Here is a 54,979-nt window from a genome sequence, read left to right as displayed (position 1 = left end):
CCGTTCACGGCGAATTCGCCGTGAACGGGCTCGGCGTCGACGGATCCGTGCGGATCAACCGGCCGGCAGGACGCGGCCGCGGACTTCGCCGAAGCCGATGCGCTCGCCGTTCGCGCCCGGGGCCGTGCCCGTGATGACCACCTCGTCGCCGTCGAGGAGGAAGCTGCGCTCCTCGCCCTTGACCGTCAGCGGTTCCTTGCCGCCCCAGCTCAGTTCGAGGAAGGCGCCGCGCTGGTGCTTCTCCGGGCCCGAGATCGTGCCGGAGCCGTAGAGGTCGCCGGTGCGCGACGACGCGCCGTTGACCGTCAGGTGGGCCAGCATCTGCGCGGGCGACCAGTACATCTCGCGGTAGGGCGGACGGCTGACCTCCTCGCCGTTCCACTCGACGACCAGCTCGACGTCGAGCCCCCACGGGCTGCTCTCCCGCAGGTACGGCAACGGTTCCGGGTCCTGGCCGGGCAGCGGGACCCGCGCGGCCTCCAGCGCGAGGATCGGGACGACCCACGCCGAGACCGACGTCGCGAAGCTCTTGCCCAGGTTCGGGCCCAGCGGCACGTACTCCCAGGCCTGGATGTCGCGCGCGGACCAGTCGTTGAGCAGCACCGCGCCGAACACGTGCCGGGCGAAGTCGTCCGGGGCGATCGGGGTGTTCAGCGGCGTGCCCGTGCCGACGACGAAGCCCAGCTCCGCCTCGATGTCCAGGCGGGTGCTCGGGCCGAACACCGGCGCCGGGTCGCCCTTGCGCTGGCCGCTCGGGCGGACGATGTCCGTGCCGGAGACCAGGATCGTCCCGGCGCGGCCGTGGTAGCCGACCGGCAGGTGCTTCCAGTTGGGCAGCAGCGGTTCCGCGTCCGGCCGGAACAGCCGGCCGACGTTGGACGCGTGGTGCTCGGAGGCGTAGAAGTCGACGTAGTCCGCGACCTCGAACGGCAGGTGCAGGGTGACGTCGCCGACCGCGTGCACGGCGTCGTCCGGGACCTCACCGGCGACGAGGTCGGTGATCCGCGACCGGACCGCCACCCAGCGGTCGTACCCCTGCGCCATGAACGGGTTCAGCGTCGGCGCGGCGAAGACGTCGTCGCCGAGCGCGCGAGCGAGGTCGAGCACGGAGTCCCCGACGCGGACGCCGACGCGCGGGGCGTCGCCGCCGGCCGAGAACACGCCGTAGGGCAGGTTGGCGACGCCGAACGGGGAACCGGCGGGGATCTCGATCGTGGTCATGCCTCTCCTCGGGGCAGCAGGCCGAGGGCGGCCAGCTCGGTCAGGGGGTCGGTGACGCTGCAGGTGCCGAACGAGGTGAACCGCGCGCGGACGCCGTCCTCCAGGTCCCGGACGAGCCCGGCGACGACCGCGCCGTCGCGCTCGGCGAGGTGCGCCTCGGCGCGGTCGGGGTCGCCGGCCGCGAGCAGCAGGTTGAGGAAGCCGTGCTGCTCGAAGCCGGTTTCGGGGTCGGTGTTGCGCAGCGCGTGGTGCAGCCCGGCCGTCGCCTTGAACGGGACGCCGGCGTCGATGGCCTCGCAGATCGACGCGGCCAGCTCGGCCTCATCGGGGTAGAGGTCCGCGCGGACGCCGCCGGTGCGGAACTTCGCGCGGTGGCCCGTCCCGGCGAGCGCCCGCAGCAGCGGCCCGCGACGGTCGTCGCGCGGGATCTCCACGTACACCGGCGCGGTCGCGGCCGACACCGCGTCGAGCAGCTCGGCCGGCCCCATGCCGTCCGGCACCGCGATCTCGAGGGCCCGCAGGTCCACCGGCAGCGTCTTGACGGCGTCGAGCACGGCGGGCAGCCGGTCGGGGCCGCCGGGCAGCGTCACCGCGACCGGCAACGGCGTCTCGCGCGGTCCGAGGAATTCGTCCAGCGCTTCGAGCGCCGGGGCGGCGAGCACGAGCGGCCCGACGAGGTCGGCGTACCAGGCTTTCTCATAGGCGTCGTGCGCGGCGATCGCGGCCGGCAGGGGCGCCAGGCCGGGCGGGAACATCGCGGCGTCGTCGCAGAGGCCGGCGAAGAGCGCGGGGATCACGCGACCGGCCCCCGTCCGGACCAGGTCCACGCGTAGCCCGGGTCTTCGCTCGCGAGGCCGCCTTCGCCGAGCTCGAGCGGGCGGAAGGTGTCGACCATGACGGCCAGCTCGTCGAAGAACTCCGCGCCGAGCGACCGCTCGACCGCGCCGGGCTGCGGGCCGTGGCTGTGCCCGCCCGGGTGCAGGCTGATCGAGCCCTGGGCGATGCCGGATCCCTTGCGCGCCTCGTAGTTCCCGCCGCAGTAGAACATCACCTCGTCGGAGTCCACATTGGAGTGGTAGTACGGCACCGGCACGGCGAGGGGGTGGTAGTCGACCTTGCGCGGGACGAAGTTGCAGATGACGAAGTTCTGGCCCTCGAACACCTGGTGCACGGGCGGCGGCTGGTGCACGCGGCCGGTGATCGGCTCGAAGTCGGCGATGTTGAAGGTGTACGGGTAGAGGAACCCGTCCCAGCCGACGACGTCGAAGGGGTGGGTCGGGTAGACGTACCGGGTGCCGGTGATGCCGCGCGAGCCGCGGTGCTTGACCAGCACCTCGACGTCCTCGCCCTCGGCCAGGAACGGCTCCTCGGGCCCGCGCAGGTCGCGCTCGCAGTACGGCGCGTGCTCCAGCAGCTGGCCGAACTTCGACAGGTACCGCTTGGGCGGCGTGATGTGCGAGTTCGCCTCGACGACGTACGCCCGCAGCGGCTCGTCGCTCACCGGGACCCAGCGGTGCGTGGTGGCGCGCGGCAGGATCACGTAGTCGCCCTGACGCGCTTCGAGCACGCCGAACACCGTCTCGACGCGCGCCTCGCCGGACTCGACGTACACGCACTCGTCACCGACGGCGTTGCGGTAGAGCGGGGACGCCTCCCCCGCCGCGACGTAGGAGATGCGCACGTCGCCGTTGCCGAGCACCAGCCGCCGGCCGGTGACGACGTCGGCGCTCTTCCAGTCGTTGCCCGCGAACAGCTCGTGCAGCTTCAGGTGCCGCGGCACCAGCGGGCGGTTCTCGGTGAGCGTCTGGTCGGGCAGCTCCCACGGCGTCGCGTCGACGATCGCCGAGGGCACGCCGCGGTGGTAGAGCAGCGAGGAGTCCGACGAGAAGCCTTCCTCGCCCATCAGCTCTTCGTAGTAGAGCCCGCCCTCGGGCGTGCGGTGCTGGGTGTGCCGCTTCGGCGGGATGGTCCCCGCTCGGCGGTAGTACGCCATGGTCGCCTCCTGGCCGATTTAGTTCACGCTTTTACTATCTTAGGGTCAGCGTAGCCCCCGGCGCGCGCCACGGGTAGGGGCTAGCGGCGGCTGCGGGTGTCGGACCCGGCCCGCCCGGCGATCAGCTTGCCCAGCAGCATCACCAGGATCCGCTGTTCTTCCCCGGTCAACGCGTCCGTCCAGCCGAACTCGCGTTCGTTGTGCTCGCGGAACACCGACACCATCTCCGCCTGGCCGGCCTCGGTCAGCGAAAGCTGGACCGAGCGGCCGTCGCGCTCGTCGGGGACGCGGTCGAGCAGGCCGTCCGCGACGAGCGGCTTCATCAGGTTCGACACCGCCGCCCGGCTCATGCCGGTGAGCCGGGCGGCGGTCTTCGGCTCCAGCGGCCCGGCCAGCCAGACCACGAACAGCAGCCGGAACGCCGACCACGACCGGCCGCGCGGCCGGTGCACCGCGGCCTCCAGGTCGTAGGTGACCAGGTCCGACGCCCGGTTGAGGGTCAGCAGCACCTCGGTCGCCAGCTGGTGGCGGAAGCCGTACTCCGTCGCGAGCCGGCGGTTGGCCAGCTCGACGAACGACCAGAAGTCCAGCTCCTCTTCCATCGGAGCACCCTAACAAATAGTCAAACTTGAAACTAGTTGCGCTCGCGCGGGACCTTCAGGAACGCGAGCATGATCGCCGAGAGCACCAGGCACCCGATCGGGAAGTAAAGCCCGACCGTGACGTCGGTGTCGGTCGCCGCCAGCCCGATCGCGTACGGGCCGAAGAACCCGCCCAGCGCCGCGATCGAGTTGATCGCGGCCAGCCCGACCGCCGTGTGCTCCTTCGACAGCACCTTCGACGCCATCGCCCAGTACGGCGCCAGGTAGCCGAGCACCCCGATCGCCGCCAGCGACAGGCTGATCAGCGACAGCGCCGGCACCGACTTGAACTGGATGGCGCCGAAGAAGCCCAGCGCCGCGACGAGCACCAGGACGATCACGTGCCCCTTGCGTTCGCCGGTCCGGTCGGAGTTGCGCGCGAGCAGCAGCATGCCGACCGCGCCGACGACGTACGGGATCGCGCCGAGCAGCCCGATGTTGGTCGAGGAGTACTTCGGGTCGAGCTGCTTGACGATCAGCGGCAGGAAGAACGTCAGCCCGTAGAGGCCGCAGGCGATGAACAGGTTCGAGAACGCCAGGTGCAGCACCTTGCCGTTGCGGACCGCCTTCAGCTGGCCGAGGAAGGTCTCCTTCTCCTCCGGCACGTACTCCTTGTCGATCTCCGTCTGCAGCCAGTCGCGCTCCTCCCGGCTGAGGAACTTCGCCTCCGACGGCTTGTTCGGCAGCCACAGGAACGTGACGACGCCGATCAGCACGGCCGGCGCGCCCTGCAGCACGAACACCCACTGCCAGCTGCTCATCCCGAGCCAGTGCGCGTGGTCGAGGATCCAGCCGCCGGTGAGGCTGCCGAGGATCAGTGCGATCGGCTGGGCCAGTGCGAGCGTCGCGATGGCGCGGCCGCGTTCCTTCCCGCGGAACCACAGCGTCAGGTACAGCAGCAGGCCCGGGAAGAGCCCGGCTTCGGCGATGCCGAGCACGATCCGCGCGATGACCAGGTGCGTCGTGCTCGCGACGAACCCGGTGACCACCGTGACGATGCCCCAGCTGACCGCGATCCGGCTCAGCCACAGCCGCGCGCCGACCTTCTTCATGATCATGTTGCTGGGGATCTCGAACACGACGTAGGCGAGGAAGAAGATCGCCGACGCGGCCCCGAACGTGGCGGCGTCGATCGCCAGCTCCTTGCCCATGCCGAGCTGGGCGTAGCCGATGTTCGCGCGGTCCATGTAGTTGAAGATGTAGAGCAGGCCGACGATCGGCATGATCCGCACGGCGACCTTGCGGACGGTGCGTCTCCCGACCGCGGTGCTCGCGGATCCGGTGTGGACGGTCATGGGGTGCTCCTCGGCGTTGAGTGAGTGGCGCTGCGGCCGGCGACGCGGCCCATGGTGATGGCGTTGGCGACGGCGTTCCCGCCGCCGACGTACCGCGGACCGAGCACACCGGCTCCGGCCTCCCCCGCGGCGAAGAGGCCGGGCACGCGGTCGCCGCGCGCGTCGAGCACGGCGGCGGTGCCGTCGATCTCGAGTCCGGCGTGGGTGCAGACGAGCTCGGCGGGCAGGGTGCGCGCCGCGTAGAACGGCGGCATCCCGATCGGGTCGGGCGGCGCGGTGCGGCCCTTGGCGGCCAGGGTTTCGTGCCGCAGGAAGTCCGGGTCCTCGGGCAGGTTGGCGTTCCAGCGCTCGAGCGTCGCCCGCAATGCGTCGGCGGGCACGCCCAGCTTCCCGGCCAGCTCCTCGACGCTGTCGGCGCGCACGGTGCGGCCGGCCTCGGCTTCGGCCAGGACGTGGTCGGCGTCCCAGTGGGCGTACCCGGCGGGCAGCGTGGTGCGGGCCCGCTCGTCGAAGACCGTCCACACGGGACCGCCCTGGCGGTCGATGATCCCACTGGACACCGCATAAGACGCGTCTTCGTCCATGAACCGGCGGCCGTGGACGTTGACCAGCACCCGCGACACCGGCGGGAAGCCGGACTGCCAGTGGTGCAGCCGCTGGAAGTACGCGGTGGGCAGCAGCAGTCCCCAGCCATCGCCGGCGATGGCAGCGTCGACCTGCTCGCCGAACGCCAGATGGTCGCCTCGGGAGCCGTCCGCCGCCACGACGAACAGGTCTTCGCCCGCGGCGTCGGCGGCCGGGTAGTGACGGGTGACCAGCGCCGGGTCCCGGGCGAACCCGCCGGTCGTGACGATGACGGCCTTCGCGGGCACGTCGATCCCGTCGGCGACCACACCGGTGACGCGCCCGCCTTCGACGAGCAGCCGCTCGACCCGGGTGTTCAGGACGGCTTCGACGCCGGCCTTGCGTCTGGCCCGATCGAGGACCTGGACGAGGCCGTAGCCCTGGTCTTTCGGGACGTGCGCGCGCCAGACGTCCTCGACACCGGCCCGCGTGAGGCCCGGCGAGTGCGCGTTGTGCGACACCTGCACCGGGATGTCGGCACCCAGCCCGATCAGCCACTCGAGCGCCGGACCGGCTGCCTCGCAGAACGCGCGCACCAGGCCGGGCTTGAGCTGCCACTGGTTGAGGTCCATGTAGTGCTGGAAGAACTTCTCGGGCGTGTCCTCGATGCCCAGTCCCTTTTGGACACTGGTACCGGCGGCGGTGAACATCCCCGCGGACAGCTGCGTCGAGCCACCGAGCTCTTTTTCGGCCTCGAACAGCAGGACGGACGCGCCGCGCTCGGCGGCGGACACGGCGGCCGCGAGGCCCGCGCCCCCACCGCCCACGACGACGACGTCGTACTCCTCGGTGCTCATCCGAGGTCACCTCCCGACTCCGCGACGATGCGGTGATAGAGCCCGTTCGAGACGAGGCCGCCGTCGACGGTGACCTCGCTGCCGGTCATGTAGGTGGACTTGTCCGAGAGCAGGAACAGCACGGCGTCCGTGATCTCCTCGGGACGGCCCACGCGCCCGGCCGGGACACTGTCCACAGCGGACTGGACGAAGGCGTCGGCACCCGCGAGCATGGCCGTGCCGACGAGCCCCGGATGGACGGAGTTGACCCGAATACCCCAGCGCGCGAAGTTCCCGGCAGCCGACTTGGACAGTCCGGTCAGGCCCCACTTGCTGGCCGAGTACGCGGGCGAGAAGTAGCCGATCTGCCCGGAGATCGACGAGATGTTGACGATCGAGCCACCCCCGGAGTCCCGCATCAGCGGGGCGGCGGCGCGCATCCCGTGGAACGGCCCGGTCAGGTTGACCGCGACAACCCGGTCCCACACCTCGGCGGTGGTGTCCATGAACTCCAGCCGCCGCGAGATGCCGGCGTTGTTGACCAGCCCACCGAGTTTCCCTTGCCGCGCCCGGATTTCGCCGATCACGACGTCCCACTGAGAAGGATCGGTGACATCGAGGTGATGAGCCGACGCCGAGCCACCGTCGGCGACGATCTTCTCGGTGGTTTCGGAAGGATCGGCGACATCGGCCACGCAGACGTGGACACCGAGGGCCCCGAGCGCACGGGCGTGGGACGCGCCCATGCCACCCGCGGCGCCGGTGACGAGGACGACGTCCGGGTACTCAGACATGCCGCGACCCGCCGTCGACGGCGATGCTGTGCCCGGTCACGTACCGGGCGCTGTCCGACAGCAGGAACAGCAGCACACCGGCGACCTCTTCGGGCGAGCCGATCCGGTGCAGCGGAACGGCGTCGAGAGCCTTGGCGAGCGCCGGGGCGTCGTCCTGGATCCACCGCGTCATCTCGGTGTCGATGTAGCCGGGCGCGATGGAGTTGACACGCAGGCCCTGGTCACCGAGCTCGACGGCGAGGGATTCGGTGAGGTGCGCGACGGCGGCCTTGGAGCTGCAGTAGGCACCGCGTCCCTTGCGCACGCGCACGGCCGACACCGAGGACATGTTGACGATGGCACCGCCGGGGTTCATGTGCTTCGCGGCGGCCTGGGCACCGAAGAGAACGCCCTCGACATTGACCGAGAGCGTCGCGCGAATCTGCTCCGGCGTGATCTCGGCGACCTCCGCGAACGGGAAGATCCCGGCGTTGTTGACCCAGAAGTCGATCCGCCCGAACTCGTCGATGGCGCGCTGGGCCAGGGCGAGGTGGTCGCCGGCCTTGGTGACGTCGAGGGTCGCGGCCACGATCCGGCCGGGCTTGGCCTCGAGGGACTTCTCGGCGAGGGCCGAGGTCAGCTCGGCGGCGGTGGCGGCCATGGCGTCACCATCGATGTCCCCACCGACGACGTCGACCCCGCGGGTGGCGAGGGCGGCGGCAAAGCGGGCGCCCATGCCGCGGCCGGCGCCGGTGATCACGGCGACCTTGCCGGGGAACTCGGGGTAGACCGTGGTGACCGGCTGCCGCAGGACCCGCCCGGGACCGGTGGGCTCGTGGGTCGTCATGGTTGTTCTTCTCTCTGTTCGGTGGATCAGGAGTCGCGGTGCACGGTCCGCCGCCGGACGCGCCAGCCATCGCCGTCCCGCACGAGGTCGTCTTCGAGGACGGTCAGCCGCACGAGGTGCGTACTGGCGACGATCTGCAGGTAGGCGTCGGCGCGCAGGGTGTCCGGGGTGTCGCCGGGGCGGACGTGGACGGTGCTGATCACGTGCCTGAGCGTCTCTCCGGAAGCGTGGAAGCGCTCGGCGAAGGCGATCAGTTCACCGGTGCCGGCGGCGGGCTCGGGGTAGGTCGGCGAGTGGAACTCGCCATCCGAGGTGAAGGTGGCAGCCCATTCGGCGGCGCGGCCCGAGTCGATCGCGTGGCTCTGTCGGCCGTAGAGCTGGTGCACGGCCACGACGTCCTCGGTCGCCACTCGCATCGAAACCTCCGTTGGTACGTGCTATATTCGCACGCGGCGTGCTAATATGTGTAGGACAGTAGGTCGCCACTTTCGTGTCGTCAAGGGAGCCGTGTGTGGAATCGACGCTGCCCGCGTCCGGGACTTCGAAGACGTTGCACCACGGGCTGCAGGTGCTGGAGCTACTGGTCCAGCACCCCGGAGGCCTGACGCTGACCGAAATCGCGGACGGCATCGGCGTGCACCGGACAGTGGCGCACCGGCTGGTCCGGACCCTGGAGGCGCACTACCTGTGCCGTCGCGACCGCTTCAAGCGCATCTCGCTGGGAACGGGGTTGGTTCGGCTGGCCGAGCCGGTGGAGCAGGACCTGCGCACGCTGGCCCGGCCGGTACTGGAGGAGCTGACGGACTCGGCCCAGGCATCGGCGCACCTGGTGGTGCGGGAGAACGCGGAGCAGGTCCGGATGCTGATGATCGTCGAGCCGAGAAGAGCGGCAATGCATGTGGCGTTCCGATCAGGCCAGCTGGACCCGATCGGCCGAGGATCGGCAGGCTTGGCAATCCTGGCGGCCGCCCCACCGCTACCGGGCGAGCGGGAAGAGGTGACCAGGGCCCGCGAGCGCGGATTCGCGGTATCGAAGGGCGAGATAGCACCGGGCATCACAGGGATTTCGGCGATCGTCCCCACCGGACGCGACCACCCGGAGACGAGCATCGGGCTGTCGTTGTTCGAAGCTCCAGACCCGGACGAACTGGGACGACTGGTGGTAGCGGCAGCACACAAGCTGGCCGCACTACTGGGCTGAGCAGCGAAGCGGCCCAGACCCTCCCGCAACCCCGATCCGAAGCCGTAGTCACAATGAAGGCTTCGGGGTTGCGAACCTGATTTGGCTCAAATTAGTGCGCACCGCGGTCGTGGATGCGGGTGAGGGCATCGCGGAGGTCGTCGGGTAGCGGGTCGACGGCGGTGAGGGTGTGCTCGCCGGCCTGGATGTTGATGGTGCGGTAGCGGCGGGTGGTGCGCACGAACTTCTTGATCGACCAGCCGGTGGTCTGCTCGATCCACCTGCTGACGGCCAGGGCGGCGAACACGACCGTCAGGTGCGCGTCGATCGACTCGCGCTTGTGGTGGTAGATCGGCCGCGCACGTAGGTCGTGTTCAGACATTCGGAACGACTTCTCGATGTGGAACAGTCGGTGGTAGGCGTCGATCACGAACTCGGCGGTGACGTCCGGGAGGTTGGTGACGTAGCCTTTGAGGCCGGCAAGGGCGCGTGCCTTGGCTTCCAGGGTCCGGTTGACACTCTTGGTGGCGCCGGTGAGCTGGATGAACCGGTTGCGTTTGACCGCGGTCTTGCCGGCGACGGCCTGTCGCGGCGCTGGTCCTTGGGGCCGGCAGGCCAGGGCTGGGTGAAGATGTGCCCGTCGGGGATCTGCTCATCCGGGTGCTCGTGGCGCCACGCCTGGACCACGTACGGCACGTCGGGTATCCGCGCGCCGAGGATGAACGACAACCCCGCGGCCTCGTTGGCCTGCTGGTTGGCCGCAGAGATCATGCCAGCGTCGGCCACGACCGTGACATCGGCCGGCTGGTGGGCATCCATGAACGCATGGATGGTCGGCAGCATCGTAGTGGTCTCGCCCCGGTTGCCCTCGAACGCGTTGACCATCAACGGAAACCCGCTTGCGTCGGTGAGCAGCCCGATCGTGATCTGCGGCTCCAGGCGGCGTTCTTTGGAGAACCCGGGCTCACGGAACCCGTCCCCGGCATCGGTCTCGAAGTACAAGGTGGACACATCGTAGAGAACCAGTGACGCCGGCCCCAGATCAGCGGTGCGGGCGCACGCCGCGGCCAACTTCTGCCGCCAGGACTCTTTCGCGAACGCGGGCAGACGCCGCTTGAGGGTCGCGTACGCCGGCGGGTCGACACCTGCCTCCTCGATCACCCGCAGACTGTCCAGCTTGCTGGTCGGCTCGACGATCCGTGCCAGCATCAGTAATCGGAACACCTTGTCACCACCAGCGGCCTCCTCGAACCCCAACAGCTGGTAGGCGTGGCCGGGCCAAAGTCGAGCTCGGGCTGCCCCACAGCCAGACGCTGCCTCGCCACCGCCTTGAGCGCCTCCAACGCCGCATCGTCATGCGCCGAGCCGATGTGCTCGATGTCCCGCGACCCGCGACGCGAGGAGTGCGCAGATTTTCGCCGTTCACACGATGAAACCGCAGCTCAACAGCCAGCACCCTACCCAAGATCAGCGATCTTGAGCCAAAGTCAGGTAAGGTGACGGAATGGTCATGCGGGTGGCGATTCCCGTGCTGCCGTGCCGAGATGTGCAGGCGGCGCGGTCGTACTTCACGGACGCGCTCGGATTCGACACCATATTCACCTGGGAGACCCCACCTAGCTACGCGGCCGTGATCCGCGACACCGCCGAGTTCCACCTGTACGCCGAAAGCAGCGTCGGCCCGGCCAGGGTGACGGTTGTCGTCGACGACGTCGATTCCTGCCACGACGAGCTGCGCGCCCGCGGCGCCGACATCGTCGAGCCACTGGCTGACCGGCCCTACGGGATGCGCGACTTCAACGTACGGACACCCGATGGGCACTTGTTGATCTTTAGCCAGCCGCTCACCGAGTACGGGTGACCATCAGCGGACCAGCCGGAAGAATGACCGGACCTCGTCGACGAACAACGCCGGCCGCTCGAACGCCGCGAAGTGGCCGCCCTTGCCGGGCTCGTTCCAGTACCGGATGTTCGGGAACCGGCGCTCCGCCCACCGCCGAGACGGGCGCTGCAGCTCCTTGGGGAAGACCGAACAGCCGGTGGGTACGGTCACCGGCGCGACGGCCGACCCGGAGATCCATTCGTTGACCTGCCGGAGGCTTTCCCAGTACAGCCGGGCGGATGAGGCACCGGTGCCGGGCAGCCAGTAGAGCATCAGGTTGTCGAGCAGCTCATCCCGGGTAATAACCCGATGCAGGTCGCCACCGGAGTCGGTCCACGACCAGAACTTCTCGACGATCCAGGCGCGGAGGGCGGCCGGCGAGTCGACCAGCCCGTAGCCGACCGTCTGCGGCCGGTTCGACTGCTGCGCCGAGTATCCGGAGCCCCATTCGTCCGCCTCCCGCAGTGTCGCGGGCGCCGCCCGCTCGGCACCGGTGAGGTCGTCCAACGTGGCCGGATCGGGCGGTGCGAGCGGCGGCATGAGACGGATGCCGGCGACCCGATCGGGTTGCCGTTGACCGATGCTCGTGCCCCAGTCGCTGCCCTGGGCGCCGAACCGCCGGTAGCCGAGCCGGGCCATCAGCTCGCACCACGCGTCGGATATCCGCTCGATCCCCACCCCGGCGCGGCCGGCTTGTCGCTGAAGCCGTAACCGGGAAGCGATGGGCAGCCCCCTAGAACCGGCCGCTTAGTGCGCAGGTTTTTGCCGTTCACACGACGAAACCGCAGCTCAACAGCCAGCACCCTACCCAAGATCAGCGATCTTGAGCCAAGTCAGGTCACAATGAAGGCTTCGGGGTTGCGAAGAGAACCTCACCCACGAGCCAAAATCTCCGACAGAGCATGAGCCTCCCGCAGCAGCAAAGCCCCCAGCTGGGGGATCCGGTCGGAGCCGAAGCGGTGTGCCACCCCGGTCAAGCTCAACGCCCACCGCGGAGCCCCACCCCGATCAAAAACCGCCGCGGCCAACCCCCAGCTCCCCTCCACCACGAGACCAGGGTTCAGCGAATACCCCTGAGTCCGAGTAGCCGCGATATGCCGCCGAATCTCGCCGACAGCGTGCTGAGGCCCGTAAACCGCAGCAAGATCGGCCCGGCCCAGATAGTCCTCGACCTCCCGATCCGGCAGATGAGCAAGGATCACCATCCCCGCCGAAACAACCCCCAAAGGAAACCGAGCCCCCTCGAAAAGAACATGGCTGCGGATCGGAAAAGCCCCATCCTCCCGAATCAAACAGATCGTCTCCTCCCCCCGCCGAGCCGAGAAGAACGCACTCTCCCCCGTAGCCAAAGCCAGCCGCCGCACCACGGGCAACGCGGCCTCGGTGACGTCATAACGCCGAGCGGCAGCCACCCCGAGGAAGTACAACTCGGGCCCAAGCACCCACCGATCAGCATCACGCTCGACGAGCCCGACCCCCTGCAACGACATCAGCAACCGATGCACGGTAGGCCGAGGCAACCCAGCTTCCCGAGCCACAGCGGTAGTCGTCCCACCGCCAGGCTCATGAACAGCAACCGCCCGCAGTGCCCGATGAGTCCGGCCGACAAGGTCTGAAGGAGCGTCCACTCAGTGAACACTACCTCATCGAGTCCGACCACCAGACGAACAATCCCCAGGTCAACGGCGTTCGCTGATTGACCGCATCCCGCCACAAAGGTCTCATGTCCCCCATGGACAAGGTGATCGTGTCGGCCGCACAGGCCATCGCCGACATCCCCGACAGCGCCACCCTCGCGGTGGGCGGCTTCGGGATGTGCGGCGTACCCGCCGTTCTCGTCCAAGCGCTGTTCGAAGCGGGGACGACGGACCTCGAAGTGGTCTCGAACAACGCCGGAGTGGACGGCTGGGGGCTCGGAATCCTCCTCGGCGCGGGCCGCCTGCGCCGCGTCGTCGCTTCCTACGTCGGCGAGAACAAGGAGTTCGCCCGCCAGTACCTCGGCGGCGAGCTGGAGGTCGAGCTGACCCCGCAGGGCACGCTCGCCGAACGGCTGCGCGCGGGCGGTTCCGGCATCCCCGCGTTCTTCACCGCCACCGGGGCCGGCACCCAGGTCGCCGACGGTGGCCTGCCGTGGAAGTACGACTCCGCCGGCGCCGTCGAGAAGGCGAGCCCGCCGAAGCAGAAGCAGAGCTTCGACGGCAAGGAGTACGTCCTCGAACGCGCGATCGTCGCCGACTTCGGGCTGGTCCGCGCGTGGCGCGGCGACCGGCACGGGAACCTCGTCTTCAAGGACGCGGCCCGCAACTTCAACCCGCTGGCCGCGATGTCCGGCCGCGTCACCGTCGCCGAGGTCGAGGAGCTGGTCGAGCCCGGCGAGCTCGACCCGAACGACGTCCACCTGCCGGGCGCCTACGTGCACCGCGTCGTCGCGCTGACGCCGGAGCAGGCCGCGGACAAGCCGATCGAGAAGCGCACGGTGCGCACCGGAACGGAGGCCTGACATGGCCTGGGACCGCAACCAGATGGCCGCCCGCGCCGCCGGCGAGCTGCGCGACGGCGACTACGTCAACCTCGGGATCGGCCTGCCGACGCTGGTGCCGAACCACGTGCCCGACGACGTCGAGCTCGTCCTGCAGTCGGAGAACGGCATCCTCGGCGTCGGCCCGTACCCCGAAGAGGACGCCGTCGACCCGGACCTGATCAACGCGGGCAAGGAGACGGTGACCGTCCGCAAGGGAGCGTCGTTCTTCGACTCGGCGTTGTCCTTCGGGATGATCCGCGGCGGCAAGATCGACGCCGCCATCCTCGGCGCGATGCAGGTCTCCGCGGCGGGCGACCTCGCGAACTGGATGATCCCCGGCAAGATGGTCAAGGGCATGGGCGGCGCGATGGACCTGGTCCACGGCGCGAAGAAGGTCATCGTGCTGATGGAGCACGTCGCCCGCGACGGCTCACCCAAGATCGTCGACGAGTGCACGCTGCCCTACACCGGCCGCGGCGTCGTCCAGCGGATCATCACCGACCTGTGCGTCCTCGACGTCACGCCCGAGGGTCTTTCGCTCGTCGAGCTCGCCCCGGGCGTCGACGTCGAGCAGGTCCGGAAGCAGACCGAGCCGCCGATCCGCGTCGCCTGACCCGGAGGCTGCCCGAAGGTCCGTTCCGCGGCCGCGCGCGATGCCCTGTACTACGGGCATGGCCGGACGAGGGGTACTCGAGGGCGCGTTCGCGCTGCTGGACGTCCTGGACGCACTCGGCGGCCGGGCCGCGTTCACGGACCTGGTGCGCGCGGGCGACCTCCCGAAGACGACCACGCACCGGCTGCTCGACCAGCTGGCCGGGCTGGGCGCCATCGAACGCGTCCCGGACGGCTACCGCATCGGCGCGCGGGTCTTCCGTCTCGGCGAGTGCTGGGAACCGGAACTCCGCGCGCGGGCAAGGGAATGGCTGCCGCTGCTGTGGGCGCGGCTGCGCGCGGGCACGTTCCTCGCGGTACGGCGGGGAGAGCGCGTGCTGGTGGTCGCGGCCGAGGGTGCGGGCGTCCGGCCGGGAACGGCGCTGCCGCCGGACACCGCCGCGGCCCGGATCCTGGTGGCGTACCCCGGGAGGGGTCACGCCGCCGACGCGGGCAGCGTGGCCGTTCCGGTTCGCGGGCCCGGGGGTGCGGTCATCGCCGCCCTGGCCGCGACGCCGGCCCCGGGCCGGAGCCCGCTCACTCTGGTGGCCGGGCTGGCCGGCACCGCACGAGCACTGGGCGCGTGATCGGCCACGGCCACTCCGCCCACCCTGCTGGCCAGCACCGCCCGGGCACGGGGCGCGTGATCGACCCCGGCCGGAACTCCGCTCACCCCGCCGACCGCGCTGGCCAGCACCACGCGGGCGCTGGGTGCGTGATCAGAGGGGCGGCATCATCGCCGCACCACCAGCGTCTCGAGCACCCTCGCCCGCCCGCCGGCCGAGACGCCGGCCCCAGGCCGGCGCGCTCACCGGGGTGACCGGGCCGGCGAGCACCGCACGAGCGCTCGGCGCGTGATCAAAGAACGCCCCAGCGCTGGTTGACCTGGCCGCCGCCGAGGTTGTCCCACAGTTGCACCGGCGTGCCGTTGTGGCCGATCCGCGAGAAGTCCGCGTCGAGGCAGCGGCCGCTGACCGAGTCGACGACCTGGTACCGGCTGTCGTACGCGACGTACCGGAGGTACCACTTGTTCGTCACCTGCCAGCAGTCCCACAGCACGACCGGCGCACCGTTGCCGGTGCCCTGCGGCAGGAGACAGCGGCCGCCGTGGTTGTTGGTGATGGGATAGGGCCCGTAGTCGGCGGCACTCGCGACCGGCGCCGCCGCTCCGAGCGACGCCACGACCCCCGCCACGACCGCGGCCCACTTCTTCCAGCTCATCGACGCTCCCCACGTCCGACCCTGCGCTTCGCCCCGACGGTGCCGGAAGTTCCGGAGACGTGGGGTGCCGGTTCCGGTCAGCGGGCCCGACTCGGCCCTTCCGGGCAGGCGAGCGTCCGGTCAGCGTGCTCCCCGCCGGTGTCGAAATGGCGGTCCAGGTACTCCTCCGGCGGCAACGGGCTATCGCGCAGCAGCGAGAACACTTCGCTGCCGGGCTGGAGGACCTTCTCCCCCGTCGCATACCCCTGGGCGAGCCCGAGGTAGGTCACTCCGGCGTCCGCCGCGTACTCCGCCGCCTCCGCCTCCGCCCGCGCGAGGGCCGCATCGAAGCCGTCGGCACGCCACACCGTGATCCGCTCTTCGTACGGCTGCCCCTCGGCCCCGGTCCACCGGAAGACGCACCGCACCGCGTACCACTCGTCCGTCACGACGCCATCCTCCGGCAGTCCGGGACTCAACCCCCAGCGGGCCTCGCGCGTGTGAACGGCGGCAACCGCCCGGCGAGTGTTGATTGTCTGGTGGTTTCTGAGTTGTTCCGTTTGCCTGTGTTACCTGTTATGTTCGATTTTCGAGCCCGCGGTAGTGCCCGAGGAGTCCGATGCGCCGTCTCGCCGTCCTGGTTCTCGCGCTCTTGAGCCCGATCGTCGTGGTGCCCACGGCGGACGCCGCCGTCACCCCGAAACCGCCGCCGCTGTCCACGCCGTGGACCTCGCAGGTGAGCACCACCGACCCGCTGCCCGAGTACCCGCGGCCGCAGATGACGCGGCCCGACTGGCAGTCCCTCAACGGCGAGTGGGAGTTCCTCAACCCCGCCACCGGCGCGGGCGGCAGCGTCGACCGCTACGCCGCGCCGCCGCTCGGGCAGACGCTGCCCGAACGCATCCTCGTGCCCTACCCCGTCGAGTCGGCGCTGTCGGGCATCATGCGCAACGACAACCGCGACCTGATGTTCTACCGCCGCACCTTCACCGTGCCGCAGGCCTGGGCCGGCCGGAACGTGCAGCTGCACTTCGGCGCCGTCGACTACGAAGCCACCGTGTGGGTCAACGGCGTCCAGGTCGCCACGCACAAGGGCGGCTACGACCGGTTCGAAGCCGACATCACCGCGCGGCTGAACGGCGGCGCGAACGAAATCGTCGTCCGCGTCTACGACCCGACCGACGGCCGCGGCGAGAAGCAGCCCGTCGGCAAGCAGGCCACCGCCCAGTCCAGCATCTTCTACACGCCGTCGTCCGGGATCTGGCAGACCGTCTGGCTCGAGCCGACGGCCCCGTCGTCGATCTTCTCCGTCGACATCTACCCGAACCTCGCGAACAACACGGCACGAGTGCGGGTGTTCGGCCGCGGTGACGTCGGCGGGTACTCCGTGCTCGCCGAGTCGATGACCGGCGGCGCCGTCGTCGGCAGCGCGACCGGCGGCTTCACGGAGTTCTCCGTACCCGTGCCGAACGCGCGGCGGTGGTCGCCCGACGACCCGTTCCTCTACGACCTCAGGGTTTCGCTGCGCAACTCCGCCGGAACGACGGTCGACCAGGTCGTCAGCTACTTCGGCATGCGCGAGGTCGGCACGAAGAACGTGAACGGCGTGCTGCGCCCGACGCTCAACGGCGAGTTCGTCTTCCAGATCGGCACGCTGGACCAGGGCTTCTGGCCGGACGGCCTGTACACCGCGCCGACCGACGCGGCACTGGCGTCGGACCTGCAGAAGCACAAGGACCTCGGCTTCAATATGGTGCGCAAGCACATCAAGGTCGAGCCGGCCCGCTGGTACTACTGGGCCGACCGGCTGGGATTGCTGGTGTGGCAGGACATCCCGTCGACCCCGACGGCCGACAGCAACCGGACGCCGGCGCAGATCGCCGAGTTCGAGACCGAGGCGCGCGAGATCGTCGACGAGCACCGCTTCTCCCCCGCCGTCGTGACGTACGTGCCGTTCAACGAAGGCTGGGGCGAGTGGAACCTCGACGAGACCAGGCGCGTCACGACGAACATCAAGAACCAGGACCCGACCCGGCTGGTCAACGCGCACAGCGGGTTCAACTGCTGCGCCTCCAAGGGTGACCCGGGCACCGGCGACATCATCGACTGGCACGTGTACACCGGCCCGGACGCGCCCCGGCCGTCCGGTAACCGGGTGTCGGTGCTCGGCGAGTTCGGCGGGCTCGGCCTGCGCAACCCCGGTCACGAGTACAGCCCGACCGGCGGCTTCTTCGCCTACGAGCAGATGGCGAGCGCGGCGCAGCTGAACGACCGCTACACCGGCATGGTCCGGGACGCGAAACAGCTGATGACCGCCAAGGGCCTGTCGGCGTCGGTCTACACCGAGATCACCGACGTCGAAGGCGAGTACAACGGCCTGCTCACCTACGACCGGCGGGTGCAGAAGGTCGACACCGCCCGCGTCCGCGCGGCGCACGCCGACCTGATCGCCGCGTCGAAGAACCTGAACGCGGCCGTGCCGCTGACGCTCGGGCACGTCCGGTCGTTCCGGGTGACCACGCCCGGGTACACCGACCGGTACCTGCGGCACGCGGATTCCTTCGCCCGCACCGACGTCCTGACCACGGGCAGCGCGGACGGGCCCCGGCAGGACGCCTCGTTCCGGACCGTCGCCGGGCTCGCGGACCCGCGCTGCTTCTCGTTCGAGTCGGTCAACTTCCCCGGGAAGTTCTTGCGCCACGCCGAAAACCGCGTCCGGATCGATAGCGACACCGGCGGCACGTTCGCCGCGGACGCCACCTGGTGCGACCGGCCGGGGCTCGCCGCCGGCGGGACGTCGTTCGAGTCGCTGAACCTGCCCGGCCGGTACCTGCGGCACTACGACGAAACCGTGTACCTGGCCGTGAGCGGTGGCCCGAACGCCTGGGACGCGGCGACGAGCTTCGCCGCCGACGCGACGTGGGACGTCTCGGCGCCGGCGTTGTGGCGCAGTTCGGTGCTCCTGGCGGCGAACGCGCGGCAGTCGCTGCGGGTGACGACGTGGGGCTACACCGACCGGTACCTGCGGCACGCCGGCGGCCTCGCCTACACCGAGGTCGTGACCAGCGGCAGCAGCGCGTTGCTCAAGCAGGACGCGACGTACACCGTGCGGCGCGGGCTCGGGGAGTCCTCGTGCTCCTCCTTCGAGTCGGTGAACTACCCCGGGCAGTTCCTGCGCCACCAGGACGGCCGCGTCCGCAACTCCCCGGACGACGGCTCGGCCCTGATGCGCGCGGACGCGACGTTCTGCGCCCGGCCGGGACTCGGCGGCACGGGCGTGACGTTCGAGTCGCTCAACATCCCGGGTGCGTTCTTACGGCACTTCGACTCCGCGGTCTACATCGCCTCGGGCGGCGGCACGGGCTCCGACCGGCCCCAGACGGTGACGGCCGACAGCAGCTGGACCGTCGCGCCACCCTGGGCCCCGTAAGCCCGCGCCGGGGTTCCCGGAATCCGGTGTATCTCCGCCCGGCCCCGCGACTCCGTCCCCGGCGAGGGAAGGGGAGAAACCGTGGGCGTCGTGCTGATCGTTCTCGTCCTGGTGCTGGTGGTCGTGCTTCTCATGCGCCGGCGGCGCCGCAAGCGCACCGCGGCGGTGCTGGCCGGGCCGGCCGGCGGGGTCCCGGCGTTCCGGATCGTGACGCTGGGCCTGCAGGGCTCGGGCAAGACCCTGCTGCTGACCGGGATCTACCGCCGCCTGCAGACCCCGGGCGACCGCGGCTTCTACCTGCGCGTGCCGCACGAGCAGCTGATCGAGCTGAACCGGTGGTACCGCAAGGCGGCCGACGTCCACGAGGAGTGGCCGCGCGGCACGACCCGCGGCGAGCTGCGCGAGTTCGAGTTCAGCGTGATGACCGACGTCGGCGGGGCGACCGAACCCGTCGTCAAGCTGGGCTACCTCGAGTACCCGGGCGAGCTGCTGACCGACCCGGACGCGCCGGGGTCGACCGCCCAGGCGACGCTCTTGCAGGCGATCGCCGGTGCCGACGCGCTCGTCGGCATCATCGACGGCTTCCGCCTGCTGCAGGCGACCCAGGGCGACCAGCGCGGCGCGTTCATGCTCGAAGCGTCCCTCGACGCGATGATCAACGCGATGCTGCCGGTGCGCAGCCCGATCGTCTTCGTGATCACCAAGTGGGACCTGCTCGACCACCTGCACCCGGACGAGAACGAGCGGCTGCGGATCGTGCGCGACCGGCTGATGGCGACGCCGGGGTTCAACGACCTCGTCCGGATGCACAGTGCCCGGCGCATCGTCCGGCTGATCCCGGCTACGGCCGTCGGGCACGACTTCGCCGTCTTCACCGACGGGGTGGTCCGCAAGAAGCCCGAGGGACGGTTCCGGCCGGGCAACGTCGAGGCCGCGTTGGCGGTGGTGGTGCCGGACATCCTGCGCCAGACCGAGCTTTCGCTCGACCGCGCCACCCGTGCCGAGCTGCTGGCGGCCGCGCAACGGCGGACGCGGATGGGCCCGGCCGAGGCGCTGCGGACGCTCGGCGCCCACTTCACGGCGCACGCCGCGCGGGTGCTGGCGTCCGCCCTCGGCGCGGGCCTGGTCGCCGAGTCCGGCCTGATGCTGCTGCTCGACACGCTGTCCCCGTACGACGACGACCCGGCCGCGCGCGGCGCCCGGATGGCGAGGCTCGGCGAGGCCGACCGGATGGCGGAGCACTACGTCCAGGCCCGGCGGCGGGTGGTCGGCGAGCTGCAGCGGCAGGTCGCGGTGCTCGAGGCGAAGCTCCCGGTGTCCCGCCTCGGCGGCGACCGCTGGGGCGACTGGTGACGGGCCGGGCCTGGCCGTTCCTGGTCGCCCGCGGACGGCGGCAGGGGTATGCCACGCTGCTGGTCCCGGGTTTCCTGCGGGAGCACGGGTTCCTGGAGGAGACGGCGACCCCATTGGACGACGTGCCGTCGCGCACCGCGCCGACACCGCACGGCGTGCTGGTCTGGGCCGAGCACGCGGTGACCACGGAAGAGGCCGGCGGCGAACCCCGCGACGAGTACGGCCGGCCATTGGTGCTGCTGCACGGTTTCCTCAGCCCGTCCGGCGATCCGGTGGAGGCGCCGGCCGCGTTGGCCCGGACGGAGGCTGCCGCTTTGTCGGCGTACCAACGGTTTCTCGCCGACGAGGAGGGCTTCCGGGCGGAGCGTTCGGAGCCGTTCGCGATCGAGGTCACTCGTCCCCCGGTCTCACCGGAGGTCTCGCCGCCGAGTGAGCCCGCGCGGCCGGTCCGCGGCCTGGCGTGGGCGGGAGCGGGGGTGCTGGTCGCGGTGGGCGTGGTGGTCACTGTGCTGCTTTGGCCGGACGACGACGTCCCGCCACCGCCGCAGTGCGCCCCCGACGTCGTGGCGTTGCCGGCGACGCCGGCCGTCCCGGCGGCGACGTGCCTGCGCGACGGGACGACCGTGCGGTACTCGGTCACGCCGACCCCTCCGCCTCCGCCGTAGCCCGGCGGATCCCGGTCCCCACCGCAGGTCTCGCGGCCAGCCCTGCCCGCGCGACCACGACCCGGTGCGGGGCAGGCACCCCACACCGGCTCAGTGCTCCGGCAGCTGCCGACGCTCGCGCAGGCGGGCCAGGTCCTCACGCATCTCCGTCGGCAACAGCTCGGCCATCTGCTCCGGACGCAGCGGCAGGTCGAGCAGGCTGAGCTTGACCCGGCTGCGTCGCGCGTGCCGGCCGGGGTCGAGGCGGACGACCTGGGCCGCGTCCGGGCGCAGGGTTGCCGTCAGCGGGGTGGCCGGGTCGAGGGGCCGCCACGCGTTGCCGTCGACGCGCAGCATCGGCGGGGCGCTGCGGGCCGCGCCGCGCAGCGTGACGACGTCGCGCGCCGGTAACACGATCGAGCGGCTGACCCCCGACATCGACGCGACCGGGGTCACCGCCAGCACCTCCGCCGCCGGCGAGATCACCGGTCCGCCGGCGGCGTAGTTGTAGGCCGTGGAACCCGTCGGGGTGCTCAGGATCAGCGCGTCGCAGCGGTAGTACCCGAACTGCGCCCCGTCGACCAGCAGGTCGACCTCCACCGTCGCGCCGGGCTCGGCCCCGCCGACGACGACGTCGTTGAACGCGACCACCGCCGCGTCGCCTTCCTCGACCGCGATACAGCTGTGCGGCTCGATTTCGAAGTCCCCGGTGTGCACCCGTTCGAGTGCTCCGGCGAGCTCGGCCGGGGCGATCTCGACCAGGAAGCCGACGTTGCCGTAGTTGACCCCGAGCACCGGCACCGGCCGGTCCACCGCCAGCCGCATCGCGCCCAGCATCGTCCCGTCGCCCCCGAGGCTGACGACGGCGTCCACGCCGGCCGCGAACTCGACGTCGGGTACCACCGCCACCCCGGCCCCGACCTGCGCCGCGTCGGTGCCCCGGACCACCAGCTCGACCCCGTGCCGCTCGGCGTAGGAGACGAGCACGTCGACCGACTCGTGCACCGGCTTCCGCGGGTGCGCCACCACCCCGACGCGCGTGATCTCGGACCCTGCCATGACGTCCATTGTGGCCGCCCGGTGCCCGGCCCGCTCAGCCGAGGACGCCCAGTGCCGCCGGGGTGAACGGGACGATGTCGTCGTCCCGGCCGTCGAGGATCTTCGCCGTCCAGTCCGGGTCGGCGAGCAGCGAGCGGCCCACGGCGACGACGTCGAACTCGTCCGCCTCCAGGCGGTCCAGGAGGTCGTCGATCCCGGCGCGGCCCGCGGCTTCCCCGGCCATGCTCGCGGTGAACTCCCGGTCCAGGCCCGCCGAACCCACGGTGATCGCCGGTTTCCCGGTCAGCTTCTTGGCCCAGCCGGCGAGGTTCAGGTCGGCACCGTCGAACGCGGGCTGCCAGTAGCGGCGGGTGGAGGCGTGGAAGGCGTCCACGCCCGCGTCGACCAGCTCCCCGAGGATGACGCCGAACTCCTCGGGTGTGTCGGCGAGCCGGGCCGCGTAGTCGGACGCCTTCCACTGCGACAGCCGCACGACCACCGGGAAGCCGGGCGCCACCCGGGCCCGGACCGCGGCGACGGCTTCGGCCGCGAACCGGGCTCGCGCCCGCACGCCGCCGCCGTAGCGATCGGTGCGGCGGTTGGTCCGCGACCACAGGAACTGGTCGATCAGGTAGCCGTGGGCGCCGTGCAGCTCAACGCCGTCGAACCCGGCGCGTTCCGCCTCCCGGGCCGCCTCGCCGAACGCCGACAGCACGGCGTCGATGTCGGCCCGCGTCATGGCGTGCCCGCGGACGGTGCCCTCGAGCGGCACACCCGACGGGCCGATCGCCGGAGCGTCCGGGTACGGCGGATCCCCGGCCAGACGCGCCATCCCGACGTGCTGCAGCTGCGCGAAGATCCGCCCGCCGGCGTCGTGCACGGCCGTCGTGACGCGGGTCCAGCCGGCCAGCGCGCCGTCGCCGTACATGTGCGGGACCAGGTCGTGCTGGCCGGCGGACGGGTGGTTCACGTACGAGCCTTCGGTGATCACGAGCCCGGTCCCGCCGGCGGCTCGGCGGGCGTAGTACGCGGCGACGTCCGCCCCGGGCACGCCGCCGGGCGAGAACCCGCGGGTCATCGGGGACATGGCGACGCGGTTGGGCAGCGTCAGGCCGCCGACGGTGATCGGGCGGGAAAGCAGTTGTGCGGCGCGGGTTTCCACGAATCTCAGCTCCTCCTGGTCGGTTGACACCCAGGCTAGAATCTGACGTGGACGTGAGGTTCAACGTCTTGTGCCGCAGATCACGCCGGGAGGGCCCATGCGCATCGGAGAGCTCGCCGAGAAGACCGGCGTCAGCGTGCGCGCCCTGCGCTACTACGAAGAAAAAGGGATGCTCGTGCCGGAGCGCAGCGCCGGCGGGCACCGCTCGTACGCGGACGCCGGCGTGGGCGTGGTCTGGCTGATCCAGCAGTTCTACGCGGCGGGGCTGTCGAGCAAGTCGATCCAGGCGATCATGCCGTCGGTCCGGGCCGGCCGGGCGACCCCGGAGGTCCTCGAGCTACTGGTCACCGAACGCGACCGGATCGACAAGCTGGTCCGCGAGCTGACCGGCGCGCGGGAACGGCTGGACACCATCATCACCTCCGCGGGCGCGGACTCCTGCGCGCCACCGCCGTCGATCGTCGCCGAGAACGCCCCGAAACCCTGCCGTCCGCACTAAAGTCGGGGTATGAGGTTCCTGCGCGCGCTCGCCGCCACCGTCCTGCTCGCCGGGTGCTCGGCCGGCGTCGGCGGGACACCGTCGCCCGCACCGGCGACACCGGGAACCGCTGCCACGTCCAGCGCTCCCCCGGCCCAGCCGCACAAACTCGAGATCAAGATCGCGGGGACGGCGGTCCTCACGAAGCTGACCTCCACGGTCGACGGCGAGACGACCGAGGAAAACGACGTCAAGCTGCCGTGGAGCCGCACGTTCAGCTTCGCGCCCCACACCGGAAAGCACGTCTACAACATCGTCATGCTCTCCGCCGGCGGCGAGGTGAACGCGACGGCCACAGTGGACGGACAGCCGTGGGGCCAGACCAGCGGCAGCGGGGACGGCGCGTCGACCCAGTCGTTCAACGGCGACTTCAGCGACTGAACCCCGCCTCGGCCAGCGGCGGATCAAGAGCGTCGACGCCGAGCACGAGCACTCCGCCGGGCTCGGCCGCCACCACGACCCCGATCACCTCGCCGAGTTCGTCCAGCGCCGGCCCGCCCACGTCGGCGGGCGCCACCCGCACGTGGAACAGCCGGACTCCCGCCGCCGTGTCGCACCGGTCGACCAGGCCGGTTTCGCCGTCCGACGTCCGCAGCCGGTCGCCGATCCGCACCAGCGCGGGATATCCCAAAGGCAGCGGGGTGTTTTCCACCGGCTCGGCCAGCCGCAGCACGGCGACGGCGTGCTCCGGCGAGTCCGGCAGGTGGGTCCGGGTCACGCTCCGGGCGCCGAGGCCGGTGGCGACGACGGCGTCCGCGGTGAGGCCCGCCCGGCCGGTGACGACCAGGCGGTCCGAGACCAGGAAGCCGGCGCGGTCGCCCACCCTGACCAGCGCGGACGGCACCTCAGCCGGTTCGGCCCGGCGGAACTTCCGGTACCCCTCGACGTCGCCGGTCTCGGCGAGGCAGCGGGCGTACCGGCGGCGGTCGTCGGCGGCCGAGGGCGGCTCGGCGAGCGCGGCCAGTGCCTGCCGGTAGTCGCCGGCCGCGTAGTGCGCGCGGAACCGGCGCAGCGGATCCGGCTCGGCCAGCGCCAGCCGCACGAGGACCGCGTTCCAGCGGGCGATCCTGGTCGCCAGGTCGCGCAGCACGGTCAGCCGGGCGGTGAGGTCATCGGTCAGCCGCGTGGTTTCGGCGAAATCGGCGGCCGCGTCACCGCCGGGCCGGTCGAGGTGGTTCAGCGCCGCGACGGCGGTCTCGCGCACCGACTCCCGCGCGCGACGCAGGTCCAGCTCGGTCCGGCCGGCCTCGCCGAACATCTCGACCAGCAGCCCGGCGTCGTCGGCGCCGGGCACGGGAACGTGATTCCCCAAGCGGTGCCGGAACTCCTGCCACGCCGCGTCGCTGTCGTCGTCCATTGTGGACGCCGCCAGCTCACGCAGCCGCTCGCGCAGGTCCGTGAGCTCTTGCTGCCGCCGCTCGACTTCGCGCTGCCGTTCGTAGCTTCGGGTCAGTTCGGCGACTTCGCGCGGGGAAAGCAAGGTGGTGTCGGCGATCCGGATCGAAGCGGCCTTGCCGGTGGCCCGGTCGCGCGCGGTCACCGACAGCACGCAGCTCGCGTCGATCTCGAACGTGACGTCGATCTGGGGCACGCCCTTCTCGGCGGGCGGGATCCCGGACAGCAGGAACTGGCCGATCTTCGACTCCTGGTCGAGGCCGCCGTTGAAGATCTCGACGCGCACCACGGACTGGTTGTCGGCGTGCGTGGTGAACGCTTTCGAGCGCGTCGCCGGGATGGTCGTGGAGCGCGGCACGAGTTCGGTCAGGCTCTCGCGGTCGTGCTCGTCGTGCACCCGGATCCCCAGCGACAGCGGCGTGACGTCGAGCAGGACGATGTCGTCCAGCGAGCCGTCACGCATCGCGCCGAGGAGCGCGGCGCCCCCGGCCACCGCGGTCCGCGGGTCGGCCACCACGGTGCGGCGCAGCCCGAACGCGCGCTCGACCGTTTCCCTGACCAGCGGGGAAAACATCGGGCGGCCGATCAGCACCAGGTGGTCCGGACGGGTCTTGACCGAGGAGCTGAAGCCGGCGCAGATCTCGTGCAGGTGCGCCAGCTGCCCGGCCAGGATCGCGGCCAGCTCGGCGCGCGTCAGCTCCAGGCGGACGTCGCCGTCGCCGAAGCCGCGCAGCTCGTACTCGGCGTGCTCCCGCGCGGACAGCTCGACCTTCAGGCGCTCCGCGGCGATCGCCAGGCGGCGCCGCGCCGGGCCGCTCGCCGGCACCGCGATACCGCGCCGCTCCAGCTCGCCCGCCAGCGCCGTGGTGACGGCGGTGTCGAAGTCCTTGCCGCCGAAGGCACTGTCCCCGCCCACTTCCCGCACGTCGTAGACGTTCTCGCCGACGTCGAGCAGGCTCAGGTCCAGCGTGCCGGCACCGAGGTCGACGACGGCGATCGCGCCGCCGAGCCGCCGTTCGCGCGCGGCGGTGATGCACGCGGCCGTCGGCTCGTGGATCAGCCGGACGAGGTCGACCTCCGCGATGCGGCAGGCCGTGCGCGTGGCGGCCTTCTGGTTGTTGGTGAAGTAGGCCGGGATGGTCACGACCACCCGCGGCCGCTCCAGCCGCAGGTCGTGGTTGCGCTCGGCCCACGCCAGCCAGTCCTCGTGCACCTCGCCCAGCTCCTCGGCGGCCAGGTCCGCGACGCGCTCGCGCACCCGCTCGGCCAGGAAGGTCTCGACCAGGCCCCGGGCGTGCCGGACGAGCCGAGCGGCGACCTCCTCCGGCCGGAACGTGCGGTCGCGGACCTTGAAGAGCGTGCCCCGGCCCATCTTCCGCTTCGCGGCGTCGATGTGGCCGACCAGCCACGGCACGAGCGTCTCCTCGCCGTGCAGGCCGACCAGCTCGGTGCCGTCGCGGTCCACGCTCACCGTCGAGGCGAAGTGCACCTCGCCCTTCCAGGGGCAGAACACCGGGTGCCGCGTCTCGGTGTCGTAGACGGCGGCGGCGCAGGTCGTGGTGCCGAGGTCGAACCCCCAGATACCGCTGTAGCGCGCGTCGACGTCCGCGCGGGCCCGGGTGACCCACGCCTGCGCGCGCTCTTCGAACCGGACGCGGTCCCGCGCGCCCAGCGCGTCGAGCACCTCGGTGACTCGCGTGCGCAGGTGCGGGCGCACCAGTCCGTCGTCGACGAGCTCACGCAGCACGCCGGCGGCCGGGGACGCGGTACCGCGCGCCTCGACCGCGGTGAGGCAGCGCCGCGCGAGCTCGTCGTGGTCGCCGGTCCGGCGCAGGCATTCGGCCAGCCGGACGTCGTCGGCCGCGGCGTCACCGAGCCACCGCACGAGGCAGTCCGCGGCGGCGGCGAACCAGCCGGCCGCCAGGTACAGCGGGACAGCCCGTTCCGGCTGCCCGGTGCGGTCGAACAGCCCGGCCGCGCCGGCCGCGTCACCGCCGGCCTCGCACGCCTCGGCCCGGGCGGTCAGCGCGTCGGGCGTGTCGTCGTCCCGCAGCACCCGGACCGCCTCGCCGTACCGTCCGGCGCGCCGGAACTGCTGGTGGGCGCGGAAGAAGTCGCCGGCGTCCTCGGCGCGGGCGGCCGCCAGGGCGTGCTCCCCCGCCGCCTCCTCGACCCGGCTCCACGCGCGGAGGACGTCCCGCCGGTCGTCGCCGCGGCGCAGGAGCTCGCCGAAGTGCCGGCGCGTCACGCCGAGGAGCGTCGCCCGCAGCTCGGCCAGCCGGGGGTGCTCACCGTGGTCGAGGACCCGCTGCAGCTGCCGGGCGGCCTCGGCGAAGTCCTCCCCTTCGATCAGCCGGTGGACGCCGGCCTCGAAGCGGTCCACCAGCCCGTCGTGACGCTCGTCCTGCCCGGGTGGGCACGTCACGAGCGCGTCGGCGAACTGCCCGAGCTCCTCGTGGCACCGGCTCATCCCGTCGAGGCGGCCGGCTTCTTCGTAGGCGGGCAACGCTTCCGCGTACCGGCCGGCGTCGGCCAGCAGGTCTCCCAGCCGTCCGGACAACGCCGTGACGACGTCGCCGCGGTCGCGTGCCAGCGCGAGCCCGGCCGTGACGTCATCGATCTCCGCGCCGGCCAGGCAGATGTCCAGTGCCTGCCGTTCCTGCTCTCGCGTCGCGGCCAGCCGGACGGCCGCCGCGCCGTGCCCGAGGAACCGCCGGACCTCGAACAGCTCCGGCACCAGCTCCGGCGGCAGGTGTTCGAAGAACAGGCGCCACATCTGCTCGTCGCCGGCGAACTCCTGCGCCGGGTAGCCGCGCAGGACCCGCGTCACGACGTCGAGGTCGAGCACGCCCAGCGCCCGCCACCGATCGAAGGCGCGCACGATCGACGCGGCGCCGGTGAGCAGCTCGGCCAGCCGGTCCCGGGCGCGCAGCTGCGCCGCCGGCAGCCCCAGCCGCGTCACCACCTCGAACACGACCGTCGTCGCGGGCAGGTCCGAGCCGGTCAGCCACGGCTCGTCGGCCGCCGTCAGCGGGTAGCGCTCCGGCGGGATTCTGTTGTCGTACCGCCGGAAGAGCGCTTCGGCCTGCGCGGTGTCCACCCGCAACGCCAGCCGCAAAGCGGTGCGATAGGCACGGGTCATCCGAGCGGCGGGCGGTTCGGCAAAACCCGACGCGAGCCGGGCCGTGGCGCGCGCCAGCCGCTTCTCCGGACCGCCGCGGAACAGGTCGAGAAGGCGGGACTCGCTCATTCGGGGAACAGCGGGGCGTCAGGGAGTTCGAGCCACTCCAGGTCCATCGGCACCAGGGTAGTCGACAGCACCAGCTCGCGGAGCAGGTTCACGGTCAGCGTCAGCCCCACCGGCTCCCCCACCTCCTCCCGCCGCAGCCCGTGCACCCCGGCGTCGGAAAGCCGTTGGCGGACCCGGGAAACGAGGTGTTCGACGCGCTTGGCCGTCCAGTTCTCGCGCGGCCGCCGCTCGGCGAGCTCGGCGGCCGCCTGCTGCCGGGACAGCGGCAGCGGCTGGGGGTCGTAGCCGAGGTAGCGCTGCCCGAGCACAGCCAGCACGAGGTGTTCCTCCGGTGAGAGCCGCCAGCGTTTCGGCGGCGCCGTCGGCTGGGTCGGGCGGCGCGTGGTGACGCCGGCCTCGCCGTCGGAGACGAGCAGCTCCAGCACGTGCTCACGCGTGCCGCGCAGGAACAGCGCGGTGTAGCCCTCGGCCAGCGGCAGCGGTTCGCCGTCGCGGTGCAGCAGGACGCTGTCGGACAGCCGGATCGGCGACCGGCCGGTGTTGCTGAGCCACCAGCGGTCCCGCTCGCGCACGAGCAGCCCGTGCATCCGGCTGATCCGCACGTCCTCCTCGCCGACGCAGACGTCGACCTCCAGCCGGTTGCGCCCGAAGGTCACCCGGCTGCCGGGCGAGGGCGGCACCGCGACGCCGCCGGTCACGGTGAGCGCGCTCAGCGTGCCCGGCACGACGTCGGCGACGCCGTGGCGCAGGCTGTGCTGGCGGTGCGGGTCGAGGCGTCCGGTGGCCACGGCTACCTCCGCTCGTAGGCGCCGATGTCGAAGCCCGCGCCGGCGGGCCGGGCGACCCCGTCGAGGTCGGCCGCCGGGGCGTGCGCGGGGCTGCCGGCGTCGACCGCGGCCGAGCCCGCGACGAGGTGGAAGTCGCCGTGGGCCGGATCGGCGAAGCCCGGGTCGCCGGCGAGGTTGTGGTCGGCGGCGAACGGCCCGGCGTCGACCGACCCGTCGCCGAACACGTTGTTGCGCAAGGTGTTCGTCCCGGCGAAGCGGTCGGCGTCGATCAGCACCGAGCCGCGGCCGTTGCCGGCGAAGGTGTTGTTGACGATCTCGAGGTTCCGTATGGTCCCGGCGGACTCGACCCAGAGGCTCAGCCCGGCCTGCGCGTTGCCGGTGGACAGGTTGTCGAAGACCCGGACGTCCGAGAGCAGCCGGCTTTCCGAGTAGTCCTCGACGGCCAGCCCGATCCCGGCCTTGGTGGCCTCGCGGGTGCCGCCCACGACGTTGGCGTAGACGTCCACAGTGGACGACGAGTCGACGTAGACGTCCGGCCCCCGGTTGCCGGTCACGACGTTGTGGTGGATCTTCACCCGGGCCGCGTCGTCGTACTTGACGTCGATGCCCTCCTCGCCGTTGTCGTGCACGCGGCAGCCGGACACCTCGACGTCCGACGAGCCCGAGGCGATGCTGAGGGCTTCGTGGTCGGCCGCGGTGCCGCGGGAGTTGGTGCCGCGGATGTCGCAGTGGGCGACGCGCACCCGCCGCGTGCCGACCAGCACGAGCCCGCCGTCGCGGGAGCCGTCGACGCCGAAGCGGTCGAACACGAGGTCGTGCGCGCCCTCGGCGTACACGCCGAAGCGGGTCGAGCCGGTCACGGTCACGTCGGTGAACTCCAGCCGGCTGTGCCCGCCCACGGCCAGGCCGCCGCCTCCGGCCAGCACGGCCGTGCCGCCGGCGCCGGTGAACCGGATGGGACGGCCCGGGGCGCCGTCGTGGCGGATGGTCAGCCCGCCCGGGTAGGTGCCGGCCTCGATCGCGACCGTGTCGCCCGGGCGGGCCGCGTCGGCCGCGGCCTGGACCGCCGCGTACTCGCCGTGCGGACCGACGTGCAGGGTCCGCGGCACCGGTCCGGCGGCCCCCTCGGCCGTCGGAACGGTCGTGGCCACCAGCAGCGCCACCCCGGCCAGTACCCGCATCGCCACTTTCTCGTCCCCGTCCCTTCCCCGGCCGCTTTCCCCGACAAGCACTGTCTAACCGAGGTCGCCGGGGACCGGTCCCCGGTTCACGGCAGCCGTCGGACGAGGTCCTCCGCCAGCGAGCGCGCGGTCGCGCACAGCGCGGTCCCGTCGGCCGCCCTGGCGTCCTGCAGGGACACCGTGACGACCTCCTCCCGGTGCGGGTCGGTGCCGGGCAGCACGGGCAGCACCGGGGTGTAGAAGCGGTGCACGACCTCGACGGCGCACTCCGGCCGCCCGTCCGGCACCGGCGCCACGACGGCGTTCCGGTTGCCGACGCGGATCCGGTCGCCGGGCACGTCCGAGTCCGCCTCGATCGGCCATTCCCGGCTGTACTCGACGGTGATCGTGCGCGGGTCGTGCTCCCAGGTGCAGCCCCAGCCGCCGAACTCGCGGTCGGGCTGCTTGGCCTGGCCCAGCGCGCCCGACGTCGTGGCGGCGTCGAGCAGGCCGCAGGCGTCGACGTGCGCCAGCGACCACTCCGGGAACGGCCGCTCGCGCACCGGCAGCGGGCCGTTGGCGAGCTTGGCCAGCACGCCGGACAGCACCGCCTCCGAGAAGGCGCACAGCGGCGCGTCCTCCGCGCGGTCCACCCGGTGGGACATGACGACGATCCGGTTGGCGTCGGCCAGCGAAATGGCGCGAACGCACTTGCCGTCGCGCTCCTCGGGGCGCTCGATGTCGCCCACCTTGCCGGGCACCGGCGGCCGGGTCGGGTACCGCAGCGGGCCGGTCAGCGAGAGGACGCTCTGCACCTGACCGGAGTCGTCGGACAGCGTGGTCGTGACCACGCACGTGCCGAAGTCCAGCACCTCGGGGTCCACGAACGGCTGCCCGAACGGGACGAGCGAGTCGGTCGAGATCGCCGCGCACGGGTCGGTCGCGGCGGGGTCGGCGCCGAGGGTGTTCGGCCCGGCCGCGGCCGGGGCGGGGGTCGCCGGCGACGACCGGGTCAGGACGAACCCGGCCACCAGCGCGGCCGCCACCACCACCGCGGCCCCGGCGAGCAGCCGGCGGCGCAGGTGTCGTCGCGGCCGCCTCGGGACCGGTGCGTCCGCGGTGAGCAGGGTGACCACCTCGGCGGCGGTGGGCCGGTCGGCGGGGTGCCGGGCCATCAGCGCGGCGAGCACCGGCGCGAACGGCCCCGCGCGCTCGGCCGGCGCCGGACGTCCGCCGGCGGCCCGGCGCATCTGCGCGAACGGGCCGTCCTCGCCGGATCCCCACGGCGACCGGCCTTCGATCGCGGCGTAGAGGGTGGCGCCGAGGGAGAAGACGTCCGACGCGGGACCGGCTTCACCGCCGTCGGCCACCTCCGGCGCGACGTACCCGAGCGTGCCGGTGAGCTGGGCGCCGCCGGTGCGGGTGACCTCGGTCCAGCGCGCGATGCCCAGGTCGGTCAGCTTGGCGACGTCGTCGGCGGTCACCAGGACGTTGCCGGGCTTGACGTCGCGGTGGACCATGCCGCGGGCGTGCATCTCCGCGAGGGCCGCGGCGAGCTGCGCGCCGATCCGCCGGACCCGGTCCTCGGGCAGCGGCCCGCCGTCGTCGACGAGCTCTTCGAGGCTCCGCGCGGCGAGGTACTCCGTGACGAGCCACTGCGCGTCGCCGTCGGCGACCGTGTCGAACACCGTGACGACGTTCGAGTGCAGCAGCCCGGCCCCGATCCGCGCCTCCCGCCGGATCTGCCCGGCGTCCTCGCCGAGGGACCGCTTGAGCGTCACCTGCCGGCCGAGCTCGAGGTCGGCCGCCCGCCAGACGACGCCCATCCCACCCCGGCCGAGCTCCTCTTCCAGCCGGTACCGGCCGGCCACGACTCGCCCCTTGCCCACGGGGGCAGTCTAGGGAACGCCGTGACACGCCGCTGACCCCCTGTCACCGCGGCGGCGGGCCGAACCGGTTCTCCCCCGGCTTGCCCCGCTCGCTCCAGAAGACGGTGAGGAGGATCCAGCCGATGCACGAGATGACGCCGACGCACCACCAGCCGGACCGCCCGGTGTCGTGCAGCCGCCGGATCCCGACACTGACGAACGGCACCAGCCATGGCAGGTAGAGCACGGTGGCGACGGTGTAGAACCACTCTTCGTCCACGGCGTTCTCGACGCCCCCGAGCACCAGGACCAGCGGCACGTAAGCCAGGAAGAAGTACCAGAACTCCGGCCGCGACGCCCGGCCCCGGCACCGGAAGCTCAGGCGCACCGCCCGGGCCAGCGCGGCTCCGAAGCCGATCCTGCTTCTCTCCGCGACGCCGTCGAAGTGCATGCGGCGAGCTTGGGGCAGGCGGCCAGGGACCGGTCCCGGCCCAGCTGGTCGGCGGTCGCCGGCGCGTCGCCGATCAGGTAGTTCCGCGCGATCGGTACCGCGGTGAACCAGACGGCGGCCGCGGCTTCGAGATCGTCACGATCACGGCGGCGATCGCGCCCGGGGCTCGTTCCAGCGGGAGCTTCCGGGGACCGGTCCCGGGTCAGACCTCGCGGACGGACTCCGCCTCGAACGCGGCCAGCACGACTCGCGCGGAGCAGCGGCTGTGCCCGGACGCGGTCGACGGCTTGCGCCGCACGACGACCTCGTACCGTCGGGCTCCCCCGGTCACCAGCACCTTCCGGACGTCACCGCCGGATTCCTCTTCGATCGCCAGCACGGCGTCGAGGCCGCGCAGGCCGGTGCGGCCGCGGATCTCGATCTCGGCGAACTGCGACCACGGGCTCGCCGCGGCGGTCCGGCCGCGCAGGTTCTCCAAGCGGACGTTGCCGCTCAGCGCTTCCTTGGCGACGAGCTCGGCCTCGGTCACCGCGAGGCTGCCGTGGAGGTAGCCGTCGGGGACCGTCAGCAGGTTGCCGGCCCAGCGGTCGCCGCCGACGTGGCTGACCTCCCAGACCTGGCCGGGGTGGTTCTGGGCCAGCCCGGTGACCACCGGACGCCCGAAGACCGCGCAGCACATGTCCTTGCTGCCGTGCGTGCAGACGAGGAAGAGCGGGCCGGACACCGGTTCGCCGTGCCCGCGGCGGCCCGCGGCGACGGCTTCGAGGTCGAGGTGGGCGAGTTCGCCGAGGTCGGCGATGTCGAGCCGTTCGAGCCAGCGGTGCCCCGGCAGGCCACTGGCGACGTAGACCGCGCGCGGCGCACCCGGCACTCGCGCGTGCCGGCCGGGCTTGCGGATGAGCAGGGGGCGCAGGCCGGCGTCGGCGGCGGCTTCGAGCCGCGCGGCGGGCAGCGCTTCGGCCAGCACTTCTTCGAGAGCGTCCGGCCCCCAGGAACCCGGCTGCTCGATGAGCAGCCACGACGTCATGCGCGCGGCGGTCCCGGCGGGCTCGCCACCGAGCTCGCGGGTCAGTGCGGCGCACGCGGGCGCCGCGGTCGGGCTGGGAGAGCAGATTCCCGCCTCAGCCATCAACCCTGACTTAGGCATGCCTAAGCGTACCCGAAGTCGAGCGAATCAATCCCCCTGATGTGACCGGCTCGTCGACGAGGTCCCTCGATCGAGCGGTGAGCGGACCCGGGTGGCGGCCTGACCGCCACCCGGGGTGCCGTCACGCTCTCGCCACGAGCCCCTGGGTCACCAGCTCGCCCAGCAACGCCCGCACGGTCGCCCGGTCGACGCCCGGCAGGGCATCGGCCAGCACCTTGAACGGCTGCGGAGCGCCGCCGAGCAACGCCGCCAGCACCGGCCGCGCGGCTGCCGCGAAGACCAGGCGCTTCCCGGCGCCGACCAGCGCCACGGTGCCGTCGCCGTCCACCAGCGCGGCACGCGGGACGAGCAGCCGGACCTCGAAGTCGTCGTCCGGCGGCAGCAGCTCCGCCGTCGCCGCCCACGGCAGCCCGACGCGGGTCTGCGCGGGGGCCTGGGCGTCCCGGTCGGCGAGGAAGCGGTCGACGAGGTCCCCGGCGGTCAGCTCGGCGAGCCGCCGGCGCACCGCCTCGGCCCGCTCGGCCCGCACCTCCGGCCCGGCGAACCGGGGCAGGTCCGCGCGGAACAGCTCGTCGGCCCGCAGCTGGTCGGCCAGCCACGCCACCAGGTCCACGCCGGTGGCGGCGTTGAACCCGATCGTCAGGTGGAGCGACTCCTCGCCGACGGCGGACACGTCGTGCCAGTGCCCGCGCGGCAGGTAGAGGACGTCGCCGTCTTCCAGCAGGAAGTCCTCGTACGGCTCCCCTTCCGGGCGTTCCGGCAGCTCGACGTCCCGCTGCAGCGGCGCGCGCCGGGTGACGCCGTGCAGGCGCCAGCGCTTGCGCCCGGAGAGCTGGATGATGAACGCGTCGTGGTCGTCCCAGTGCACGTCGAAGCCGTGCGTGGTGCCCCAGCCCGCGTACAGGTTGACCTGGATCCGCTCCCGCAGGTCGTGCTCCAGCCGGCTCGCCAGCTCCCCGACGCCGTCGACCAGCTCGTTGACCGAGTCGACGACGAGCGTCGCCCCAGCTCGCAGGTGCTCGGCGAAGGGCGCCGACAGCACGCGCGGCACGAAGCCGTTGCGCCGGGTCGACACCATCTCGGTGTAGGTGTGGGCGGGCACGACCTCGCCGTCGAGTGCGAGGCGCAGCCGGGGGAACTCCAGGCGGTGCTGCCGCAGCACCCGGTCCAGCTCCGGCCACGGGAGGAGGCCGGCGAACCGGCCCTTCTCGCCCGGGAAGCGCCGCGGCGCCTTCCCCAGTACGTCTTCGAAGAACTGGCCGGCCTCGAGCGGAGCCACGAGGCCGGCCAGTCCGGGAATCTCCGTCACGGAGCGGGACGACCGCTAGTCGTTGCCGTCGTTGTCGGCGACCGCGCCGTTGGCCTTGCCCCGGTCCACCGCGGCCGTCAGCGTCTCGACGCCGAGCAGCAGACCACTGGCGGGCATCTCGTTGGGCGTTGCGGCGTTTTCCATCCGGACCTCGCAAACGTCGACGACAGGGATTCCCACGCTACGTCAAGATCCGTGGATCGGGCATAGGTCATTTAGGTAGTCCGCCACCGCCCGGACGTCACCGGCGTCGCAGATCAACGCGACGAAGCCGTCGGGGCGGAGCAGCACGAGGGTGGTGCCGGCCGCGCCGTACGCGGTGGCAAGGTGACCGTGGGTGTCGGCGATCTCGCCGGGACCGGCCGGCCGCTCCACGACGCGGAACGTCCTGAGCCCGGCCGGGTACGGCCCGGGCCCGCCGCCGAAGTCCAGCAGCGTGAAGCCTCCCCCGCGGATCAGGTCGAACAGCCGGCGTTCGCCGTCCACCGTGGTCAGCCCGGTCGCGTCCGGGGCGCGGTCGCCGGCGCGCAGTGACGCGGTCTCGTCACGGTCGTCGCGTGCGAGGACGGACCCGCGGTAGCCGATGCCGAGCTGCATGGTGGCCGCGTCGCGCCGGATCGGGATGCTCTTCCGGTCGACCGCCTCCTTGAGACGCGCGTCCGACAGCGCGAGCACGCCCGCCGCGACCGGCCGCCGCTCGGCCTCGTAGCTGTCGAGCAGGGCCGGCGACGCGCCGTTCGCGACCGCCGCGAGCTTCCAGCCGAGGTTGTGCGCGTCCTGGATGCCGGTGTTCATCCCCTGGCCACCGGCGGGCGAGTGGATGTGCGCCGCGTCGCCGGCGAGGAACACCCGGCCCTCGCGGTAGCGGCCGGCGAGGCGGACGTTGGCGCGCCACAGCGACGTCCATTCCGGTTCGTGGAGCCGGACGTCGGTGCGGCCGCTGCGCCGCTCGAGGAGCGCCTGCAGGTTGGTGAGCCCGAGGCCGGCGTCCTGCCCCGGCGCGATGCTCGCCTGGAACTGGAAGACGCCGGTCGAAGGCAACGGGCAGAGGGTGACCATGCCCTCCTCGTGCCGCCACATGTGCCAGGCCGTGCGATCGAGGCCGTCGACCTCGACGTCGGCGACGATCATCCGCACCTCGTCGCGGGTCTCGCCCTCGAACGCGATCCCGGCCCCCTTGCGGGCGGTGCTGTGGCCGCCGTCGCAGCCCACCAGCCACGACGCGGTGACCGTCTCCGCGACGCCGTCCTTGACGACCACGGCCGAGACGCCCTCGTCCGACTGCTCGAAGCTCTCGAGCGCGGCGCCGAACTCGACCGAACCGCCGAGCTCCGCGAGTTTCAGTCCCAGTGCTTCCTCGACGCGCCATTCGGGCGTGATCAGGCTCGCCGGGTACGGGATGTCGGGGCGTTCCGCGGGCGTCTCGGTGCCGCTCAGCGTCACCTGGCCATCGGGGGCGGTCGACCGGATCGGCATCGAAAGGCGGCCGTGGGCGAGCACGCGGCCGACGACGCCGAGGTCGTCGAACACCTCGAGGGTGCGCGGCTGGACGCCCTTGCCGCGCGAGCCGGGCCGCGGGCCGGGGGCGGCCTCGAGCAGGCGGACCGGGACGCCGGCGCGGGCGAGCTCGCAGGCCAGCGTGAGGCCGGTCGGGCCGGCGCCGGCGATCAGCACCTGTGTCGTCGTCATCGTGGGTCCCCCACCTCAAGATAGGAATCGCTTTCTAACTACCGTAGGCCGACTTGCGAAGAAAGGAAACCCTTTCTATCGTGACGCGGTGACTTCCGAGCCCGTCCGCCGCCGCCGGCACGGCAAGCAGCTGGAGGCCGACCTGCTCGCCGCCGGCTGGGACGAGCTGGTCGAGGCCGGCTACGGCCGTCTGACCATGGAGTCGATCGCCGTGCGCGCCCGCACCAGCGAGGCCGTGCTCTACCGCCGCTGGGCCAACAAGGACGAGCTCGTGCTGGCCGCGATCGAGCACTACCGGGACGCCCACCAGGTCGCGGTCCCCGACACCGGCACCCTGCGCGGCGACCTGCTCGCCCAGCTCAAGGCCGTGAGCGAAACCCTGGGCACGTTCCTCGCCATCGCCGCGGCGACCGCCTTCTCGGGCCTGCCGGCCGGCACCGGCCTGACCCCCGCGCAGGTCCGCGCCAAGGTCATGGGCGACCAGGCGCTCCCCCACGCACGCGCGCTCTACCGGCGCGCCCACGACCGCGGCGAGATCGACCTGGACCGCGTCTCCGCCGCGCTGCTCGACCTGCCGTTCGACCTGGTGCGCCACGACCTGCTCATGGAGCTCCGGCCACCGGCGCCGGAACGCATCCGGGTGATCGTCGACGAGTTCTTCCTGCCCCTCCTGCGGAACCACCAGGCGGGCCGGACGTCCAGGGAGTGACCCCGTTCGGCCGGACGGAAGGACCCGCGGGATGTCCCTTTTGACGAACCGGGCGCCGGCCGTCGACGAGGCTCCTCCGCCGGACCCGGCGCCCGGCCGGTCGCGGCAGTGGCTGTTCGCGCTCGTCGTGGTCGCCCTGCTCGCGGAGATGGCGGTCGCGATGCTCACGACGGCCGTCGAGCAGTCGCCAACCATCGACGAGCCGGTCTACGTGGGCACGGCGGTCGTCTACCTGGAGCAGCACAGCCTGCGCTACAACCCGGAGCACCCGCCGCTGGGCAAGCTGATCATCGGGACCGGCCTCGCCTTCGCCGGCGTCCACCTCGACCCCGCCTTCGCCGGCGACCAGACGCAGCTCGGCCGGCACGTGCTGTACGAGTCGGGCAACGACCCGGGACGGCTGCTCTTCCTGGCGCGGCTGCCGGTGATCGTGCTGACGCTCCTGTTCGGGCTGGTCGTCTTCGCGTTCGCCCGCGACCTGACCGGCCCGGCCGGCGGCGTGACGGCCCTGGCCCTGTACGCGTTCTCGCCCGACCTCATCGCGCACGGGTCGCTGGCCACCCTCGACGTGCCGGTGGCCGGGTTCCTGCTGACGTCGGCCTGGCTGCTGTGGCGGGCCCGGCGGCGTCCCGGCCTGTACCTGCCTCTCGCGGGGCTCGCCCTGGGTGCGGCCGTGGCGACGAAGATGAGTGCGCTGGCCGCGGTTCCGGTCGTGGTGCTCCTGGCCGTGCTGTCTTTCTGGCACGCCAACCGTGACGGTCCGCAAAGGACGCTCCGAGTGCTCGGGACCGGCGTGGCGGCGGCCGGCGCCGTGGCCCTGATCGCCGCCGCCGTGGTGTGGGCGTCCTACCTCGCCGTGGATCCGCGGCTGCACTGGGCGACGCCGCCGGGCCTGCCGGCCGACCACGGCCTGCGCGCACTGGTCGACCGGCTGCCGCTGCCCCGGCCGTACCTCGACGGGATGCGCGTCCAGTTCGCCTTCGAAGACCGGACGTGGAGCACTTTCCTGCTGGGCCGGTACCACGCCGGTGCGCTCTGGTACTACCTGCCGGTCGCGCTGCTGGTGAAGACGCCGCTGGGCGCGCTGGCCCTCGGGCTGGCCGGCGCGGTGGTGCTGGTGGCGCTGCCGCGGCTGCGCCCGGCGGCACCGTACGTGCTCGTCCCCGCGGCCGTGCTGCTGGCGGCGGCCATGACCAGCACCCGCGACCTCGGCGTCCGGTACGCGATCTTCGCCCCGATGTTCCTGGCGATCGCGGCGGCGGGCGTCGTCGCCCTGCGACGGCGGTGGGCGCACGTCGCGGTGGCGGTCCTGGTCGCGTTCGCGGTGGTGAGCTCGCTGCGGACGTTCCCCTACTACCTGCCGTACTCCAACGAGGCGTTCGGCGGCCCGGCGGAGACCCACCTGCGCCTGCACGACTCGAACGTCGACTGGGGCCAGGACCTGGGCCGGCTGGGGGAACGCCTGGGACGCGACCACCCCGGTGAGCGGGTCTGGCTGGTGTACAAGGGAAGCGGCGTGCCGTCCGCGTACGGCATCGACGCCGCCGACCCGCTCGCGGTGCCCCCGTCGGAGGTGCACGGGCTGCTCGCGGTGTCGGACTCCGCGATCGCCAAGGCGGACGACCGCCTGACGGCGCTGATCACCGGCAGCACCCCGATCGACGAGGTCGGCCACTCCCTGACCATCTACCGCCGCCCGTAGCGAGTGCCATTTGCCGACTGCAAATTGCAGATTCGGATTCCGCGCTCAAGTGAGCACTCAAGCCAGAAAATGAATCGCAAAACAGATTATGGTACATGCGAACAAGTCACGAGCTGAAATGAAAGTTGCTCCGAACGGCCGTATCTTGAAACTGCCGCCGACACTTAACGTCACATGCCTGCGCAATGGGCCCGCCGGATGGCCGAACACGAGTCCCCGACCGGTCGATTGTGGACATAGCACGTGATCGACCTCTGGAGGACGGCTTTTCATGACGATCGACTTGGCGTTGAAAGAAGCGATGAACATTCCCGGCGCCGTCGGCGCGACCCTCGTCGACTACGACAGCGGGATGTCTCTCGGTTCACTGGGTGGCGGCGACTGGCTCGACCTGGATATCGCGGCGGCCGGCAACACCGAAGTCGTCCGGGCGAAACTGCGCGTCATGTCTTCTCTCGGACTCGACGACAGCATCGAAGACATCCTCATCACGCTCCACCGCCAGTACCACGTGATCCGGCCGCTGTCGGCCCGAGGCAACTCCACCCTGTTCCTCTACCTGGTCCTGGACCGCGAACGAGCCAACCTCGCGCTCGCCCGGCACAGCCTCAAGCGCATCGAGACCAGCCTTTCCGTATGACGAGTGCCGACACCCACAGCCAGTCCGCCCGCACACCCCTGCCGGTCCGCACGCCGCCGCCGGAAACCGCCGGCGCCCCGCCGGACCGGACGATGACGCGCCCGCCCCTCGACGCCGAGCGGATGCTCGAGGCGCTGCGCACGGTCCAGGGCCAGCTCGACCAGGTGGCCGGGCTGCTCGTGGCCACCCACGACGGCCTGGTGCTGGCCGACCACACCAAGGCCGTCGAGGCCGACAGCGTCGCCGCCATGTCGGCGGCCGCCGTCGGGCTCGCCGCGCAGTTCACCGCACAGGCCAGGATCGGCGAATCACGCAGCGCGATGTTCGAAGGCAGCTCCGGCTACGTCTGCGTCTTCCCCGTCGAAGGGTCGCTCCTCCTCGTCGTGTTCGGCCAGCCGGACATCACCATGGGGCTGTTCACCCTCGCCGCCAAGCAGGCGCTGATGCTGCTGCGGCGCCACCTCCCGGCGCCGGGCGGGGCCCACCGGCCGCGGCCGTCGCCGGAGTGACGTCGCGGCGTGGTCAGTCCGGAGCCGGCCGGTCGCGGAAGCGGGTCACCAGCTCGCCGAGCCCGTCGACCCGGCTGGTGAGCACGTCGCCGGCGGTGAGGTAGCGAGGCGGCGTCCGGCGGTTGCCGACGCCGGCCGGGGTGCCGGTGAAGATCAGGTCGCCCGGCAGGAGCGGGCACACCGCCGAAAGCCGGGCGACCAGCTCCGGGACGCCGAAGATCATGTCCGCCAGCGACGCCTTCTGCACCACCTCGTCGTTGAGCAGGCAGGTGATCGCGGCCTCGGGTGCGAGCTCGGTGACCAGGTGCGGCCCGGTCGGGCCGAAGCCGGGGAACGACTTGGCCAGCGAGAACTGCGGTGGCTTCCCGAGCGACTGGACCCGCCGTTCCGACAGGTCCTGGCCGACCATGAACCCGGCGACGTGCCCGAGTGCGTGCTCCTCGCCGATCCGGTGGCCGCCCCGGCCGACCACCGCCACCAGCTCGACCTCCCAGTCGACCCGGTCACCGGGCAGCTCGACCGTCTCCCGCGGACCCGCGACGCAGGTCGGGAACTTGGTGAACACCAGCGGGTCGGCCGGGGGCTCGAACCCGGCCTCGGCCGCGTGCGGCGGGTAGTTGAGCGCCACGGCGAAGACCTGCCGGGGCCGCGGCACGGGCGGTCCCAGCCGCGCCGGGTCGTAGGGGCTCCCGGCCGGGGACACCGCATCCGCCCACGCGGTGAACGCCGCCCAGTTCTCCAGGACGTCCATCGGGTCCGGGCCGAAGCCACCGGCGTCGAAGACGTCCAGCGCGCGATCGCCGAAGACCAGGGCGGCGCGGCCGTCGAGGTTGGCCAGGCGCGTCACCGGTCACCAGCCGGCGGCGGCGTCCCGTAGGCGTCCTCCCACGAGACGACCCGGTTGCGCAGCACCCCGAGCTTCTCGATCTCCGCCTCGACCACGTCCCCGGGCTTCAGGTAGTTCGCGAACGGATCGGCGGTGCTCGCCGCGACCCCGGCGACCGTGCCCGTGGTGAGGAGATCGCCCGCGCTGTAGACCTGCGGCGAGTGGTAGGCCACGAGCTCCGGGATCGAGACGGACATCCGGCTCGTGTTCGACTTCTGCCGCACCTGGCCGTTCACCCGCAGCTCCATGTCCAGGTCGTGCGGGTCGCCGACCTCGTCGGCGGTGACGATGTACGGGCCGATCGGGCAGAACGTGTCGATGGCCTTGGAGAACGAGAACACGCCGGACTCCATCTCGCGCCGCTGGATGTCGCGGGCGGTGATGTCGTTGAACACGAGGTACCCGGCGATGTGCTCGGCCGCCTGCTCCGCGGTGAAGAACTTGCCGGGCTTCCCGATCACGACGGCCATCTCGAGCTCGTAGTCGAGCTCTTTGGTCAGGTGCGACGGGTAGACGATCTCATCGCCCGAGCCGATGATCGCGTCGACGTTCTGGAAGAACACGATGCCCTTGTTGACCGGGTGCGACCAGTTGACCCGCGCGAGGTCGTCGTGGTGCTCGCGGAAGTTCCCCGCCGTGTGGAAGAACTTCTTCGGCACGATCGGCGCCCGCAGGCGCACCTCCGACGCGCGGAAGCGGCGCCCGGTCTCGGGCACGCTCCCGCCGCGTTCGAAGAACTCGCGGGCCGAGGCGGTGTCGAGTTCCAGGACCAGGTCGTCGGCGAGACGGCCGACCAGGCCGTCATCGAAGGTCACGAGCTTCACGGGTGCTCCACGGGGACGGTGACTCGGAAGACGCGCAGCTGGAGGGCGAGCGTCGCGTAGTAGCCCACCAGCGTGGTCAGCTCCACGGCCACGCGGTTGCCAATGATTGGCACGATCTCGGCGTAGGTCGCGTCGTCGACGTCGCCGTCCAGCAGGGCGACCACGAACCGCAGGGCCGCCAGCTCGGCGTCGGACAGGTCGTCCGGCACCGTCCCCGCCGCGAGCTGGGCGTCCGTCACGCCGGCCGCGCGGGCGGCGGGCTCGTGCGCGTACCGCTCGAACGCGCAGTCCCAGCGCGCCGCGACGGCCAGGATGGCCAGTTCCCGCACGCGATCGCCCAGCGCGGTCTCGTACCGGACGGCCGCGCCCAGCCGCTGCAGCGCCTGCCCGAGCGCCGGGGCGAACAGCATCGCGTTGAACGGCCCGGTCAGGACGCCCTCGGCGTCGGTCAGCGGGAACGGGCCGCCCGCGCGCGGGCCGGCGGTGATGGCCTCGCGCAGGGCGCGCTGGTCCTCGGACAGGTCGGCCGGGGTCAGCCCGGGCAGTCTCGTCATGCCCCGATCCCAGCAGCGTGCCGCGCCAGGGCGAGTGACTTGCCATTGAATGGCAGGTCCGTTCCGGGACGACGGCCGACGCGCCTAGCGTCGCGGCCAGGTCGGGAGCAGGGAGCGGCAGTGGACTGGCTGGGTCTGCGGGGCAAGGGCGCGCTGGTCGCCGGCGCGGGCGGGATCGGCGGCGCGGCCGCGCTCGCCCTCGCCGGTGCCGGGGCGAACGTGGTCGTCGCCGACCGCGACGCCGAGCGGCTCGACGAACTGGGACTCCGCACCATCGAAGCCGACCTCACCGACGCCGATAGTGCCCGCGACTGCGTGACGCGCGCCGACGAGCTGCTGGGCGGGCTCGACATCTTCGTCCACGCGGTCGGCGTCAACGACCGGCGGCCGGTCCTCGACACCCCGGACGACGTCTGGCGCACGATCACCGCGGTCAACACCGACAGCGCGTTCTGGACGGGCAAGGCCGCGGGCGCGCTGATGGTCGCCCGCGGGTACGGCCGGATCGTCTACCTCTCCTCGGTCTCCGGCCTGCTCGCCCACCCGCACCACGCGCCGTACGCCGCCAGCAAAGGCGCGGTCAACCAGCTCGCCCGGGTGATGGCCCGCGAGTGGGCGGCCTCGGGCGTCACGGTCAACACCGTCGCGCCCGGCTACACCGAAACCGCACTGACCCGCGAGCACCTCGCGAAGCCCGGCGTCCGCGACGGGCTCACCGCACTCGTCCCGGCCGGGCGGCTGGGCACCACCGAAGACCTGACCGGCCCGATCCTGTTCCTCTGTTCCGACCACGCCGCGTTCGTCACGGGACACGTCCTGTACGCCGACGGCGGCCGCACCCTCGTCTGAAGGAGTCCTTCGTGCGTTTCACCGGCAAGACCGTCCTCGTCACCGGCGCCGGCACCGGGTTCGGTGCCGAGATCGCCGTCCGCGCCGCGACCGAAGGCGCCGACGTCGCCGTGCACTACCGCGGCTCGCGCGCCGGTGCCGAGCGCACCGCCGCGCGCGTCGAAGAGCTGGGCCGCAAGGCTTTCCTCGTGCAGGCCGACATCTCCGAGCACGCGCAGATCCGCCGCATGGCCGACGAGGTGTGGAGCCACTTCGGCCGGGTCGACGTCGCGGTCAACAACGTCGGCGACGTCGCCCGCGACCAGATGTCGTGGCGGGACCTCACCGAGGAGTCGGTGGACCACGTGCTCGCCGTCGACATCAAGGGCACGCTGCTGTGCACCCACGAGTTCGGCGACCGGATGCTCACCCAGGGCGGCGGCGCGATCGTCAACATCGGCTCGACCGTCGTCGCGCGCGGCAGCGCCCGCGCCCCGCAGTACGCGGCGGCGAAGGCCGGGATCATCGGCCTGACCAAGTCCTACGCCCACGCCTTCGCCCCGACCGTACGCGTGAACGTGTTCGCGCCCGGCTTCATCGAAACCGAAGCGACGCTCGGGCGTGAGGACTGGCGGAACGGCCGCGCCGAGAAGCTGCGGGACGCCACCCCGATGGGCCGCATCCCGAAGCCCGAGGAGCTCGCCGGGGCAGCGCTGTTCCTCGCCACCGAGGACGCCGGGCACATCACCGGCGGATTCCTCGTCGCCGACGGCGGTTACACCATGCTCGGTGCCTGATGGCACCCCGAGTCGTGTTCACCGGTGGCCGGGTCTTCGACGGCAGCGGCTCCCCCGCCGTCCCGGGCGACGTCGTGGTCCGCGGCGACCGGATCGAGAGCGTCGGCCCCGGCGTTGAACCCACCCCGGACGACCGGGTGGTCGACTGCTGCGGCGCGACGGTCATGCCCGGTCTGGTCGAGTCGCACTGCCACCTCACGTTCCCCTCCGCCGTCGGGCACGTCGACCCGTCGTTCAACCCGCCGGTCGACGTGAGCTTCTTCCACCACCCGCCGAGCCCGGACGAGCACCTGGCGCTCGCCGAGCGCAACGCCCGGATCCTGCTCGACCACGGGTTCACCAGCGCCTACTCCGCCGGCTCGCTGACCCCGGTGCCGACCGAAGTGCGGCTGCGCGACCGGATCGCCGCCGGACTGGCCGCCGGGCCCCGCATGCGGGCGGCGTCGTTCGAACGGGACAACAACCCGGTCAAGATCGGCCCCGGCGGACCGGCCCCGCAGGCCACCGGTCCGGACGCCGTGCGCGCGTTCGTGCGGGAGCAGGCCGAACTCGGCTTCGACAGCGTGAAGCTGTTGATGAGCAACGACGACGTCTTCTTCGAAGGCGGCTCGATGGTCACCCAGTACAGCGCGGAGGAGGCGAACGCGGCGGGCGAGCAGGCGCGCGAGTCCGGGCTGTGGCTCAACTGCCACGCCCAGTCCCCCGAGTCGATCAAGCTGGCCGTGCGGGCCGGGTTCCGGTCGATCTACCACTGCTCCTACGCCGACCCCGAGGCCATCGACCTCCTGGAGGCGCACAAGGACTCGATCTTCCTCTCCCCCGCCGTCGGCATCATGTGGGCCAACGTCCACGAGGGCGCGGAGTTCGGCATCGACGCGGAGAAGATCGGCTCGGTGAAGTCCCTGGCGGCGATGGAGCGGCTGTACCCGGAACTGCGCGAGCGCGGGCTGCGGGTGCTGCCCGGCGGCGACTACGGGTTCCCCAACAACCCCATCGGCCGCAACGCCCGCGACCTCGAGCTGTTCGTCCGGCTGTTCGGCTATTCCCCCGCCGAAGCGTTGCGGGCGACCACCTTCCACGGCGGCCAGGTGATGGACCTGCCGGTCGGGCTGCTCGCCGAGGGCTACTTCGCCGACGTCCTCGTCGTCCGCGGCGACCCGACGTCGGACGTCACGCTCCTGCAGGACCCGGCGAACCTCGAGGTGATCATGCAGGACGGCCGGTTCCACAAGACGGCCGCGTGATCTACCGCGAGGTGCCGGGGTACCGGCCTCTGGAGCTGGACCTGTCTGAACCGGACGACGCGGTAGCGACGATCGTGTACCTGCACGGCGGCGGCTGGCGGCGCGGCTCCCGGCTCACTCCGCTGCCCGGCTTCGAGCACCTGCCCGGGGAGCTGGTGGCGCAGGGGTTCCGCGTCGCGGCGGCCGACTACCGGCTCAGCGGAGAGGCGATTTTCCCGGCGCCCCTGGAGGACGTGCGGACGGCCATCTCCTTCGCCCGCGATGAGAAGCCGTTGTTCGTCTGGGGCGAGTCGGCGGGTGCGCACCTGGCGTTGCTGGCGGCGCTGACCGGGTCCGAAGTGGACGGTGTGGTCGCGTGGTTCCCGCCGACCGACCTGCTCGGCCTGACCGGGGACGTCTCCCGCGAGACGCTCCTGCTGGGCGCGAGCCCCGAGTCGGTACCGGAACTCGCACGGGCGGCGAGCCCGCTGACGCACGCGCGCGCCGACGCACCGCCGATCCTGCTGATGCACGGCGAGGACGACGACCTCGTGCCCGCGTCGCAGAGTGTGCGGCTGGCGGAGGCGTTGCGGGACGTGGGTGCGCCGGTGGAGTTGCACCTGGTCCCCGGCGCCCGCCACCGCTGGGAGGGCGCCGATCCCGCGGCCGTGGTGGCCACCTCCGTCGAGTTCCTGCGGGCCGCACTTCCTCGGTGAGCCGGTCAGTGCGCGCCCAGCTCGCGCGAGATACCGCGCGCCGCCGTCTGGACGGCCAGGCCCAGATGCCGGGGCCAGGCGCCCCGATCCCGCGACCGTGGTGGCCACCTCCGTCGGGTTCCTGCGGGCCGCACTTCCTCACTGAGTGGGTCAGTGCGCGCCCAGCTCACGCGAGATACCGCGCGCCGCCGTCTGGACAGCCAGGCCGAGCTACCGGGGCCGGGCGCCCCGATCCCGCGGCCGTCGTGGCCACCTCCGTCGAGTTCCTGCGGGCCGCACTGCCTCGCTGAGCCGGTCAGTGCGCGCCCAGCTCGCGCGAGATACCGCGCGCCGCCGTCTGCCGTCTGGACAGCCAGGCCCAGATGCCGCGGCCGGGCGACCCGATCCCGCGACCGTCGTGGCCACCTCCGTCGAGTTCCTGCGGGCCGCACTGCCTCGCTGATGTAGGTCAGTGCGCACCCAGCTCGCGCGAGATGCCGCGCGCCGCCGTCTGGACGGCCAGGCCCAGGTGCCGGGGCCGGGCGACCTTCTTGGGCACGAGCACACCGAGGACGCCGGTGAGGACGTCCCCGCGGCCGAAGATCGGCGCGGCGACCGACACGATCGCCACCGTCTCGTCCTGGCGGCGGAAGATCGCGAGCCGTTCCCGCCGGACCTCGGCCAGGGTGCGGCGCAGCTTCTCGGCGGGGATCAGCCGGTTGTCCGGCTCGCTGTAGACCGGCTTGGCCAGCAGCTCCTCCTGCACCTCGCGCGGGGCGAACGCGAGCAGCGCCAGCCCGACTCCGGTGGAGTGCAAGGGAAGCCGGCCGCCGGTGCGGTAGTCGACCGGCGCCGCCTGGTGCCCGGAGAGCCGCTCGACCAGCAGCGCCTGCATCCCGTCGCGGACCGCCAGCTGGACGTGCTGACGGGTGACCTCGGCGAGGTCGTTCATGAACGGCAGCGCGACCTGGCGCAGCCCGTGCCCGCGCGGCGCCAGCGTCGCCACCTCCAGCAGGCGCAGGCCGACGCAGAAGCGGCCGTGGTCGTCACGCTCGAGCGCACCCCACTCGCGCAGGCGGTTCGCCAGCCGCAGCGCCGAGCTCGGCGGCATCTCGCAGCGCCGGCTCAGCTCCGCGAGCGAGAGCGCGCGGTGGTCGGCGTCGAACGCGGCCAGCAGGGCCAGCGCCCGGTCGACGACCGGCTCCCCGTGCGCCGGACGACGCCCCCGCTTTCCATTGGTTGGCACAACCGGTGACCGTACCCGACGTCGCTCGCGCCGATCCGCAAGATCACCGGGCCGGGTGCGTGGCCAGCTTCACCAGGGTGCGCAGGTTCGCGTCCGGTAGGTACGCGCGGGTCAGCGCCATGCCGATCCGGGGCAGGTCGCCTTCGTCGCGGTAGGCCAGGTACATCGGCTCGAACCGCGGGCTGAACTTCAGCTTGAACGCGTGCAGCGAACGGAAGCCGTACACCGGTTCCAGCTCCCGGCTCAGCATGTCCAGCAGCCGCTCGACCGCGGCCGGTTCGGTGGCCGACGCCGACCGGGCCAGTGGTGCGCCCGACAGCGACACGAACCGCATCCCGTCGGCCTGGAACGCCAGGATCGCCGACCCGATCAGGAACTCCACCGCCGGCCGGAAACCGTCGCCGCGGCGGCGCATGAGGTCGAGGGTCCAGCCGTGGACCTCGCCGTCCGGCCCGTGCACCGGCAGCCACGACGTGACGCCGTGCACGCTGCCCTCGGCGTCGACGGCCAGGCCGACCCGGGTCGCCGGGTCGAGCGCCTCGTCGACGCTGCCGAGCGTGAACCCCATTTCCGGCATTCCCTTGTCGCCGACCCATTCCTCGCAGATGGCGCGGACCTGGCTGCGGACGCCCCACGGCTCGTCGGCCAGCACGACCTGGCGGTAGCCGATGCCTTCTTTCGTGGCGCGGTTGAGCGCGGACCGCACGTTCTGCCACTTCTTGCCGCGCAGTTCGAGCCCGTCCAGGTCGACCAGGGTGTCTTCGGCGATCTGCACGTGGCTCCAGCCCAGCCGTGCGGCGGCGTCGGCGACCGGCTGCGTGACGGAGAACAGGCACGGCACGACGCCGGCGTGCTCGCAGGCCGCCGCGAACGCGCCGACCGCACCGGGCGCGGGCCCGATCGGGTCGCCGAGGCCGATGGCCACCCCGGCGTGCCGCCGGTAGGCGAGCACCGCTTCCCCGTCCGGGGTGCGGAAGTGCGCGTTGTCGGGCCAGGTGGCCATCCACGACAGCGTGCCGCCGCCGTGCCGGCCGAGCAGCTCCCGGGCGCCGGCCGCGTCGGCGCCGCCGATCCCCGGGGCCAGCCGCCGTCGCGCCGGTGCGCGGAACGCCCAGCGGGTCGAGACCAGCAGCGTCAGCTCGGCCGCCCACAGCACGGCACCGGTCACGGCGAGGGCTTTCTCCGCCGTGGATTCCTGGCCGAAGGCGACCCCGAACGCCGCGACCGCCCCGATCAGCACGTTGACCGCGGCGATCGCGGTCGCGCCCCACCACGCCGGACGGCGGCCGCGACGCAGTCCGTTCGCCAGCAGCGCGACGACGGCGATGTTGAGGGCGATGCCCCAGCCGGTGTCGCCGCCGCCGGTGGTGCCCAGCGGGCTGTCCGCCGGGAACAGCCAGAGCACCAGCTCGGCGACGGCGATCAGCGCGAGGCCGGTGGCCGCGAACAGGCGCCATTCGCGGCGCCCGGCGCGCACCCGGCCCGCCGGGCCGACGTGCCGGCCACCGGCCAGGCGGCGGCTCAGCGGCAGCGCGACCGCGACGGCCCACAGGTGCTCGAGGTCGGCCAGCCCGCCGAGGAACAGGAAGGAAACGACGACGTAGACCCACAGTCCGGCGCGCAGCCGCAGCCGCCACGGCGAACGCACCGTCGCCGACACCGCCGCCGCGCACGCGAGCGCGCCCGCGGAGATCCCCGCGTCGAGGTGGGTGGCGAGCTCGTGCGCCCACGCCCACCCGGTGTCGCGGAACACGAGCAGCGTCACCGCGGCACCGAGCACGCCGGCCAGCTGGCCGAGCACGCAGATCACCGCGGTCCGCCCGGTGCCCAGCCGCCATTCCGCGCTGCCGGCGAACACGGCGAACGAGACCAGCACCGGGAGGTAGAAGATCGGGGTGAGGGCGAGGAACGAGCCGGTGAGCGGCGTCCACCACTGCGCGCCGGCCAGCGCGGGGAGGCCGTAGCCGACGCCGTCGAACCACGTCCGGTCGCTCGCGGCGTCCCAGAGCGCCCCGGTCGCGACGCCGGTGACGATGATCGCGAGCAGCACGCCGGTCGTGAACGGCAGCCGCCGCCACAGCACCGTGACCAGTGCGTGGACGCGCGACGGCGGGGCGGTCGCGGGCTCGGTGGTGGTGAGCGAGCTGCTCATCGCGGTCTCCTGGTGGGTCGCTGGGGATTCCAGCGTGCGCCGCGAGCTCCCGGCCGGGCACCGGGCCGGCCCGGTGCCCGACGAGGGTTAACCCTGGCCCTGTGTGGGCAACTCGGCCCGCACGACGGTACCGCCGCCGGCCGGGCTCACCACGGTCAGCTGCCCGCGCAGCGCCTCGACGCGGTCGGCGAGGCCGCGCAACCCCGAGCCCGCGGCCGGGTCCACCCCGCCGACGCCGTCGTCGGCGATCTCGATCACCGCGGTGGGTCCGGCGCGCCGGACCCGGACGGTCACCACGCCGGCCCGCGCGTGCTTGGCGGCGTTGGCCAGCGCCTCGGACGCGACGAAGTACGCGGCGAACTCGATCGGCTGGGGCAGCCGCGGCCCGGGCTCGCACGCCACGGTCGTGGGCACCGCCGAGCGGGTGGCGAGCGCTTCGAGGGCGACGTCCAGCCCCTGGTCGAGCGCGGCCGGGTGGATGCCGCGGGCGAGCTCGCGCAGCTCGGCCAGCGAGTGGGCCAGCTGGTCGCTCGCCGAGGTGACGAGCTGTTCGGCGTCCTCGGGATCCTTGCGGATCTGGCGCTGGATCAGGGAAAGCTGCATCGCGAGGGTGACCAGGCCCTGCTGGGCGCCGTCGTGCAGGTTGCGTTCGATGCGCCGGCGTTCGGCGTCCCCTGCGGCGATGATGCGTTCGCGGGAGTGCTCGACCTCGGCCAGGCGCCGCCGCGCTTCGGTGTGCAGGTGCCGGTTCTCCAGCGCGATCGTCGCCGCGGCGGTGACCGCGTCGACCAGCTCGGGATCGTCGTCGAGCGACCGGTCGTAGACGAGGACGGCGACCCGCTGCCCGTCCCGCTCGACGAACGACACCGACCGGGCCGCGCCGGCACCGGGTGGGGTGACCGGCCCGCCGTCGAGATCGGTGTAGCCGCCCGAGGACGCCGTGGCGTAGCCGACCTCGAGGTCCGGGTCGCCGAGGGCCTTGGCCAGCGCGCCGCGCAGGTCGTCGGGCCGCAGCGTGCGCAGCCCGCGGAACAGGCCGGCCAGCCCGCCCCGGGCCAGCCGGGACCGCAGCAGCCCCACCAGGAACGCGATCGGCACGGTGAGCAGCGAGCACACCCCGATCCAGAGGAGCAGCATCGACTTCTCGCCGGTCAGGAACTGCGCCGCGAGCAGCCACCCGAACAGCAGCAGGCAGGCGGCACCCGCGACGCCCGGCACCAGCGCGCGCCGGCCGGGCGCCGATGCCGAACGCCAGCGCAGCGCCACCACCGCGGCGGTGCCGGCCACCGCGACGAGCAGGGTGCCGCGCTGGGCGACGTCGACGATCTCCGCGATCCGCTCGTGGGGCCAGATCGCGATCGGGTTTTCCGGGATCCCGGCGAACAGCAGCCACAGGGGAGCCAAAACGGCCAGCTCCAGCAGCACCGCCCCGGCCAGCACCCGGTCGGCCGTGGTGCGCACCCGGCCGCCGGTGAGGAACGTCAGCACCAGCAGCACGAACGGCAGGACCCAGAGGTCCGGCAGCCACAGGGCGACGACCTGCGCGGGCGGCCAGGCCACCTGGCTCAGCAAGGGACTCACGAAGAAGGCGAAGCCGGTGACGGTCATCAACAGCCCGCTGTGGTTGTCCGGCCGGCGGCGCCAGGCGATCAGCCCGCAGGCGGCGAAGGAGCCGCCGATGAGCCGGAACGCGACGTCGATGGCCTCGCCCGGAGCGCCGTTCGGGAACAGCACCGGGACCAGTGCGCCGAACTCGGCCGCGAGCGTGACGAACCAGAGCAGGATCCAGAAGCCGGGTCCGTGCCCGGCGCGGGCGAACCGGTGGCTGCCGCGGGCCCGCGTCGTCTCCGAAGCCATGACCTGTCCCGTTGGGATCGACCGGTCCCCCTGGCAGCCGCAACGTAGTACAGGACCACCGTGGCCGGTACCGCTGAACCGCCGTCTCGGCCCAGGGTTGTCCCGGTAGCCGGCCGGCGGCGGCGCTGCGACCATGGCGGGATGGTCCCCCGGGTGCTGATCGTGGACGACCACGCCGCGTTCCGGTCGTTCGCCCACCGTGTCCTGGTGGCCGACGGGCTGGTGGTGGTCGGTGAGGCCGCCGACGGCGCGGCGGCCATCGCGGCCGTGCCGCGGCTGCGTCCCGACGTCGTCCTGCTGGACGTCGGGCTGCCCGACATGGACGGCTTCGCCGTCGCCGCCGTGCTGGACGCGCAGGAAGAACCGCCCGCCGTGGTGCTGGTCTCCAGCCGCTCCCGAGCCGACTACGGGTCGCTCGTCGACACCAGCAGCGCCGTCGGGTTCGTCGCCAAGTCCGCGTTGAGCGGCGACTCCGTCCGGCGGCTCCTGGCCCCGGGGACGTGACGGTGGACGAGCCGGCCGCGCGGATCGTCGACGCCGCCGACGAGTTCCGGCGCCGCCTCGAACGGCGGCTGCACGACGGCGCCCAGCAACGCCTCGCCTCCGCCGTGCTCGTCCTCGGCCTGGCCGGGCGGACGCTCACCGGTGACGCCGCCGGGCTCGTCGCCGAAGCGAGGCAGGAACTGACCCTCGCTATGGCAGAGTTGCGGGAACTGGCCCGCGACACCTACCCGGTGCTGCTGACCGAAGCCGGGCTGGGACCGGCGCTCGCCTCGCTCGCCGACCGGTGCCCGGTCCCCACCGTGGTTTCGGCCGTGCCGGCCGGGCGGCTCCCCGCGACGGTGGAACGGACCTGCTACTTCGTGGTGTTCGAGGCGGTGCAGAACGTGGCCGCGCACGCGTCGGCCACGCGGGCCGAGGTCGTGGTCCGCGCAGAAGGAGGTCTCGTGAGCGTCGAAGTCAGTGACGACGGTGCCGGCGGCGCCGACCCGGACGGGCCGGGCCTGCGCGCGCTGGCCGACCGCGTGGCCGCCCACGGGGGCCGGCTGCACGTGGAAAGCGTGCCGGGCGCCGGGACTCGCGTGAGAGCCGACGTGCCATGCGGGTGATGATCGCCGACGACGCCGTGCTCTTCCGCGAAGGCGTGGCACGGGTGCTCACCGAAGCCGGGTTCGACGTCGTGGCGCAGGTCGGCGACGCCGCTTCGTTGCTGCAGCGGGTGCGGCACGACCCGCCGGACGCCGTCGTCGTCGACATCCGGATGCCGCCGACCCACACCACCGAGGGCCTGGACGCGGCCGAGAACCTGCGCGAGCGGTACCCGTCGGTCGGGGTGCTGGTGCTCTCGGCCCACGTCGAACCGCACTACGCGCTGCAGCTGATCGAATCGGGCGCGCAAGGCGCCGGGTACCTGCTCAAGGAACGCGTCGCCGATCTCGACGAGCTGACCGACGCCCTGCGCCGGGTCGCGGCCGGCGGGCTGGTGATCGACCCCGCCGTCGTCGCGCAGCTGGTCCGGCGTCAGCGCACCCGCAGCCCGCTCGACGACCTGACCGAACGGGAGCGGGACGTGCTGGAGGTGATGGCCGAGGGACGCTCCAACCAGGCCATCGGCCAGCGGCTCTACCTCAGCCCGAAGACCGTGGAGGCGTACGTCCGTTCGGTGTTCACCAAGCTGGGGCTGCACCAGGGCGCCGACGACAACCGCCGGGTCCTGGCGGTGCTGACCTACCTGCGCGGCTGAGCCGTGCGGGGCACGCCTCTCGACGCGCCCCGCACGAACTCAGGCGTCGCGGCGCTTGGCCACCGCGATCGCGATCGCCAGCAGGCCACCGCAGACCAGCGCGAAGTAGCCCATCGCGGCCCACGGCTGCTCGGTCAGCGGCGCGCCGTCCGCGGGCCGGCCGCCGAGCAGGAACTGCTTGGCCGCCTGGAACGGCAGCCAGCGGGACGCCGACTCGAAGCCGGGGATCAGCGCCAGCAGCGACTCGACCATCATCGCCCAGGTCAGCACCAGCGCCACCGCGCCCGCGGTGTGCCGGACGAGGATCCCAACGGCGACCGCGAACACGGCGGCCACCAGGTAGACCAGGCCGACCCCGGCGACCTGGCGCCATTCGGTCCCCCCGTGCAGCGCGAGGTCGCGGCCCGGCATCAGGACCAGGCCCAGCGCCCAGCTGCCGAACGCGGCGAGCAGCCCGACCAGTCCCGCGCCGAGCGCGACGACCAGTGTCTTCGCCAGCAGCACCGCGCCGCGGTCCGGCGCGGCCAGGAACGTCGTCCTGATCATGCCGACGGAGTACTCCGTGGTCACCGCGAGCGTCGCCATCACCATGACGACCGCCAGCCCCAGGCCGTACCCGAGCTGGGTCGACGGGACCCCGCTGAACCCGGTGTCCTGGCTGCCGGCCATGGAGATCGAGCCGACGCCGATGGTGGCCGCCACCCCGACCGCGGCGCACCACCAGGGTGACCGCGTCGAGGTCAGCTTGATCCGTTCGGCTGCGATGAGGGACATGGGAGTCACCTTCCCGCCGCGGCGAGCGCCGCGGAGTTGGTCCGGCCGCGGGCGGGGTCGCCCGCGCTGTACTCGACGTCGTGCCCGGTCAGGTGCATGAACGCCTCTTCGAGGGAGCCGCGGCACAGGGCCAGCTCGTGCAGCACCAGCCCGGCACCCGCGGCCAGCTCGCCGACGCGCGTGATGTCGGTGCCGGAGATGATCAGCGACTGGTCGTCGTCCGGCGCGGCCTGCACGTCGACGCCTTGGCGCAGCAGGACTTCCGCCAGGTCCAGCAGCCGCGGGCCGCGCACCCGCACGGTGGAGGTGACGGCGCCCTCGACGAACTCCGCCGTCGAGCTCTCGGCGATCAGCCTGCCCCGCCCGATGACCACCAGGTCGGTGGCGGTGAGGGCCATCTCCGGGAGCAGGTGGCTGGACACCAGCACGCTGCGCCCTTCGGCGGCGAGGTCCCGCATGAACTCGCGGATCCACACGATGCCTTCCGGGTCCAGCCCGTTGACCGGCTCGTCGAACAGCAGGACGCCCGGGTCGCCCAGCAGCGCGCCGGCGATGCCGAGCCGCTGGGACATGCCGAGCGAGTAGGTGCCGGCGCGGCGGTCGGCGACCGCGGTGAGCCCGACCTGGTCGAGCACCTCGTCCACCCGGCTCGCGGGCAGCCGGTTCGACCGGGCCATCCACCGCAGGTGGGCACGAGCGGATCGGTTGGGGTGCACCCACTTCGCGTCGAGGAGGGCGCCGACCTCCCGCAGCGGGTGCCGCAGGTCTTCGTACGGTCTGCCGCCGATCAGGGCGTGCCCCGACGTGGGCCGGTCCAGCCCGAGGATCATCCGCATGGTCGTCGACTTGCCGGCGCCGTTCGGGCCGAGGAAGCCGGTGACGCGGCCGGGCTTGATGGTGAAGGACAGGTCGTCGACGGCGAGCGTCGGGCCGTAGCGCTTGGTGAGTCCGCACGTTTCGATCATGGAGCTCCTCCTCGTGGCGTTCTTCCGAGAAGCCACTGTGGCGGCCGC

53 protein-coding genes and 1 pseudogene are annotated in these 54,979 nt (G+C 72.4%); 21 read left to right on the top strand and 33 right to left on the bottom strand.

From position 1 onward, the window contains the following. Positions 1–54: 54 nt before the first annotated feature. The 9 genes from fahA to ACZ7OU_RS27240 form a co-directional block, all read right to left on the bottom strand. Positions 55–1,221 (bottom strand): fumarylacetoacetase, encoded by a 1,167-nt coding sequence (gene fahA, locus ACZ7OU_RS27280; RefSeq protein WP_470257281.1) that lies wholly within the window; start codon positions 1,219–1,221, stop codon positions 55–57. Then, a complete protein-coding gene (locus ACZ7OU_RS27275) occupies positions 1,218–1,976 on the bottom strand; it encodes a hypothetical protein (RefSeq protein ID WP_470257663.1) in 759 nt (252 codons plus the stop codon). The genes fahA and ACZ7OU_RS27275 overlap by 4 nt, the downstream gene beginning before the upstream one ends. Before the next feature lie 38 nt (positions 1,977–2,014). Continuing rightward, the gene (locus tag ACZ7OU_RS27270) at positions 2,015–3,214 is read right to left on the bottom strand and encodes a cupin domain-containing protein (protein WP_470257280.1); all 1,200 of its coding nucleotides are present in this window, start codon (positions 3,212–3,214) and stop codon (positions 2,015–2,017) included. An 80-nt stretch (positions 3,215–3,294) separates the two neighbouring features. After that, complete coding sequence (locus ACZ7OU_RS27265; protein WP_470237246.1) at positions 3,295–3,816, bottom strand: MarR family winged helix-turn-helix transcriptional regulator; 522 nt, start codon at positions 3,814–3,816, stop codon at positions 3,295–3,297. 32 nt (positions 3,817–3,848) lie between these two features. Beyond that, positions 3,849–5,150 carry an MFS transporter gene (locus ACZ7OU_RS27260; protein WP_470257279.1) on the bottom strand — a complete coding sequence of 434 codons (1,302 nt, stop codon included), beginning with the start codon at positions 5,148–5,150 and terminating at the stop codon, positions 3,849–3,851. Then, positions 5,147–6,571 (bottom strand): FAD-dependent oxidoreductase, encoded by a 1,425-nt coding sequence (locus tag ACZ7OU_RS27255; RefSeq protein ID WP_470257278.1) that lies wholly within the window; start codon positions 6,569–6,571, stop codon positions 5,147–5,149. The genes ACZ7OU_RS27260 and ACZ7OU_RS27255 overlap by 4 nt, the downstream gene beginning before the upstream one ends. Beyond that, on the bottom strand, positions 6,568–7,344 hold the full coding sequence (locus ACZ7OU_RS27250) for an SDR family NAD(P)-dependent oxidoreductase (RefSeq protein WP_470257277.1): 777 nt from the start codon (positions 7,342–7,344) through the stop codon (positions 6,568–6,570). The genes ACZ7OU_RS27255 and ACZ7OU_RS27250 overlap by 4 nt, the downstream gene beginning before the upstream one ends. After that, positions 7,337–8,170 (bottom strand): SDR family NAD(P)-dependent oxidoreductase, encoded by an 834-nt coding sequence (locus ACZ7OU_RS27245; RefSeq protein WP_470257276.1) that lies wholly within the window; start codon positions 8,168–8,170, stop codon positions 7,337–7,339. The genes ACZ7OU_RS27250 and ACZ7OU_RS27245 overlap by 8 nt, the downstream gene beginning before the upstream one ends. A gap of 26 nt (positions 8,171–8,196) precedes the next feature. Beyond that, positions 8,197–8,586 carry a nuclear transport factor 2 family protein gene (locus ACZ7OU_RS27240; RefSeq protein WP_470257275.1) on the bottom strand — a complete coding sequence of 130 codons (390 nt, stop codon included), beginning with the start codon at positions 8,584–8,586 and terminating at the stop codon, positions 8,197–8,199. A 95-nt stretch (positions 8,587–8,681) separates the two neighbouring features. Between ACZ7OU_RS27240 and ACZ7OU_RS27235 the strand changes: the two genes are divergently transcribed. Then, positions 8,682–9,371: an IclR family transcriptional regulator gene (locus ACZ7OU_RS27235; RefSeq protein WP_470257274.1), complete on the top strand. Its 690-nt coding sequence runs from the start codon at positions 8,682–8,684 to the stop codon at positions 9,369–9,371. A 91-nt stretch (positions 9,372–9,462) separates the two neighbouring features. Here ACZ7OU_RS27235 and ACZ7OU_RS27230 read toward each other — a convergent pair. Further along, positions 9,463–10,753 (bottom strand): annotated as a pseudogene (locus tag ACZ7OU_RS27230) (IS1634 family transposase); the annotation flags it as partial. A gap of 101 nt (positions 10,754–10,854) precedes the next feature. On the opposite strand from ACZ7OU_RS27230, the gene ACZ7OU_RS27225 reads away from it, so the two are divergent. After that, a complete protein-coding gene (locus ACZ7OU_RS27225) occupies positions 10,855–11,211 on the top strand; it encodes a VOC family protein (RefSeq protein ID WP_273941014.1) in 357 nt (118 codons plus the stop codon). A gap of 3 nt (positions 11,212–11,214) precedes the next feature. Here the strand turns inward: ACZ7OU_RS27225 and ACZ7OU_RS27220 are convergent, their stop codons facing one another. Continuing rightward, the gene (locus ACZ7OU_RS27220; RefSeq protein WP_470257273.1) at positions 11,215–11,871 is read right to left on the bottom strand and encodes an alpha/beta fold hydrolase; all 657 of its coding nucleotides are present in this window, start codon (positions 11,869–11,871) and stop codon (positions 11,215–11,217) included. Positions 11,872–12,104: 233 nt separating this feature from the next. Beyond that, complete coding sequence (locus tag ACZ7OU_RS27215; RefSeq protein ID WP_470257272.1) at positions 12,105–12,860, bottom strand: IclR family transcriptional regulator; 756 nt, start codon at positions 12,858–12,860, stop codon at positions 12,105–12,107. 104 nt (positions 12,861–12,964) lie between these two features. Between ACZ7OU_RS27215 and ACZ7OU_RS27210 the strand changes: the two genes are divergently transcribed. Genes ACZ7OU_RS27210 through ACZ7OU_RS27200 form a run of 3 tightly spaced genes read left to right on the top strand, consistent with a single transcriptional unit; the run spans position 12,965 to position 14,991 of the window. Beyond that, positions 12,965–13,732 carry a CoA transferase subunit A gene (locus ACZ7OU_RS27210; protein WP_470257271.1) on the top strand — a complete coding sequence of 256 codons (768 nt, stop codon included), beginning with the start codon at positions 12,965–12,967 and terminating at the stop codon, positions 13,730–13,732. Between the two features lies 1 nt (position 13,733). Continuing rightward, a complete protein-coding gene (locus ACZ7OU_RS27205; RefSeq protein ID WP_470257270.1) occupies positions 13,734–14,366 on the top strand; it encodes a CoA transferase subunit B in 633 nt (210 codons plus the stop codon). A gap of 58 nt (positions 14,367–14,424) precedes the next feature. Next, positions 14,425–14,991, top strand: coding sequence for a helix-turn-helix domain-containing protein (locus ACZ7OU_RS27200; RefSeq protein WP_470257269.1), 567 nt, complete (start codon positions 14,425–14,427; stop codon positions 14,989–14,991). Positions 14,992–15,262: 271 nt separating this feature from the next. Here ACZ7OU_RS27200 and ACZ7OU_RS27195 read toward each other — a convergent pair whose 3' ends face one another. Beyond that, on the bottom strand, positions 15,263–15,625 hold the full coding sequence (locus ACZ7OU_RS27195) for an RICIN domain-containing protein (protein ID WP_470257268.1): 363 nt from the start codon (positions 15,623–15,625) through the stop codon (positions 15,263–15,265). Positions 15,626–15,702: 77 nt separating this feature from the next. Then, complete coding sequence (locus ACZ7OU_RS27190) at positions 15,703–16,053, bottom strand: hypothetical protein (RefSeq protein WP_470257267.1); 351 nt, start codon at positions 16,051–16,053, stop codon at positions 15,703–15,705. A gap of 170 nt (positions 16,054–16,223) precedes the next feature. Between ACZ7OU_RS27190 and ACZ7OU_RS27185 the strand changes: the two genes are divergently transcribed. From ACZ7OU_RS27185 to ACZ7OU_RS27175, 3 genes are all read left to right on the top strand, one after another. Continuing rightward, complete coding sequence (locus ACZ7OU_RS27185) at positions 16,224–19,034, top strand: AbfB domain-containing protein (protein WP_470257266.1); 2,811 nt, start codon at positions 16,224–16,226, stop codon at positions 19,032–19,034. An 81-nt stretch (positions 19,035–19,115) separates the two neighbouring features. After that, on the top strand, positions 19,116–20,387 hold the full coding sequence (locus ACZ7OU_RS27180; RefSeq protein ID WP_470257265.1) for a P-loop NTPase family protein: 1,272 nt from the start codon (positions 19,116–19,118) through the stop codon (positions 20,385–20,387). Further along, a complete protein-coding gene (locus tag ACZ7OU_RS27175; protein ID WP_470257264.1) occupies positions 20,384–21,052 on the top strand; it encodes a hypothetical protein in 669 nt (222 codons plus the stop codon). Before ACZ7OU_RS27180 ends, ACZ7OU_RS27175 begins: the two co-directional genes overlap by 4 nt. 90 nt (positions 21,053–21,142) lie before the next feature. On the opposite strand, the gene ACZ7OU_RS27170 is transcribed toward ACZ7OU_RS27175, so the two are convergent. Both ACZ7OU_RS27170 and ACZ7OU_RS27165 read right to left on the bottom strand, forming a co-directional pair. Further along, positions 21,143–22,090, bottom strand: a complete 948-nt coding sequence (locus tag ACZ7OU_RS27170) for an NAD(+)/NADH kinase (RefSeq protein ID WP_470257263.1) — start codon at positions 22,088–22,090, stop codon at positions 21,143–21,145. 34 nt (positions 22,091–22,124) lie between these two features. Beyond that, complete coding sequence (locus ACZ7OU_RS27165) at positions 22,125–23,261, bottom strand: oxidoreductase (RefSeq protein ID WP_470257262.1); 1,137 nt, start codon at positions 23,259–23,261, stop codon at positions 22,125–22,127. Between the two features lie 67 nt (positions 23,262–23,328). On the opposite strand from ACZ7OU_RS27165, the gene ACZ7OU_RS27160 reads away from it, so the two are divergent. Both ACZ7OU_RS27160 and ACZ7OU_RS27155 read left to right on the top strand, forming a co-directional pair. Next, on the top strand, positions 23,329–23,730 hold the full coding sequence (locus tag ACZ7OU_RS27160) for a MerR family transcriptional regulator (RefSeq protein WP_470237264.1): 402 nt from the start codon (positions 23,329–23,331) through the stop codon (positions 23,728–23,730). Between the two features lie 9 nt (positions 23,731–23,739). Continuing rightward, positions 23,740–24,150: a YdgH/BhsA/McbA family protein gene (locus ACZ7OU_RS27155; protein ID WP_470257261.1), complete on the top strand. Its 411-nt coding sequence runs from the start codon at positions 23,740–23,742 to the stop codon at positions 24,148–24,150. Here the strand turns inward: ACZ7OU_RS27155 and ACZ7OU_RS27150 are convergent. The 9 genes from ACZ7OU_RS27150 to ACZ7OU_RS27110 all read right to left on the bottom strand — a co-directional run bounded on the left by ACZ7OU_RS27150 (position 24,140) and on the right by ACZ7OU_RS27110 (position 36,826). Beyond that, positions 24,140–28,414 carry an Hsp70 family protein gene (locus tag ACZ7OU_RS27150; protein ID WP_470257260.1) on the bottom strand — a complete coding sequence of 1,425 codons (4,275 nt, stop codon included), beginning with the start codon at positions 28,412–28,414 and terminating at the stop codon, positions 24,140–24,142. The two genes, ACZ7OU_RS27155 and ACZ7OU_RS27150, sit on opposite strands and share 11 nt — an antisense overlap. Further along, positions 28,411–29,202, bottom strand: coding sequence for an FHA domain-containing protein (locus ACZ7OU_RS27145; protein WP_470257259.1), 792 nt, complete (start codon positions 29,200–29,202; stop codon positions 28,411–28,413). Before ACZ7OU_RS27145 ends, ACZ7OU_RS27150 begins: the two co-directional genes overlap by 4 nt. A 2-nt stretch (positions 29,203–29,204) precedes the next feature. Further along, the gene (locus ACZ7OU_RS27140) at positions 29,205–30,383 is read right to left on the bottom strand and encodes a right-handed parallel beta-helix repeat-containing protein (protein ID WP_470257662.1); all 1,179 of its coding nucleotides are present in this window, start codon (positions 30,381–30,383) and stop codon (positions 29,205–29,207) included. An 86-nt stretch (positions 30,384–30,469) separates the two neighbouring features. Further along, positions 30,470–32,251, bottom strand: coding sequence for a serine/threonine-protein kinase (locus ACZ7OU_RS27135; RefSeq protein WP_470257258.1), 1,782 nt, complete (start codon positions 32,249–32,251; stop codon positions 30,470–30,472). A gap of 43 nt (positions 32,252–32,294) precedes the next feature. Beyond that, positions 32,295–32,681: a DUF805 domain-containing protein gene (locus ACZ7OU_RS27130; RefSeq protein WP_470257257.1), complete on the bottom strand. Its 387-nt coding sequence runs from the start codon at positions 32,679–32,681 to the stop codon at positions 32,295–32,297. Between the two features lie 202 nt (positions 32,682–32,883). Then, positions 32,884–33,810, bottom strand: coding sequence for a sucrase ferredoxin (locus ACZ7OU_RS27125; protein WP_470257256.1), 927 nt, complete (start codon positions 33,808–33,810; stop codon positions 32,884–32,886). 139 nt (positions 33,811–33,949) lie between these two features. Further along, the gene (locus tag ACZ7OU_RS27120; protein WP_470237271.1) at positions 33,950–35,137 is read right to left on the bottom strand and encodes a cupin domain-containing protein; all 1,188 of its coding nucleotides are present in this window, start codon (positions 35,135–35,137) and stop codon (positions 33,950–33,952) included. Between the two features lie 15 nt (positions 35,138–35,152). Further along, positions 35,153–35,281 (bottom strand): hypothetical protein, encoded by a 129-nt coding sequence (locus tag ACZ7OU_RS27115; RefSeq protein ID WP_284741555.1) that lies wholly within the window; start codon positions 35,279–35,281, stop codon positions 35,153–35,155. Positions 35,282–35,323: 42 nt separating this feature from the next. Further along, a complete protein-coding gene (locus ACZ7OU_RS27110; protein ID WP_470257255.1) occupies positions 35,324–36,826 on the bottom strand; it encodes an FAD-dependent oxidoreductase in 1,503 nt (500 codons plus the stop codon). Between the two features lie 88 nt (positions 36,827–36,914). Between ACZ7OU_RS27110 and ACZ7OU_RS27105 the strand changes: the two genes are divergently transcribed. The 4 genes from ACZ7OU_RS27105 (at position 36,915) to ACZ7OU_RS27090 (ending at position 40,386) form a co-directional block, all read left to right on the top strand. Then, positions 36,915–37,535 carry a TetR/AcrR family transcriptional regulator gene (locus ACZ7OU_RS27105; RefSeq protein ID WP_470257254.1) on the top strand — a complete coding sequence of 207 codons (621 nt, stop codon included), beginning with the start codon at positions 36,915–36,917 and terminating at the stop codon, positions 37,533–37,535. 31 nt (positions 37,536–37,566) lie between these two features. Continuing rightward, the gene (locus tag ACZ7OU_RS27100) at positions 37,567–39,237 is read left to right on the top strand and encodes an ArnT family glycosyltransferase (RefSeq protein ID WP_470257253.1); all 1,671 of its coding nucleotides are present in this window, start codon (positions 37,567–37,569) and stop codon (positions 39,235–39,237) included. 271 nt (positions 39,238–39,508) lie between these two features. Beyond that, positions 39,509–39,877 carry a hypothetical protein gene (locus ACZ7OU_RS27095; RefSeq protein WP_284741551.1) on the top strand — a complete coding sequence of 123 codons (369 nt, stop codon included), beginning with the start codon at positions 39,509–39,511 and terminating at the stop codon, positions 39,875–39,877. Next, a complete protein-coding gene (locus ACZ7OU_RS27090) occupies positions 39,874–40,386 on the top strand; it encodes a roadblock/LC7 domain-containing protein (protein WP_470237275.1) in 513 nt (170 codons plus the stop codon). The genes ACZ7OU_RS27095 and ACZ7OU_RS27090 overlap by 4 nt, the downstream gene beginning before the upstream one ends. A gap of 13 nt (positions 40,387–40,399) precedes the next feature. On the opposite strand, the gene ACZ7OU_RS27085 is transcribed toward ACZ7OU_RS27090, so the two are convergent. Genes ACZ7OU_RS27085 through ACZ7OU_RS27075 form a run of 3 tightly spaced genes read right to left on the bottom strand, consistent with a single transcriptional unit; the run spans position 40,400 to position 42,650 of the window. Continuing rightward, entirely contained in the window at positions 40,400–41,233 is an 834-nt protein-coding gene (locus ACZ7OU_RS27085) for a fumarylacetoacetate hydrolase family protein (protein ID WP_470257252.1), read from the bottom strand. Continuing rightward, positions 41,230–42,096 (bottom strand): fumarylacetoacetate hydrolase family protein, encoded by an 867-nt coding sequence (locus ACZ7OU_RS27080; protein ID WP_470257251.1) that lies wholly within the window; start codon positions 42,094–42,096, stop codon positions 41,230–41,232. Before ACZ7OU_RS27080 ends, ACZ7OU_RS27085 begins: the two co-directional genes overlap by 4 nt. Next, entirely contained in the window at positions 42,093–42,650 is a 558-nt protein-coding gene (locus ACZ7OU_RS27075) for a carboxymuconolactone decarboxylase family protein (protein ID WP_470257250.1), read from the bottom strand. The genes ACZ7OU_RS27080 and ACZ7OU_RS27075 overlap by 4 nt, the downstream gene beginning before the upstream one ends. A gap of 120 nt (positions 42,651–42,770) precedes the next feature. Here ACZ7OU_RS27075 and ACZ7OU_RS27070 point away from each other — a divergent pair, with 120 nt between their 5' ends. The 4 genes from ACZ7OU_RS27070 to ACZ7OU_RS27055 are packed head-to-tail and all read left to right on the top strand — an operon-like array spanning position 42,771 to position 46,214. Further along, positions 42,771–43,499 (top strand): SDR family NAD(P)-dependent oxidoreductase, encoded by a 729-nt coding sequence (locus ACZ7OU_RS27070; RefSeq protein WP_470257249.1) that lies wholly within the window; start codon positions 42,771–42,773, stop codon positions 43,497–43,499. A gap of 11 nt (positions 43,500–43,510) precedes the next feature. Beyond that, entirely contained in the window at positions 43,511–44,275 is a 765-nt protein-coding gene (locus ACZ7OU_RS27065) for an SDR family NAD(P)-dependent oxidoreductase (protein WP_470237280.1), read from the top strand. Continuing rightward, entirely contained in the window at positions 44,275–45,519 is a 1,245-nt protein-coding gene (locus ACZ7OU_RS27060) for an amidohydrolase family protein (protein WP_470257248.1), read from the top strand. Before ACZ7OU_RS27065 ends, ACZ7OU_RS27060 begins: the two co-directional genes overlap by 1 nt. Further along, on the top strand, positions 45,516–46,214 hold the full coding sequence (locus tag ACZ7OU_RS27055) for an alpha/beta hydrolase fold domain-containing protein (protein ID WP_470257247.1): 699 nt from the start codon (positions 45,516–45,518) through the stop codon (positions 46,212–46,214). The genes ACZ7OU_RS27060 and ACZ7OU_RS27055 overlap by 4 nt, the downstream gene beginning before the upstream one ends. A gap of 448 nt (positions 46,215–46,662) precedes the next feature. Here the strand turns inward: ACZ7OU_RS27055 and ACZ7OU_RS27050 are convergent, their stop codons facing one another. The 3 genes from ACZ7OU_RS27050 to ACZ7OU_RS27040 form a co-directional block, all read right to left on the bottom strand. Next, positions 46,663–47,439: an IclR family transcriptional regulator gene (locus tag ACZ7OU_RS27050; protein ID WP_470237283.1), complete on the bottom strand. Its 777-nt coding sequence runs from the start codon at positions 47,437–47,439 to the stop codon at positions 46,663–46,665. A 43-nt stretch (positions 47,440–47,482) separates the two neighbouring features. Continuing rightward, positions 47,483–49,591, bottom strand: coding sequence for a bifunctional lysylphosphatidylglycerol flippase/synthetase MprF (locus tag ACZ7OU_RS27045; protein ID WP_470257246.1), 2,109 nt, complete (start codon positions 49,589–49,591; stop codon positions 47,483–47,485). Positions 49,592–49,678: 87 nt separating this feature from the next. Next, complete coding sequence (locus ACZ7OU_RS27040; RefSeq protein WP_470257245.1) at positions 49,679–51,448, bottom strand: sensor histidine kinase; 1,770 nt, start codon at positions 51,446–51,448, stop codon at positions 49,679–49,681. A 141-nt stretch (positions 51,449–51,589) separates the two neighbouring features. On the opposite strand from ACZ7OU_RS27040, the gene ACZ7OU_RS27035 reads away from it, so the two are divergent. The 3 genes from ACZ7OU_RS27035 to ACZ7OU_RS27025 are packed head-to-tail and all read left to right on the top strand — an operon-like array spanning position 51,590 to position 53,192. Beyond that, positions 51,590–51,952, top strand: a complete 363-nt coding sequence (locus ACZ7OU_RS27035) for a response regulator (RefSeq protein ID WP_470237286.1) — start codon at positions 51,590–51,592, stop codon at positions 51,950–51,952. A gap of 2 nt (positions 51,953–51,954) precedes the next feature. Continuing rightward, positions 51,955–52,557: a sensor histidine kinase gene (locus ACZ7OU_RS27030; protein ID WP_470257244.1), complete on the top strand. Its 603-nt coding sequence runs from the start codon at positions 51,955–51,957 to the stop codon at positions 52,555–52,557. After that, positions 52,548–53,192, top strand: a complete 645-nt coding sequence (locus ACZ7OU_RS27025) for a response regulator transcription factor (protein WP_470237288.1) — start codon at positions 52,548–52,550, stop codon at positions 53,190–53,192. Before ACZ7OU_RS27030 ends, ACZ7OU_RS27025 begins: the two co-directional genes overlap by 10 nt. A gap of 39 nt (positions 53,193–53,231) precedes the next feature. On the opposite strand, the gene ACZ7OU_RS27020 is transcribed toward ACZ7OU_RS27025, so the two are convergent. Continuing rightward, positions 53,232–53,966, bottom strand: a complete 735-nt coding sequence (locus tag ACZ7OU_RS27020) for a hypothetical protein (protein ID WP_470257243.1) — start codon at positions 53,964–53,966, stop codon at positions 53,232–53,234. A 5-nt stretch (positions 53,967–53,971) separates the two neighbouring features. Further along, positions 53,972–54,931: an ABC transporter ATP-binding protein gene (locus ACZ7OU_RS27015; protein ID WP_470257242.1), complete on the bottom strand. Its 960-nt coding sequence runs from the start codon at positions 54,929–54,931 to the stop codon at positions 53,972–53,974. Between the last annotated feature and the right edge of the window lie 48 nt (positions 54,932–54,979).

The organism is Amycolatopsis sp. NPDC114505, assembly GCF_055633615.1.
Note: the sequence above shows the minus strand (reverse complement) of the source record. Positions and strands in the feature narration are given on the sequence as shown.

Bases quoted from the DNA above. Each gene is read 5' to 3' on its own strand.
- ACZ7OU_RS27170 (WP_470257263.1), bottom strand. From the start codon at position 22,090: ATGGCAGGGTCCGAGATCACGCGCGTCGGGGTGGTGGCGCACCCGCGG.
- ACZ7OU_RS27040 (WP_470257245.1), bottom strand. From the start codon at position 51,448: ATGGCTTCGGAGACGACGCGGGCCCGCGGCAGCCACCGGTTCGCCCGC.
- ACZ7OU_RS27210 (WP_470257271.1), top strand. From the start codon at position 12,965: ATGGACAAGGTGATCGTGTCGGCCGCACAGGCCATCGCCGACATCCCC.
- ACZ7OU_RS27110 (WP_470257255.1), bottom strand. From the start codon at position 36,826: ATGACGACGACACAGGTGCTGATCGCCGGCGCCGGCCCGACCGGCCTC.
- ACZ7OU_RS27075 (WP_470257250.1), bottom strand. From the start codon at position 42,650: ATGACGAGACTGCCCGGGCTGACCCCGGCCGACCTGTCCGAGGACCAG.
- ACZ7OU_RS27245 (WP_470257276.1), bottom strand. From the start codon at position 8,170: ATGACGACCCACGAGCCCACCGGTCCCGGGCGGGTCCTGCGGCAGCCG.
- ACZ7OU_RS27015 (WP_470257242.1), bottom strand. From the start codon at position 54,931: ATGATCGAAACGTGCGGACTCACCAAGCGCTACGGCCCGACGCTCGCC.
- ACZ7OU_RS27200 (WP_470257269.1), top strand. From the start codon at position 14,425: ATGGCCGGACGAGGGGTACTCGAGGGCGCGTTCGCGCTGCTGGACGTC.
- ACZ7OU_RS27115 (WP_284741555.1), bottom strand. From the start codon at position 35,281: ATGGAAAACGCCGCAACGCCCAACGAGATGCCCGCCAGTGGTCTGCTG.
- ACZ7OU_RS27090 (WP_470237275.1), top strand. From the start codon at position 39,874: ATGACGAGTGCCGACACCCACAGCCAGTCCGCCCGCACACCCCTGCCG.
- ACZ7OU_RS27095 (WP_284741551.1), top strand. From the start codon at position 39,509: ATGACGATCGACTTGGCGTTGAAAGAAGCGATGAACATTCCCGGCGCC.
- ACZ7OU_RS27250 (WP_470257277.1), bottom strand. From the start codon at position 7,344: ATGTCTGAGTACCCGGACGTCGTCCTCGTCACCGGCGCCGCGGGTGGC.
- ACZ7OU_RS27275 (WP_470257663.1), bottom strand. From the start codon at position 1,976: ATGTTCCCGCCCGGCCTGGCGCCCCTGCCGGCCGCGATCGCCGCGCAC.
- fahA (WP_470257281.1), bottom strand. From the start codon at position 1,221: ATGACCACGATCGAGATCCCCGCCGGTTCCCCGTTCGGCGTCGCCAAC.
- ACZ7OU_RS27220 (WP_470257273.1), bottom strand. From the start codon at position 11,871: ATGGCCCGGCTCGGCTACCGGCGGTTCGGCGCCCAGGGCAGCGACTGG.
- ACZ7OU_RS27205 (WP_470257270.1), top strand. From the start codon at position 13,734: ATGGCCTGGGACCGCAACCAGATGGCCGCCCGCGCCGCCGGCGAGCTG.
- ACZ7OU_RS27035 (WP_470237286.1), top strand. From the start codon at position 51,590: ATGGTCCCCCGGGTGCTGATCGTGGACGACCACGCCGCGTTCCGGTCG.
- ACZ7OU_RS27260 (WP_470257279.1), bottom strand. From the start codon at position 5,150: ATGACCGTCCACACCGGATCCGCGAGCACCGCGGTCGGGAGACGCACC.
- ACZ7OU_RS27100 (WP_470257253.1), top strand. From the start codon at position 37,567: ATGTCCCTTTTGACGAACCGGGCGCCGGCCGTCGACGAGGCTCCTCCG.
- ACZ7OU_RS27225 (WP_273941014.1), top strand. From the start codon at position 10,855: ATGGTCATGCGGGTGGCGATTCCCGTGCTGCCGTGCCGAGATGTGCAG.
- ACZ7OU_RS27240 (WP_470257275.1), bottom strand. From the start codon at position 8,586: ATGCGAGTGGCGACCGAGGACGTCGTGGCCGTGCACCAGCTCTACGGC.
- ACZ7OU_RS27150 (WP_470257260.1), bottom strand. From the start codon at position 28,414: ATGAGCGAGTCCCGCCTTCTCGACCTGTTCCGCGGCGGTCCGGAGAAG.
- ACZ7OU_RS27185 (WP_470257266.1), top strand. From the start codon at position 16,224: ATGCGCCGTCTCGCCGTCCTGGTTCTCGCGCTCTTGAGCCCGATCGTC.
- ACZ7OU_RS27140 (WP_470257662.1), bottom strand. From the start codon at position 30,383: ATGCGGGTACTGGCCGGGGTGGCGCTGCTGGTGGCCACGACCGTTCCG.
- ACZ7OU_RS27270 (WP_470257280.1), bottom strand. From the start codon at position 3,214: ATGGCGTACTACCGCCGAGCGGGGACCATCCCGCCGAAGCGGCACACC.
- ACZ7OU_RS27025 (WP_470237288.1), top strand. From the start codon at position 52,548: ATGCGGGTGATGATCGCCGACGACGCCGTGCTCTTCCGCGAAGGCGTG.
- ACZ7OU_RS27255 (WP_470257278.1), bottom strand. From the start codon at position 6,571: ATGAGCACCGAGGAGTACGACGTCGTCGTCGTGGGCGGTGGGGGCGCG.
- ACZ7OU_RS27045 (WP_470257246.1), bottom strand. From the start codon at position 49,591: ATGAGCAGCTCGCTCACCACCACCGAGCCCGCGACCGCCCCGCCGTCG.
- ACZ7OU_RS27155 (WP_470257261.1), top strand. From the start codon at position 23,740: ATGAGGTTCCTGCGCGCGCTCGCCGCCACCGTCCTGCTCGCCGGGTGC.
- ACZ7OU_RS27130 (WP_470257257.1), bottom strand. From the start codon at position 32,681: ATGCACTTCGACGGCGTCGCGGAGAGAAGCAGGATCGGCTTCGGAGCC.
- ACZ7OU_RS27060 (WP_470257248.1), top strand. From the start codon at position 44,275: ATGGCACCCCGAGTCGTGTTCACCGGTGGCCGGGTCTTCGACGGCAGC.
- ACZ7OU_RS27020 (WP_470257243.1), bottom strand. From the start codon at position 53,966: ATGTCCCTCATCGCAGCCGAACGGATCAAGCTGACCTCGACGCGGTCA.
- ACZ7OU_RS27125 (WP_470257256.1), bottom strand. From the start codon at position 33,810: ATGGCTGAGGCGGGAATCTGCTCTCCCAGCCCGACCGCGGCGCCCGCG.
- ACZ7OU_RS27195 (WP_470257268.1), bottom strand. From the start codon at position 15,625: ATGAGCTGGAAGAAGTGGGCCGCGGTCGTGGCGGGGGTCGTGGCGTCG.
- ACZ7OU_RS27160 (WP_470237264.1), top strand. From the start codon at position 23,329: ATGCGCATCGGAGAGCTCGCCGAGAAGACCGGCGTCAGCGTGCGCGCC.
- ACZ7OU_RS27265 (WP_470237246.1), bottom strand. From the start codon at position 3,816: ATGGAAGAGGAGCTGGACTTCTGGTCGTTCGTCGAGCTGGCCAACCGC.